Source organism: Flavilitoribacter nigricans DSM 23189 = NBRC 102662, assembly GCF_002646595.1.
Lineage (GTDB): Bacteria > Bacteroidota > Bacteroidia > Chitinophagales > Saprospiraceae > Flavilitoribacter > Flavilitoribacter nigricans.
Window position 1 is genome coordinate 57,672 of the sequence record NZ_PDUD01000045.1, and the last position, 50,375, is coordinate 108,046.

General features: G+C 52.0%; 38 protein-coding genes and 2 tRNA genes (1 of these 40 only partly in view). 14 read left to right on the plus strand and 26 right to left on the minus strand.

Going from position 1 to position 50,375, the window contains the following annotated elements; all coding sequences use genetic code 11:
* Positions 1 to 481, plus strand: partial view of a hybrid sensor histidine kinase/response regulator transcription factor gene (locus CRP01_RS34015; RefSeq protein WP_099154550.1) — the end only. The gene continues 4,004 nt to the left of window position 1, outside the view; the window shows 481 of its 4,485 coding nt (coding positions 4,005–4,485); its start codon lies beyond the left edge, outside the window; it ends in the stop codon at positions 479 to 481.
* Between the two features lie 14 nt (positions 482 to 495).
* Here CRP01_RS34015 and CRP01_RS34020 read toward each other — a convergent pair whose 3' ends face one another.
* The 3 genes from CRP01_RS34020 to CRP01_RS34030 form a co-directional block, all read right to left on the minus strand.
* On the minus strand, positions 496 to 1,287 hold the full coding sequence (locus CRP01_RS34020; RefSeq protein ID WP_170110656.1) for a tetratricopeptide repeat protein: 792 nt from the start codon (positions 1,285 to 1,287) through the stop codon (positions 496 to 498).
* Positions 1,288 to 1,308: 21 nt separating this feature from the next.
* Complete coding sequence (locus CRP01_RS34025) at positions 1,309 to 3,303, minus strand: OstA-like protein (RefSeq protein ID WP_099154552.1); 1,995 nt, start codon at positions 3,301 to 3,303, stop codon at positions 1,309 to 1,311.
* A gap of 215 nt (positions 3,304 to 3,518) precedes the next feature.
* A complete protein-coding gene (locus tag CRP01_RS34030) occupies positions 3,519 to 4,676 on the minus strand; it encodes an NAD(P)/FAD-dependent oxidoreductase (protein WP_099154553.1) in 1,158 nt (385 codons plus the stop codon).
* Positions 4,677 to 4,768: 92 nt separating this feature from the next.
* On the opposite strand from CRP01_RS34030, the gene CRP01_RS34035 reads away from it, so the two are divergent.
* Entirely contained in the window at positions 4,769 to 5,200 is a 432-nt protein-coding gene (locus tag CRP01_RS34035) for a DUF4293 domain-containing protein (RefSeq protein ID WP_099154554.1), read from the plus strand.
* A gap of 94 nt (positions 5,201 to 5,294) precedes the next feature.
* On the opposite strand, the gene CRP01_RS34040 is transcribed toward CRP01_RS34035, so the two are convergent.
* The 6 genes from CRP01_RS34040 to CRP01_RS34065 all read right to left on the minus strand — a co-directional run bounded on the left by CRP01_RS34040 (position 5,295) and on the right by CRP01_RS34065 (position 8,891).
* Entirely contained in the window at positions 5,295 to 5,765 is a 471-nt protein-coding gene (locus tag CRP01_RS34040; RefSeq protein WP_099154555.1) for an ExbD/TolR family protein, read from the minus strand.
* An 85-nt stretch (positions 5,766 to 5,850) separates the two neighbouring features.
* Positions 5,851 to 6,405, minus strand: a complete 555-nt coding sequence (locus CRP01_RS34045; RefSeq protein WP_099154556.1) for an ExbD/TolR family protein — start codon at positions 6,403 to 6,405, stop codon at positions 5,851 to 5,853.
* Between the two features lie 7 nt (positions 6,406 to 6,412).
* Positions 6,413 to 6,901 carry a hypothetical protein gene (locus CRP01_RS34050; RefSeq protein ID WP_099154557.1) on the minus strand — a complete coding sequence of 163 codons (489 nt, stop codon included), beginning with the start codon at positions 6,899 to 6,901 and terminating at the stop codon, positions 6,413 to 6,415.
* A gap of 119 nt (positions 6,902 to 7,020) precedes the next feature.
* Complete coding sequence (locus CRP01_RS34055; RefSeq protein ID WP_099154558.1) at positions 7,021 to 7,758, minus strand: MotA/TolQ/ExbB proton channel family protein; 738 nt, start codon at positions 7,756 to 7,758, stop codon at positions 7,021 to 7,023.
* A gap of 60 nt (positions 7,759 to 7,818) precedes the next feature.
* Positions 7,819 to 7,906: transfer RNA gene (locus tag CRP01_RS34060), tRNA-Ser, on the minus strand.
* A gap of 190 nt (positions 7,907 to 8,096) precedes the next feature.
* Entirely contained in the window at positions 8,097 to 8,891 is a 795-nt protein-coding gene (locus CRP01_RS34065; RefSeq protein ID WP_185154587.1) for a TatD family hydrolase, read from the minus strand.
* Positions 8,892 to 9,061: 170 nt separating this feature from the next.
* Here CRP01_RS34065 and CRP01_RS34070 point away from each other — a divergent pair, with 170 nt between their 5' ends.
* The 3 genes from CRP01_RS34070 (at position 9,062) to CRP01_RS34080 (ending at position 12,100) form a co-directional block, all read left to right on the plus strand.
* Positions 9,062 to 9,697, plus strand: coding sequence for a ribonuclease H1 domain-containing protein (locus CRP01_RS34070; RefSeq protein WP_099154559.1), 636 nt, complete (start codon positions 9,062 to 9,064; stop codon positions 9,695 to 9,697).
* 104 nt (positions 9,698 to 9,801) lie between these two features.
* Positions 9,802 to 10,341: a hypothetical protein gene (locus CRP01_RS34075; RefSeq protein ID WP_099154560.1), complete on the plus strand. Its 540-nt coding sequence runs from the start codon at positions 9,802 to 9,804 to the stop codon at positions 10,339 to 10,341.
* Positions 10,342 to 10,747: 406 nt separating this feature from the next.
* Positions 10,748 to 12,100: an IS701 family transposase gene (locus tag CRP01_RS34080; RefSeq protein WP_099154561.1), complete on the plus strand. Its 1,353-nt coding sequence runs from the start codon at positions 10,748 to 10,750 to the stop codon at positions 12,098 to 12,100.
* 15 nt (positions 12,101 to 12,115) lie between these two features.
* On the opposite strand, the gene CRP01_RS34085 is transcribed toward CRP01_RS34080, so the two are convergent.
* The 5 genes from CRP01_RS34085 to CRP01_RS34105 all read right to left on the minus strand — a co-directional run bounded on the left by CRP01_RS34085 (position 12,116) and on the right by CRP01_RS34105 (position 17,307).
* Complete coding sequence (locus CRP01_RS34085) at positions 12,116 to 12,409, minus strand: hypothetical protein (protein WP_099154562.1); 294 nt, start codon at positions 12,407 to 12,409, stop codon at positions 12,116 to 12,118.
* 29 nt (positions 12,410 to 12,438) lie between these two features.
* Positions 12,439 to 13,617 (minus strand): amidohydrolase family protein, encoded by a 1,179-nt coding sequence (locus CRP01_RS34090; protein ID WP_099154563.1) that lies wholly within the window; start codon positions 13,615 to 13,617, stop codon positions 12,439 to 12,441.
* 376 nt (positions 13,618 to 13,993) lie between these two features.
* On the minus strand, positions 13,994 to 15,292 hold the full coding sequence (locus CRP01_RS34095) for a DUF2911 domain-containing protein (RefSeq protein ID WP_099154564.1): 1,299 nt from the start codon (positions 15,290 to 15,292) through the stop codon (positions 13,994 to 13,996).
* Positions 15,293 to 15,427: 135 nt separating this feature from the next.
* On the minus strand, positions 15,428 to 16,204 hold the full coding sequence (locus CRP01_RS34100) for a LytR/AlgR family response regulator transcription factor (RefSeq protein WP_099154565.1): 777 nt from the start codon (positions 16,202 to 16,204) through the stop codon (positions 15,428 to 15,430).
* Positions 16,201 to 17,307 carry a sensor histidine kinase gene (locus tag CRP01_RS34105; protein WP_099154566.1) on the minus strand — a complete coding sequence of 369 codons (1,107 nt, stop codon included), beginning with the start codon at positions 17,305 to 17,307 and terminating at the stop codon, positions 16,201 to 16,203. The genes CRP01_RS34100 and CRP01_RS34105 overlap by 4 nt, the downstream gene beginning before the upstream one ends.
* A gap of 282 nt (positions 17,308 to 17,589) precedes the next feature.
* Between CRP01_RS34105 and CRP01_RS34110 the strand changes: the two genes are divergently transcribed.
* Positions 17,590 to 17,970: a four helix bundle protein gene (locus CRP01_RS34110; RefSeq protein ID WP_099154567.1), complete on the plus strand. Its 381-nt coding sequence runs from the start codon at positions 17,590 to 17,592 to the stop codon at positions 17,968 to 17,970.
* 110 nt (positions 17,971 to 18,080) lie between these two features.
* On the opposite strand, the gene CRP01_RS34115 is transcribed toward CRP01_RS34110, so the two are convergent.
* Positions 18,081 to 18,806: an SDR family NAD(P)-dependent oxidoreductase gene (locus CRP01_RS34115; protein WP_099154568.1), complete on the minus strand. Its 726-nt coding sequence runs from the start codon at positions 18,804 to 18,806 to the stop codon at positions 18,081 to 18,083.
* Positions 18,807 to 18,912: 106 nt separating this feature from the next.
* Between CRP01_RS34115 and CRP01_RS34120 the strand changes: the two genes are divergently transcribed.
* The 3 genes from CRP01_RS34120 to CRP01_RS34130 all read left to right on the plus strand — a co-directional run bounded on the left by CRP01_RS34120 (position 18,913) and on the right by CRP01_RS34130 (position 20,693).
* Positions 18,913 to 19,659, plus strand: coding sequence for an MlaE family ABC transporter permease (locus CRP01_RS34120; protein WP_099154569.1), 747 nt, complete (start codon positions 18,913 to 18,915; stop codon positions 19,657 to 19,659).
* 6 nt (positions 19,660 to 19,665) lie between these two features.
* On the plus strand, positions 19,666 to 20,430 hold the full coding sequence (locus tag CRP01_RS34125; RefSeq protein ID WP_099154570.1) for an ABC transporter ATP-binding protein: 765 nt from the start codon (positions 19,666 to 19,668) through the stop codon (positions 20,428 to 20,430).
* Between the two features lie 177 nt (positions 20,431 to 20,607).
* A tRNA-Leu gene (locus CRP01_RS34130) sits at positions 20,608 to 20,693 on the plus strand.
* Between the two features lie 75 nt (positions 20,694 to 20,768).
* On the opposite strand, the gene CRP01_RS34135 is transcribed toward CRP01_RS34130, so the two are convergent.
* Positions 20,769 to 21,806, minus strand: a complete 1,038-nt coding sequence (locus CRP01_RS34135) for a TlpA disulfide reductase family protein (RefSeq protein ID WP_170110657.1) — start codon at positions 21,804 to 21,806, stop codon at positions 20,769 to 20,771.
* 69 nt (positions 21,807 to 21,875) lie between these two features.
* A complete protein-coding gene (locus tag CRP01_RS34140) occupies positions 21,876 to 22,310 on the minus strand; it encodes an SRPBCC domain-containing protein (RefSeq protein ID WP_099154572.1) in 435 nt (144 codons plus the stop codon).
* 169 nt (positions 22,311 to 22,479) lie between these two features.
* On the opposite strand from CRP01_RS34140, the gene CRP01_RS34145 reads away from it, so the two are divergent.
* Positions 22,480 to 23,469, plus strand: a complete 990-nt coding sequence (locus CRP01_RS34145) for an AraC family transcriptional regulator (protein ID WP_170110658.1) — start codon at positions 22,480 to 22,482, stop codon at positions 23,467 to 23,469.
* 218 nt (positions 23,470 to 23,687) lie between these two features.
* Positions 23,688 to 27,344 carry a metallophosphoesterase gene (locus CRP01_RS34150; protein WP_170110659.1) on the plus strand — a complete coding sequence of 1,219 codons (3,657 nt, stop codon included), beginning with the start codon at positions 23,688 to 23,690 and terminating at the stop codon, positions 27,342 to 27,344.
* 168 nt (positions 27,345 to 27,512) lie between these two features.
* Here CRP01_RS34150 and rplS read toward each other — a convergent pair whose 3' ends face one another.
* The 4 genes from rplS to CRP01_RS34170 all read right to left on the minus strand — a co-directional run bounded on the left by rplS (position 27,513) and on the right by CRP01_RS34170 (position 35,058).
* A complete protein-coding gene (gene rplS / locus CRP01_RS34155) occupies positions 27,513 to 27,875 on the minus strand; it encodes a 50S ribosomal protein L19 (protein WP_099154575.1) in 363 nt (120 codons plus the stop codon).
* Positions 27,876 to 28,025: 150 nt separating this feature from the next.
* Positions 28,026 to 29,429, minus strand: a complete 1,404-nt coding sequence (locus CRP01_RS34160) for a RagB/SusD family nutrient uptake outer membrane protein (protein WP_099154576.1) — start codon at positions 29,427 to 29,429, stop codon at positions 28,026 to 28,028.
* 11 nt (positions 29,430 to 29,440) lie between these two features.
* On the minus strand, positions 29,441 to 32,464 hold the full coding sequence (locus CRP01_RS34165; protein ID WP_099154577.1) for a SusC/RagA family TonB-linked outer membrane protein: 3,024 nt from the start codon (positions 32,462 to 32,464) through the stop codon (positions 29,441 to 29,443).
* 341 nt (positions 32,465 to 32,805) lie between these two features.
* Complete coding sequence (locus tag CRP01_RS34170; protein WP_233752812.1) at positions 32,806 to 35,058, minus strand: PKD domain-containing protein; 2,253 nt, start codon at positions 35,056 to 35,058, stop codon at positions 32,806 to 32,808.
* Between the two features lie 826 nt (positions 35,059 to 35,884).
* On the opposite strand from CRP01_RS34170, the gene CRP01_RS34180 reads away from it, so the two are divergent.
* Positions 35,885 to 36,457, plus strand: a complete 573-nt coding sequence (locus tag CRP01_RS34180; protein ID WP_170110660.1) for an L-threonylcarbamoyladenylate synthase — start codon at positions 35,885 to 35,887, stop codon at positions 36,455 to 36,457.
* Between the two features lie 80 nt (positions 36,458 to 36,537).
* Here CRP01_RS34180 and CRP01_RS34185 read toward each other — a convergent pair whose 3' ends face one another.
* Positions 36,538 to 39,918, minus strand: a complete 3,381-nt coding sequence (locus tag CRP01_RS34185; RefSeq protein WP_099154580.1) for a ThuA domain-containing protein — start codon at positions 39,916 to 39,918, stop codon at positions 36,538 to 36,540.
* 157 nt (positions 39,919 to 40,075) lie between these two features.
* On the opposite strand from CRP01_RS34185, the gene CRP01_RS34190 reads away from it, so the two are divergent.
* Complete coding sequence (locus CRP01_RS34190; RefSeq protein ID WP_099154581.1) at positions 40,076 to 40,831, plus strand: SDR family NAD(P)-dependent oxidoreductase; 756 nt, start codon at positions 40,076 to 40,078, stop codon at positions 40,829 to 40,831.
* A 105-nt stretch (positions 40,832 to 40,936) separates the two neighbouring features.
* Here the strand turns inward: CRP01_RS34190 and CRP01_RS34195 are convergent, their stop codons facing one another.
* The gene (locus CRP01_RS34195) at positions 40,937 to 41,668 is read right to left on the minus strand and encodes a lysoplasmalogenase (RefSeq protein ID WP_099154582.1); all 732 of its coding nucleotides are present in this window, start codon (positions 41,666 to 41,668) and stop codon (positions 40,937 to 40,939) included.
* A 366-nt stretch (positions 41,669 to 42,034) separates the two neighbouring features.
* Between CRP01_RS34195 and CRP01_RS34200 the strand changes: the two genes are divergently transcribed.
* The gene (locus tag CRP01_RS34200; protein ID WP_099154583.1) at positions 42,035 to 42,916 is read left to right on the plus strand and encodes a DUF1295 domain-containing protein; all 882 of its coding nucleotides are present in this window, start codon (positions 42,035 to 42,037) and stop codon (positions 42,914 to 42,916) included.
* A 49-nt stretch (positions 42,917 to 42,965) separates the two neighbouring features.
* Here the strand turns inward: CRP01_RS34200 and CRP01_RS34205 are convergent, their stop codons facing one another.
* From CRP01_RS34205 to CRP01_RS34215, 3 genes are all read right to left on the minus strand, one after another.
* Entirely contained in the window at positions 42,966 to 43,790 is an 825-nt protein-coding gene (locus CRP01_RS34205; RefSeq protein WP_170110661.1) for an AraC family transcriptional regulator, read from the minus strand.
* Positions 43,791 to 43,899: 109 nt separating this feature from the next.
* Positions 43,900 to 47,064 (minus strand): WD40/YVTN/BNR-like repeat-containing protein, encoded by a 3,165-nt coding sequence (locus CRP01_RS34210; RefSeq protein WP_099154585.1) that lies wholly within the window; start codon positions 47,062 to 47,064, stop codon positions 43,900 to 43,902.
* 54 nt (positions 47,065 to 47,118) lie between these two features.
* Positions 47,119 to 50,022 (minus strand): T9SS type A sorting domain-containing protein, encoded by a 2,904-nt coding sequence (locus CRP01_RS34215; RefSeq protein WP_143473658.1) that lies wholly within the window; start codon positions 50,020 to 50,022, stop codon positions 47,119 to 47,121.
* Positions 50,023 to 50,375: the final 353 nt, after the last annotated feature.

Consider the following 50,375-nt stretch of genomic DNA (forward strand, 5'->3'; position numbering starts at 1 on the left):
TGCCTATCTGCTGAAACCTTTCAACAAAGAAGAACTGCTGGTTCGCGTAGCTGTGCTGGTAGAAAGACAACGAAAGTTAATTGCCTATTTCAGGAGTCTAATGACCGGTTCGGAAGCGCAAATTCCTGCCGGGCCGTTTGAATTAGAAGAGGAAGCGATCACTATTGAAAATGCTTTTCTACAGAAGATAAAGGATATCCTGGAAGAAAATTATCAGGATGAACAGTTTAACCTGCCTGAGCTGTGCCAGGAAGTCGGCATGAGCCGCTCCCAATTATTTCGTAAACTGAAAGGAGTGATCGACCAGTCCCCGTCGCACTACATTCGTTCCTTCCGATTGGCCAAGGCAAAGTACCTGTTAGAGCATTCAGAATTTAATGTCAATGAGGTGACCTGGAAGACGGGTTTTTCCAATCCTTCTCATTTCTCAAAGATCTTTAAAAAAGAGTTTGGTATTTCCCCCAGCGACTTAAGCAAATGACCGCCTGCTCGACATCAGATCTCGGAAACCACTTCTACCGGTAACCAGCCGATCTCGCCGTTGGGCAGTCTCACCTTGTACCAGTCGGAAATGCGGTCCTGCAGATCAAGCTTGAGACCTTCGTGGATCGTCAGTACGACCTGACTGTCGGTGTCGGGTGCGAAATGCAGTTGCGCCTCCGGAGCAAGCAGGATGGCTTCCTTGCTGTGAAGATCATAACTTTTCCGGCTGATGGCCAGGGCAAAAGGTAAAACGCAGAGTGCTAAAGCAATAATGCCCACCAGAAACCCCTGTTTCCGGCGCTTGCGCTCCTTGCCCATCAGCCACAAGAGAAAACCCGCAGCGCTGACCCAAAGTAAAAACAGTCCGAAGATCGTCCAGCCATTGGTACTCAGGCGGGAGCGCAGGCCACGCCACCACTGGCTCAGGAAGAAAGCGGGCAGCGGTTCCATTTCATCTACCTGCTGGCCGTAGGCCACTTCCAGGTTGTGTTTTATATCCTGATCTCCGGGAGCCAGTTGTTGCGCTTTTTCGTAGTGCAGGATGGCCTTGCCCAGTTGTTGGGTGCGGAAATAGGCATTGGCGAGATTATAGTGCAGGGCATCGGAAATAAATCCGTCCGCCAGTATCTTTTCGTAAGCTTCAATCGCCCGCTCGTAATTTTTATTGGCGTAGGCCGCATTGCCTTCTTCCATGAGCTGATCCGGTTGGGCCCGGGCTGTCATCCCGGTAAACAGGAATAGAAAGATCAACAGTAAACTGACCGGGCTTAGCCGGCGAAGCCCTTTACAAGCGGTTGTATTCATGGTATACATTGCGTTAATCGCCTATCGTTCTTTTTCTTCGGTAATCGGTTTTCTTTGTCCCCGGTCCAGCGTCTGCGGAGGTCCGTCTCCCGTGGGTGGGCCGCCCCGCCCCCTTGCCGGTATTAATTTAACGGCCGGAGCCGGCTCCGGGATCATCGATGCCGGGCGTTTTTTCTCTTCGGCAAAAAGATCCTCCCTGCCTTCGGGGCGGAAAGTCGTATCCCAGTTGAATCCCTTGATCTTGATCTCATTGTGATCAATCTGGGTCATGGGATAGGTATTGCCTTCCGGCTGAACCAGAAATTTGATCCGGTCGATCTCATTGTTCCCAAAATAGAGGATCATATCGCTACAGGCCGTTTTATTCACCCCGATATAGGCATCGCCCTCGTCGAGTGCGTAATAAACCGATTCGGCACTTCCCCGTACATCCATTACCCGGAGGTTTCCCTCCCGAAAACTTGCGGTAATATTTTTCCCTTTGATCTGGTTAAAATACAACTCGTCCGGCGAATTGATGATAAATGAATTCTGCTTGAGAAAGATCTTATCGATGCTCTGATCCGCCATCTGCATAAATATGGAATCAGCCGAAAATTGCGAAGTATCCGACCAGATCACGGGTGCCCGGAAAAAGCGGAACAGCGAATCTACCGTGCTGTAGGCCATGGAATCGCAGATCACCTGCAGATCACTTTTGAAGATCCGGACATCCTTGTAGGCCAGCAACAAGCGGCTGCTGTCGTTGGCAGCACTATCCGCCCGGGTGGAATACAGGGTATCCGAGGTCATGAACAGGGAATCACCCTCCATCAGCGAGATCAGCAACGGACGGCCCATTTTACCGCCGATCGCCTTGAGGTAACCGGTGGCCCGGTTGTACTCAGCTTCTTCACACACGATGGTCAGATTTGCCGAGGTATCCCGCCAGGTAACGTTGCCGATGGCGATCCCCAGTCCCAGTTCCTCGCGGTAGTCTACCTGATCGGCTTCCAGGATCTGCGGGGGATCACTGATGCGCGACCGCCCGCGGGTAGAGTAGGTATCCGCCCTGGCATCGTAGACAATTTCATCGGCTACAATATCCCGGGTTTCGTCCTTAAAGCGGGCGCTACCCGTCAGAAAGGTCTTTTCCGTTATTTCATTGTACAGGATCTCATCGGCCACGGCTACCCGTTCTCCTTCGCGAAAACGAGCGTTGCCATCCAGGGCATATTCTTTTTGATTGCCGTTGTAGCGGATCGTTTCCGCCGTGGCTTTCTGCTCTCCTTTTTCGTACTGGGCATTTTCGGTAAATTCCGCCATGTTATTCTCCGTATCGTAAAAACCGGCCTCGCAGTACACCCGGCTGCTGTCCGTACTGATCACGGTGGGTCCCAGGAATGTCACCACATTGGTACTGGTATTGTACAGGAGTGTATCCGATCGCAAGCCGAACAATGAGTCTACCACCACCACACTATCCTTAAAGTAGGCCTCGCTGCGGTCGACGTAGTAGTAGCCCTTTTTACTCGTCAGCTGGGTTTCACCGTTCACGATGGTGGCCCCTTCGAAGTAAGTCGCTGTTTTAGTCCGGAGATTATAGGTCAGATGATTGGTAAAGAGTTTCTGTTCGGTCGTCACCAGGATCACATCTCCGTAGAGGTCTGCGATCCGCTCTACCCCATCGTAGTTCAGCGAATCCGAAAAAACGCTGAGAGAATCTCCCTGCTGAATGATCACATTGCCCTGGGCCAGTACACGGATATCATCCTCGATCAATGCCGAATCACAGTACATGAAGACACTGTCCTGGTGTAATTCCACATTGCCGATCAATTTCTGAAAAGTGCTTCCCTGCCGCTGGGAAAGTTCCAAAACATCAGCATGATCCACATCCACCGGCGTTTTGGCCGTATCCGGCTGCACCTGCTTGGGTTTAAAGATCGGCTGCTGGGGTCGCTGACCAAAAGCGGTCCCCACCATACTCCAGAGCAGCAAAGCCGAAAAGATCCACTTGAAATATTTCTTTGTCATGCCATTTTGTGATTAATGGAAGTTAGGGCGTATTTCCAACAAAACGTCCCTGATATCCATCCTGTTAAGTCGCTTGAGCTGCTTAACCTTCCATTAACGGGATTTTATAAAACCCATGCAAAAGTAAGGGATATTAGCGACACTACGATGATCGGATGCCATCCCGGACATTGATTAAAAGTCAGGTTGGGGTTTGATGCGGCCCCTTTCCCACATCAGACCAGCATCTCTCCGCCCCGTTCGCCCACCAGGCTACCGATGGCCACGCCCATTCCGCCCATGCGTACGGCAACCACCACGTGATCGCTCAGTCTTTGGACGATTGGCTGTTTTTGAGTGCCGACCCCCATGATGCCGCTCCACCAACTGTCCACCTCAACCGGCCGGTCCGGTAGAATGAGGCTGTGGAGCAGTTCCAGCAAGGCCCGGCGAATCGGCGGTGTCGTACCAAATTCGGTAGTCGTTTCTCCGGTCGGGTCGATATTGCGGCCACCACCCAGCAGGATCCGTCCGTCGATGTTACGAAAATAGTAGTATCCCCGGTCGTAGTGGAAGCAGGCGGCAAAGGGTAAACCGGGCACCGGTTTGGTGATCAGCACCTGGTTGCGGGCCGGAGCTACGGCTAGGTCCGGGAGCAAACGAGCCGCAAAACCGTTGGTGGCGACCAGCACATTTTCCGCCCGGAGGATCCATCCCAGCTCCGTCCGGACCTCCACGCCCTGAGCGCTGTCCTCCAGCCGGTCTACCCCCACTCCGTTGTAAATATCCACGCCCAGAATACGGGCCCGACTCAGCAAGGTGGCCATCATTTTTCCGGTATGGATCTGTCCCTCCGCCTGGTTGTGGATGAGTTGTTGCACGCCGGCAAAACCAAAATCGGCAAGTTTTTCTCCGGCCAGACGGTAGGTATCATCCCGTCCGGTCACCGAACTGAGCGCCCGGTTGTAGGTGTCCATCATATCCCGGCAGCTCTGAAAACGCTCGTTTTCACTTGCCCGGAATAGCTCGTAGCCGCCGTAGGGGCGGTAATCGATCGTGGCATCCCCCAGGCGTTCCCGCAGCCGGCGCAGACCGCGGTATCGCTCTGCGGCCAGGGTGATCACTTCGTCCAGCGGCCTTTCGGATGCGTCATCGAGGAGTTCCGACAAACTGCCGAAACAGGCAAAGCCGGCATTCCTGGTACTGGCCCCGATCGGCAGGGGGCCCCGCTCCAATACGACTACCCGGCGATCGGGCCGACGTTCTTTTAAATGGATCGCGGCACTCAGGCCCACGATGCCGCTGCCGATGATGAGCGTTTCGATGTTGGAAAAAAAACTTTCTTTTTCCCAATAGCTGAGGGAATAGGACGGAAGAGCTGAGTTGTTACCCATGAGTGGAAAGTCATAAGTTCCCGGCTAACGAATTTTACAATTCTTGGCCTATCTTTGCCGGGTAAAAATATTGAAGAATTAAATTAAATCTGATGATCCAAAGGATTCAAACGATCTTTTTAGCTTTAGCCACCATGGCTGCGGGCGGATTACTGGGTCTTCCCTTTGCTTCCACCCCGGAAGCAGAAGCCAATTCCAGCTTGTTTGCAGACCAGGTTTTCAACATTAACGACCACATGGTACTGCTGGTCACTTTCCTGCTGGCCGGCGTTTTCAGCCTGATTGCCATTTTCCTGTTCAAGAACAGGAAGCTACAGATGAACCTCAGTATCATGGCCATCATCGCCACCATTATCGGACTGGGTTTCGGCCTTTTCATTTTTCTGGGTGATCCCGAACACGGGGATGCCGGATTTGAGATCGGCAGCCTGATGCCGGTGTTGATCCTGATCTTTATCATTCTGGGCTGGCGCAGTATCAAAAAAGATGACAAACTGGTAAGATCCATGGACCGGCTTCGATAGCGGATTTCCTACCTACCGGTATATAACAAAAAAAGGTCTTCTCGATAACAAGAAGACCTTTTTTCGTTTTACTCGAAAGTGTTCAGTTCACAGATTATTTTTCTGCTTTCTTCTTAGCCGAGTAGTTTACTTTAAGCTGTCCGGATTTACGAAGCTGGGTTTTGATATCAGAAACGATACCCATGGTTACTTCGCCGTCGATCCGGAGAGAAGAAGTGATCCGATCCCGTTTGTTCTCGGGAAGTTTCACTTTATGTTTTTCTAAGAACAGCGGAATATCCCGTACCGTAGCAAACTTATCTCCCAGCTGGAGACGGGGTTTGGTACCGTAAACGTTTTGATATTGCTGTGTTGGTTTTCCTACGTATAGATAGTTTACCAAAGATTTCTCTTCCAGCTTTGTTAATTCAGAAGCAAAAGGCGTTACCACTTTCACCTTCAGTTCAGCGTCCCGCAGTACGGTAACCACCATAAAGAAGAACAGCAACATGAAAATGATATCCGGCAACGAAGCCGTAGAAATAGCCGGTTTGGCCTTTCCTCTCTTTTTTGAAAATTTTGCCATGGTTTCCCAATTTTAACCGGTACTCATGCTAAGACCGGACGGTGAAAGAAATAAAGTGGCAGTTTTTCGACAACTAGCATCCAGATTATTCCTCACCAAAGGCAGTAGGTTCTGCTTCGGAAAGTACCATCGGGATCTCTTCCCGAATAGCCTTCCGGTAAGCATAAGGCATATCCTCACTGTAATCGCGGCCGTATTTTTTCTGTGCCAACTCGTTCCAAAGCTCGTTGTAGGCAGCTTTGAGTTCGTTGTATACAGACAGGTAGGTACCGTATTCCGTACCCCGGTCGTTTTTCAGTGAAATAATGGCTTTGGTGGGTTTCTCTGACAGATCCGGACGGTTGGTTGGGTTGGCGATGAACTCCTTCGCAAAGTCTTTCAACTCTTCCACGCGCATGGGTTCTCCCCGTACCAGCAACTGATTCTGAGCGTTTACCAGTACTGCAAAAACATTACGTTCCTTCAGTTTGGTAATATCGGGCTCTTCCTCTGACCAGATCGGCAGTTTTACCAGGATACCTTTATCTTCCACGATGGTAGTAGTTACCAAGAAGAAGATCAGCAACAGGAACGCGATATCTGCCATAGATCCGGCATTGATCTCATTGTTCATCCGATCCCTGGAACTCGTCTTAGCCATAGTAATGTTATTTAAAGAAATTGATAATCTCGAATACGATGAATGATACGAACGCAACGGCGATCAACACCAGTGCGGTAGTAATACCTCCTCCGATCATTTTCAGGGTTCCGTCAGTAATTTCGGATTCCTGAGAGATCTGAAACTTATTGATGGATTCCTGGATAGCAGGAGAAACATCAGTTGAAGTTGAGGAGTAGGCGATCACAAAAACAGCAATCAGTACGCCGAAGCCGATCAGGCCCTTAACCGAACCCTTCAGGTTGGAAAAGATCTGGAACAATCCAAAAAGAACCATGGCTACGGTAGCGATAGCAATCAGAACAACTGCCATTTGCAGGCCAAAGTTGAACATGCTGGTCGCATATTGCTCTTCTCTGGGCAAATCGGTGAAGCCGCTGGAGTTGGGAATAACCATTGCGAGGAAAACCACAACGATTAAAGCACCAAGACCAAAAGCTAACGCCTGCCCGTTCTTAACTAAAAAATTATACATAACGGCTTGGTTTTTTCAAAAACGCTCGCAGTAAGGAAAAGAGCAGCAATTCCGGACAATAATATACAATTATTTTCCGGAACTGCCATATATGTCTTTACCTCTAACTAAGCGTTCGATTATCTGTTAAATACATTATTCTCGGCCAGAATGTCTACCAGTGCGATAGAAGCATCTTCCATGCGGTTTACGATACCGTCAATCTTGTTAACGATATAGTTGTAGAAAATCTGGAGAATAATGGCCACAATAAGACCAAATACCGTTGTCAAAAGGGCTACTTTAATACCCCCGGCCACAACTGAAGGAGAAAGGTCACCCACAGCTTCGATCCGGTCGAAGGCCTGGATCATACCGATTACCGTACCCATGAAACCCAACATCGGGGCAATGGCGATAAAGAGTGAAATCCATACGAGGCCGCGTTCCAGCAAGCCCATCTGAACGCTACCGTAAGATACGATGGCTTTTTCAACTGCTTCAGGACCGTCTTTAGCGCTTTTCAGTCCTTCGTAAAGGATGCTGGCAGTAGGTCCGGGAGTTGAACGGGCAACTTCCATAGCGCCTTCTACGCTACCGTTTTTCAGCTCTTCATCGATACGAGCCAACAGTTTGTCAGTGTTCGTAGTTGCGATGTTAAGCGTAATGATGCGCTCAATACAAAAAGCAAGACCGAGGATCAGACAGACGAGTACGAAACTCATGAAGCGCCAGTCTCCGTCGATGAAATACTTTTTAAGTAATTGGAATCCACCACCATCTTCAGTGGCAGCAGCAGCGTCACCCTGTGCGTATAAAGCAGAAGTTGCGAATACCGCCAAGCCCAGTACGAGCAGCGTTACAAATAATTTTCGCATAGTCAGTAAGGTTTTACGATTGTTTAGATTAAAGACCTCAGTGTAAATGAATAAAATTCGCGGAGAGAGAGGGATTCGAACCCTCGATACCCTTGTGGGGTATACACACTTTCCAGGCGTGCGCCTTCGACCACTCGGCCACCTCTCCATACGTTCTTGTAATGAATGGCGATCATTACTCAGCAAAATTAATTATTATGCTGTCTCCAGCAACCCTGGACGTCACAAAAATTGCAAAAAGATGTTACAAATCAAAATTTTTTTAGGCTCATGCCGTTCCCGGACACAGTAAACAGGCCACCAGCACCGGATTGTCGTCAACATGCCATTTCCGTGTTTTAGTTGCTCAACACTTGGCGCTGTGGCTTTTGCGCAAAGATTTTCTCTGCATTAGCCGTAGTAACTTTCGCAATTTCCTCCAGAGAGATACTTTTTATCTCCGATAATTTTTCCGCTACAAAATATACGTAGGCACTCTCGTTTCGTTTCCCTCTTTTCGGTACGGGGGCCAGATAGGGCGCATCCGTTTCGAGTACGAGGTGCTTCAGGTCGATATCGGCAATGGTTTTATCCAGACCGGCGTTCTTGAAGGTCAGCACGCCGCCGATCCCCAGGTGGAAACCCAGGTCGATCGCACGCTGTGCCTGCCCGGCATCGCCGGTAAAGCAGTGAAAGATCCCGCGCAGCCGCTCGTCCTCAATGGTTTCCAGTATGGCCAGGATCTCTTCCGTTGATTCCCGGGCGTGAATAACGATGGGCACATCGAACTCCAGCGCCCAGTCGATCTGGGTCTTAAAAGCTTTCTCCTGGATCGGCAGGGTACTTTTGTCCCAGTACAGATCGATGCCGATCTCCCCGATCGCACAGAAGGATCGTTTATCCAGCCACGACCGGACGATCGCCAGTTCTTCCTCGTAGTTTTCCTGTACCGAACAGGGGTGCAGCCCCATCATCGCAAAACAGCGGTTCGGATAAGTGCTTTCCAGCTCCAGCATGCCCTCGATCGAGCTGCTGTCGATATTCGGCAGGTAAAATTGCTCTACTCCCTGTGCGACGGCTCTCTCGATCATCTCGGACCGGTCGCTCTCAAATTTTTTCGAATACAGGTGCGCGTGCGTATCTATCAGTTTCATCTCATTTTTCCTTTGCCACAAAAGTATAGATTAAATTTCAGATCGTTTTGGTGTACGAACACATTGATTTGATCGTTCGATGATCCAATCATCTGATTATTTGTAATATTGCATTTTGGGTTTCTGGAAAATAGAATCACCCTATTACCGCATCATCAGATCATCAACGAATGACAGGAAAGAAAAAATACTATGTAGTCTGGCAGGGCAATCAACCGGGTATTTACGAGAGCTGGACGGAGTGCCAACTACAGATCAAGGGATTTCCCAACGCAAAATATAAAGCCTTTAAAACCAAAGAGGAAGCCGAACAGGCTTATCGTTCGGGTTATACCTTTACGCCCAAGGCCGCATCTGCGGGTACCAAAAAACCCACCAGTGTGCCGGATTCGGCCCGCAAGGATATCGTCTGGGACAGTATCGCCGTGGATGCCGCCTGCAGTGGTAATCCGGGGGTGATGGAATACCAGGGAGTGGACACCAAATCCGGCATGCAGATCTTCCATCAGAAGTTTGCCCTGGGCACCAACAACATCGGAGAGTTCCTTGCCATCGTACACGCGCTGGCCATGTTCCAGAAACAGGGCAAAAATACGCCTATATATACGGACTCCAGGATCGCCATGGGCTGGGTGAAACGGAAAAAGGCCAAAACCACCCTGAAGCACTCCCCGAAAACGGCCCGCCTGCACGAACTCATCCAGCGGGCGGAGACCTGGCTGAAAAACAATACCTACAAAAATCCGATCCTGAAGTGGGAAACGGAAAGCTGGGGCGAGATCCCGGCGGATTTCGGACGGAAATAAACGGAATAGAGACAAAGATCACCGTGCAGCATCCGGACAGGTGAAAAAAATTACCAAAGTTCTCCGTTGGGTCGCCTAACTTTCTGGAAACAAATTCCAGAGCTATGCGAATATTTACCCTAAGCCTCCTTTGCCTGCTGCTGAGCATCCGGGGGCAGAGCTTCCCGGTACACAGCGTCACGCCCGATGCAGCAACAACTTCCACCATCAGTCTGGAAGACATTCGGGACCTGAAAAACAAGGAACTCGGTAAAAAACTGGGCCGCCGCCTGTCCCTGCGGGAATCTCTCACTTTTTCCCTGATCCGGGGAAAACTCAAACGAGCCGCCAAAAAGGCGAAAAAGCACGGGAAAGGAATGCAGGAAACGACGGTCGCTGACGTCGGTATGTATTCTTTCTTCGGTGGGGCCCTGGCGGCGGGCATAGCCAGTGCGATCAGCGCTCCGGCTTTACTTTACGTCGCTCTGCTGGGGTGTCTGCTCGCCGTTATCCTCGGAGCGATCGGCATGAAAAAATTCAAGGCGAACAATCCCGATAAATATCGCATCGCCAAGACCGCTTTCTGGCTGGGACTCAGCACGATGCTGGTCGCGATCCTGGGTCTGATGCTAATTTCCATCATCTTCTCCAATCTGTTTAACTGAGCCGAGCCGGCACAACTAGTCACGGATGGTCTTGCGCGAAGCTTGACCGCCGTTGGTGACGATACCGGGCATTTCTCATGGGAATCAGGAGTTAAAAGTCCCGTAGGGACGAGATATAGGTAGCCCGTCTAAATAATTCGGGAGATTCAGCGTGCCGTAGGTACGCAATATGGTTTTACATGGCGTACCTACGGCACGCTAAACCGGGAAATGGTCATTTTGCTACCTACATTTTGTGCCTAAAGGCACATTAATTCCCAGTTTAATTCCTGATTGGCATTTCTCTCCTTTGGGATATACTGCTCTCTGTGTTTTTGGCCTGGATCTAACCTGGACTTTAGGTTTTTGAAAAATTAGAGAGAACTCCCCAGGGTGCGTAAATTTGAAGTAACCACACTTTAAATTTATGATCACACTACCCGAAGAGTTCTCCCAACAAATATCGGCATTTGCCGGGCTATTTAGCAAAAAGGTCTTTGAACATGCGAAGGTTTTAATTACCGGTTGCTTATTGGTAGTAGGCCGCCGAACAGTTTGCAGTGCTTTACGAGCAGTTGGCCTAAGTCAGTACAAGCGCTTTGATAAATATCACTCGGTATTGAGCAAAGCCAAATGGTCTTGTTATCGAGCCGCCCGGATTTTACTGCTACTGTTAGTGGATCACTTTTCACCGGCCGCATCATACTTGGTCTTTGGCATCGATGAAACGATCGAAAGACGCCGAGGAGCCAAGATCAAAGCCAAGGGAATCTACCGAGATCCGGTTCGATCCAGTAAGTCACATTTTGTTAAATGTAGCGGCTTGCGTTGGATCAGCTTGATGTTGCTTACCCCCATTAGTTGGGCCGATCGGGTCTGGGCCTTACCTTTTCTAACGGTTTTGGCTCCTTCCGAGCGTTACCACCAACAGCGGGGAAAGGCTCACAAAAAGATCACCGATTGGGCTCGACAAATGATGCTACAACTGAGCCGTTGGCTGCCTAATCGACTGATTATCATCGTGGCAGATTCCAGCTACTCAGCTATTGACCTGCTGGATAGTGTACGCCGGCACGTTTGTATGATCACTCGTCTGCGATTAGATGCAGCCCTTTATGACTTTGTACCTCCAAGACCTGCGGGGCAGGTAGGCCGCAAACGAAAAAAGGGGGAGCGACAACCAACCTTGCTGCAACGACTCGACGATCCCGAGACGAAGTGGACAGAGATGGTTATCCCAAAATGGTACAACCATGGTGCCAGATCAATGTGTATAGCAAGTGGAACTGCCATCTGGTATCATTCCGGAATGCCTCCGGCGCCTATTCGCTGGGTACTTACTAAGGACCCAGGTGGGAATATCGATCCGGCAGCCCTGCTGTCAACCAATCTAGACTTAGATTCGGCTCAGATTATCGACTTCTTTATTCGAAGATGGACCGTCGAGGTTACCTTTGAAGAAGTCAGAGCACATCTGGGAGTAGAAACCCAACGTCAATGGTCGGACCTGGCTATCGCTAGATCTACACCAATTTTGATGGCTATGTTCACCCTCATTACCCTCTGGGCAGATCATTTACAAAAGCAAAACCGACTAGTCATAAAACCTTGTGCATGGTATCAAAAATCACGCCCGACTTTTTCGGACGCTATCGCCTCGGTCAGATACCGAGTTTGGCGAAATCAGCATTTTTGCACATCCATTTTTCAGGCGGATATGCAAAAATTAAATCCGCCCTGGGCTGAGCATTTGATTTATATGCTGACCAGGGCCGCTTAAAAACCTAAAGTCCAGCTAACAAATGATCATATAATTGCCCAGACCCAAAAAAACATTGGCGGCGATACATAAGCCGGCGAGTACCCACCTTTTTTTCCAGATCAATTTTCGCAGGAAAAAGTAGACCAAAAAACTGGCGGTGATCAGGAAAAGCGTAATAGCTATTCCAAGTGCATGAAAGCGGCAGAAATTACCGAGGGTCCCGTCGATATACAGTACCAGATGGAGGATCATGGATACGCCCAACCATCCCAGATAGGGATCTTTCGATTCCGGGATAGGATCATCTGCGTCCAGTATATCTTTCATTTATCGGATCTTGAGCCGTTCCCGCAACGCTAAGCCAACTTTTCCACCTTGGTCTCGGTGGTCAGTTGCAGGTCGGCGTCCAGATTAAGCAAATTCAGGCCGGGCTTTTTGCCGGCTTCGATACTTCCCAGGCTATCCGCAAAACCCAGCGCTTCGGCCCCGTTCAGGGTGGCCCAGCGGATAAGGGTCTCGAAGGGCACATAGGACTGGTAGCGGGCAATGGTCTTCATCTCTTCGAGTACGGATAATTGCCAGTTGGACGTAAGGCTATCGGTGCCGATGGTCATCCGGGCGTTGTTGTCGAGGAAGGACTGGTAGTTCGGCAGGCGGTTCTCGATGTAAAGATTGGCATTGGCGCAGGTGGCCCAGTATAATTTATCGCTCCAGTCGTGAGCGGCCCGGATATCTTCCGGCCGAGTCATCGTATTGTGTACAAAGAGCGTACGGCTGTTCGGATCCATATTTTCCAGCGCGTAGTGGATGGCCGTCTTACCCGTTGCCGAAAACTCGGTGAGGGGAATATTGAATGTACGGTAAAACTCTTTGAAACCACCCGTTTTCGTCAGGAATAGCTCGTCTTCGTGCGGCGTTTCCTGATTGTGGATACTCACGGTGATATTCTTCCCCTTATTGAGCTCCCGGATCATCCGAAACAACTTTTGGGAAACCGTATAGGGCGCGTGGGGAACATAGCTCTTCACATTACCACCACCGGTACTCTGCCCCGCAAATACCGGCTCGTACTGCTCGTGGGTGGTCTGAGCGGCCCCGTCCTGCAGGAAGTCAAACATTTCCACAAAGGTGTGGTAGCGGATCTCGCTCTTTTCCTTACGCCCGGCGGTATCCAGTTTATTGGAAATGTCCCCTACCGCCACGATCCCCTGATCGTACATGTACTGATCCGCCTGATCGATCGCATCGAGGATCTGATCCTGGGGAAAATCCCGGAAAGCAACTACTTTTTGCAGGAATGGCAACAGGCCGGTACCCGTATCGACCAATCCTTTCATATGGGATAGTTCCAGGTGGCAATGGGTATTGACAAAACCCGGAACGATGATGCCTTCGTAATTCTCCACACTACCCGGATCGTGCTGCTCCATCTGATCGACGGATAAAATGGTACCGTCGTCTTCTAAAACGATTACTCCGTTAACGATCGGGGCTCCGGAAACGGGAAAGATGAGATCAGCCGATATTTTTCGCATGGATGCTTTTTCCTGCAAGTATAGGGAATTCTGGAAATTTCCGGCCTAGATGGGATGGGTTTTAGAGTTGATGGGGGTAGGCAGGTGATAATTATTATACTGACGTAAAATTGGTTTGGGAAATCCAAACCAGTTTAAGTACAGCATATCCTGACGCGAAGTGTTTTGAAAAAATTCCAAACCACTTCGCATCATGTATAGCGGACACCGACCGGAGGTCGGTGTTACAAGCAAAACGGCCAGGAAACTAATTCCCCGGCCGTCGCAAAAACGGTGATTTCTTACAAGAACTGTTTTTAATTGTCAGGTGTCAGGTTGTTAGGGGTCAGGTGTCAGATTATCAGGTGTCAGATTTTAGGGGTCAGATTTTCGGGGGTCAGGGGTGCATTTGGGTGGTATCTACCCCTAACTGCTTCAGGAGTTTCAGGGAATTGGCCCGGACGTTGGCGGGTGGATTGAGCGATAACGACTTTTTGAAAGCCTTGATCGCGTTGTCCTTATCGCCGACCGTGACGTATCCTTCTCCCAGACTATCCCAGACATTGGCATCCTCCGGATATTTATCGGTATTGGCTTTGAATATCTCGATGGCCTGTTGGGGTTTTCCACCGAAAAGCAACTGATAGCCATAGGTATTCAGCTCGGCATTGGTTCCCCGCTCGATGGCTTCTTCCTTCATTTTCTCCGCTTCCTTATTATCTCCCTTGGCCGCCAGATAGGTGGATTGGGCCATCATATTGGTCATTTGCGGACTCATACGAACGGAAGTTGCCCCCCATTTTACGGCGCGGTTCATGTCGCCGTTATTTTGGGCGAAAGCCGCGGCGGCATTCCATTCTTTCCAGGTGGTCGGAAACGCATCCAGGTCCTTTTCCAGTACGGTCAGGATTACTTCGGGATCCGGTTTTTTCCCTTCGCCGGCTTTCATCTGCGCGGTGATCCTGGCTTTCGTCAGCAGGTTTTGGGACGTCGGGTTGATGAATACCGAACGGGTCGCCCAGGCCAGGCCCTGCTTGAGGTCCAGATTATTTACCAGGCTGTAATTCGCCGCTTCGTTCCAACCCTGCCAGGTCCAGCCGGCCTTATCGCGTAGTTCTTCGCTGATGCTGGCCAGTACGGTGGATCCCAGATCAACCGTGTAGTTGAAAGCGATCCGGCGTTTGCCCCAACTGAGGGCACAGGTCCCGGCATCATTACCGTTGGGCAAAAACTCGTAGGTCAGGTATTCATAGAAATGATCGGTGGGTTCATTTTTCACTTCCACCCGGAGGGCATCTTCCTGCGGATCGTAGGAAAAGCTCCCCCAGGACGTGCTGTTGTTGGAGAAGATCACCGTGGAGTGCTCCTCCCCTACTTCCATGTGGAGACCGTAGGAACCGGCAGCCAGCGCTTTACCTTCTACCTGCACGTCCGTCGAAAAATGAATGACCGTATTCTCATTGGCGCCTGCCCGCCAAACCTGGCCCTGGGGCACCAGCGTACCCCAGATATCGCGCTCCTGGGCTGCGGGACGGTGGTATACCACCTTTACATCAGTGAGGCCGATCCGCTGGCTTACCATCGCTTTCGGACTGGCCGTGGGTGTGGAGAGTAGCTGGGTCTGTCCGCCCAGATAGAATGGCAGGCTCACGATAAGGCAGGCCAGCCACCATGATCTACAGTGGATGTTTTTCATAACAAAAAGTTCGGGTGATTTAATTACAGTCGTAGTGATTACGTCGTTGTTACCAAAGATACAGGCTCTGTTCGCCGAAGGCAAAGGATATGTGACGGATGAAGGAAATTGTGATGACTTGCGGCCGGAAATATTTTACTGCACCGGATCGTCGAAAAACTTTTCGATATCCTCGCGAAAGCTGCGGCTGGACTGGAGTTGGCGGCCGTTGCGCAGCGAGAACTGGTACTGGCCATTGCCGTCATAGCGTTTGCCGCTCAGATAATTGGTATTGATCAGGATCGAACGATGAATACGGAGAAAGGGATGCCCCTGGGTTTCTTCCACAAAAGCCTGTAGCGTCTGCCGGATGAGGTAAGTATCATCCGCCAGGAAAAGCTGCAGGTAATTGCCTTGCGCTTCCACGCACTGGATATCCAGCAGATTAATAAACTGGGTTTTGCCCCGGTCCTTTATCTCGATCCGGAGGCTTTCCGGCATCTGCTGGTGCTCGAACTCCTGCAGTACATGGAGCATCCGGTGGTGCAGTGTGGCCTGATCCCGGGTCTGGATCTGCCGGCGGGCGTGATCGAGCGCGCGATCGAAGCGTTCGTTATCGTAGGGTTTCAGCAGGTAGTCTACGGCGTGCACATCGAAGGCCTTGAGTGCATACTGATCGTAGGCGGTCACAAAAATGATAAAAGGGATCTTGTCCTTATCCATCTTGGCCAGCACATCGAAGCCATTAAAATCCGGCATTTGAATGTCGAGAAAAACCAGATCCGGTCGGTAGTCCGTGATCTGTCGCAGTGCCTCCTTGCCGTTGCGGCACTCTCCCAGCAGGGTAATGAAATCATATCCCTGCAGTAATTTACAGATCCGCGCCCGGGCCAGCGGCTCGTCATCGACGACCAGTGTTTTGATCTTTCTCATGCTTCCGGTCTTTTGATGGGCAGGAGAATGCAAACCGAGAACCCTTCTTCTGGACGGGTGGTAATTTCCATTTCGGCCGTTTCGCCGTAAAGCAGTTCCAGCCGTTTTTTGACATTACTCAGGCCAATACCCGCCCGGAGCAGTTCTTCCGGACTGAGGTCCGTACCGCAACCATCGTCGCGGATCACCATTTCCACTTTATCGTCGAGTTTGCGGGTGATCACCTCGATCTTTCCATCGTTGCTCCGGTTGGAGAACCCATGCTTGATAGCATTTTCCACCAGCGGCTGCAGGATCAGGTGCGGTACCCAGATCTCCTGGGTTGCATCGTCAATATCGTACTGCACGCTCAGCCGATCGTTAAACCGCGTCTGTTCAATGTCCAGGTAATTGCGTACAAATTCCAATTCCTCGCGCAAGGGAATGAAATTGCGTTCATCCTTATCCAACACGAAGCGCAGTAAGCCCCCCAGGCGGGACACGACCTTCTGGGCCGCATTCACATTGATCTCCATCAGAGAGGAGATCGTATTAAGGGTATTGAACAGGAAGTGAGGCTGGAGTTGCAACCGCAAGGCGTTCAAACGGGCGCTGGATAACTGGTTTTCCACTTTCACCAGTTCCAGTTCTTTATTCCGGAATTTGCGTTGCATGCGCATCGCAGTCAGAATGGCGTAAATGATCCAGTATTCCAGAAAGCGATCCGGCACGGCAATTCGCAGGCCTCTGATGATATAGGCCATATTATCATCGCCCAGCGGATAATATCCCAGCCAGTTGGCCGGTATGGCCAGCATCAGGCTGGAGGTGAATTCGTGGAAAAAGCAGATGGTCAGACTCAGCGCCAGGGCGATCCCCTTCGTTCGCCAGGGGGAATCGTGTATCGGGAAACGCTCAAAAAAATAGTTGAGCAGCGGCAACAAGAGGGCCCATAGCAAATAATTCACCGTGTGTACCCCAAGGGTACGGCCCAGCTTGAAATACTCCAGTTCATTAAAGTATTTCAGCCGCAGATAGGACTTCAACGTAAAAAGACAAGCCAGTAATAGAGCTACCAGTATACCCTGCCAATACGGGATGGGCGCATACTTTTTCCAATTCATACTGCAAAGAACGGGAAATTCCGACTTCTCTCCTACCTTCTGGTGATTAATGACTTGGGTTGTGACGGATGTTTGATGAGGGGGAGACGGGGAGATTGGGTGACGAGGTGAGGGGGGGATTGGGTGAGGGGGTGATTGGGTGAGGGGGTGATTGGGGGACGGGGTGAGGGGGGCGTAAAAAAAATAGTGCTGATTTTTTTATGGAAAATTGGTCGTTCTCTACTCTTTAGTATACAGGCTGGTTGAAAGGCCTTATTCTCTCTAACACCTTAAATCTAAAAGATGAAACAAAAAATTCGCGCTCATCATGATCTGGAAGTATATCAAATGGCTTTTAAAATGGCCATGAATATCTTTACCATAACCAAATCTTTTCCAAAAGAAGAGACCTATTCCATGACGGATCAGCTCCGTAGATCTTCCCGTTCGGTTTGTGCAAATATTGCAGAAGGATTTCGAAAGAGACGTTATAAAGCGGCGATGATCGCCAAATATAGTGATGCGGAAACTGAAGCGGCAGAAACCCAGGTCTGGCGGGATTTTGCCTATCACTGCCAGTATTTAGATCAAAAAAATTATCAGGATCTGAAACAACAGTATGACTATATAATCGGCAAAATCATCACCATTATAAACAGTCCGGATCAATGGGTCATTAAATAATATCAGCCAGGCCGGGGAGAGCCATCACCCAATCTCCCCGTCTCACCCCTCTCCTTGTCACCCCATCCCCTTGTCACCCCATCTCCCCCTCACCAAGTCTCCTTGTCAACTCAAACGTCTCCCAGCTGCGGCCGCAGCTGCATTTCTTCCACCACCGTACTCGGTCCCATCGACCAGACGGCGAAGACTGCTTCTGCAATATCCTCTACCGGCATGATGCGTTCTTTCGGGATGTCGGCCCCTTCCCAGGATGCCGTCCAGGTAGCGCCGGGCATCAGGGCGGTTACTTTGACGTGTTTTTCTTTTAGTTCCATGCGCAGTGCCCGGGTGAGCCCCAGCAAAGCGTGTTTGCTGATCACGTAAGAACCGGCATTCGGGAAAGAGATCTTGCTCGCTACGGAGCATATATTAATAATGTGTCCTTTTCCGGCATCGATCATCAGGGGGACCAGTTCCCGGCACAGCCGGTAGGGGCCGTATACATTCACCTGCAGGGAGCGATCCAGATTGCTTTCGGGCTCGGTGAGCAGATTGTCCTGCAAAAAGATGCCGGCGTTATTTACCAGGAGGTCCAGTGTGCCCCATTCCTTCCGGATGCGTTCGGCCAGCCGGTCGATATCATCCGACGAGCTGACGTCCGCGGCCAGAGCCAGAATATCGATGTCCGGGAAATCATTTTGCAGGGCCTGTTTCAGGTCGTTTACATCCGATTCGGTGCGTGCGGTAACCGCTATATCCATACCCGCCCGGGCGAAGCGAAAGGCGATTGCCCGGCCCATTCCCTTGGTGGCGCCGGTGATCAGTACTTTTCCGGGTGCTATATTATCCTTGCTCATCTCAACTTCTTTATCAATACTGGTGTTGTGTGGATTAGTAAAGTTTACAAAATAGCGTATTTTTGGCGATTCTACCGAAAACCGAGTCCGGAGAACATCTATTCATATGATCGTTATTAATTTTTTAAAAGAGCTGGGCCGCTACTTCATTATGCTCGGCACGGCCTTTTCCCGCCCGGAAAAATTTTCGATGTACTATCGGGAAACCATGCGGCAAATGAACGACATCGGCGTAGGCTCGCTGATCATCGTTTGTGTCATCGCCGTGTTTATCGGAGCGGTTACTGCGGTACAGTTCGCCTACCAGTTGGAGGGCAACCTGATCCCGATGTACTATATCGGTTACATCGTGCGGGACAGTACCATCATCGAACTGGCGCCGACCATTACCTGTCTGGTGCTGGCCGGTAAGGTGGGCTCCAATATCGCGGCCGAGATCGGTGGGATGCGGCAGAAAGAGCATATCGATGCCATGGAGATCATGGGCGTCAATACCGCAGCTTATCTCATCATGCCCAAAGTGATCGCGGCCCTGGTGGTGATCCCGATGCTCGTGGCCCTGGCGGCTTTTGTAAGTGTCATTGGTGGTTATCTGGCGGCGGTCCCCGGTGGACTGATGTCGCATTCGGACTATGTACTGGGGGTTCGCTCCTTCTTTGTAGAGCGGAACATCACCATTATGTTCATCAAAGCGGCGGTTTTTGCCTTTATTCTTACCTCGGTATCGAGCTATCAGGGTTATTACGTGCAGGGAGGTAGTATTGAGTTGGGTAAAGCCAGTACCAATGCCGTGGTATTCAGTGACATTCTCATCCTGCTGGCGGACTATTTAATTGCAGTGTTGTTAACCTAATATGTTATGATCAGAACGGAGGATCTTCACAAATCATTCGACGGAGTTGAAGTACTGAAGGGTATTACCACGGAGTTTTACCAGGGTAAGACCAATTTGATCATCGGCCGAAGCGGCGCCGGGAAAACCGTACTGCTCAAACTCCTGGTCGGATTGTTCCGCCCCACCAGCGGCCGGGTCTGGTACGACGATGTCGACCTGTATTCGCTGAATAAAAAACAGTTGCGGAATATCCGCATGCAGGTAGGTATGCTCTTTCAGGGTTCGGCCCTGTTCGATTCCATGACGGTGGAGGAGAATGTGCGCTTCCCGCTGGATATGTTCACCAATAAAACCCGGAAAGAAAAACTGGACCGCGTCAATTACTGTCTGGAAAGGGTTAATCTGGAGGGTGTCAACAGCAAGTTCCCTTCCGAGACCAGTGGTGGTATGCAGAAACGGGTTGGTATCGCGCGCTCCATCGTGCTGGGGCCGAAATACCTGTTTTGCGACGAACCCAACTCCGGTCTGGACCCCAAAACGTCCATCGTGATCGACGAACTGATCAAAAGTATCACCGAAGAACAAAACATCACCACGGTGATCAATACCCACGATATGAACTCGGTGATGGAAATCGGGGAAAATATCGTACTACTGAGTAACGGTCAGATTGCCTGGCGCGGGAATAAATCTGAGGTACTCACCAGTGACAGTGATACACTACGCGATTTTATCTTTGCCTCGCCTTTCCTGCAAAAGTTGCGGAGTACGGCTCTGGAGAAGGAATAGGCAACCAACGGCCGCTTGCAGGTAATGAAATTTCAATGCGATTATCTGTAATTTTTATTCGCTTTTCCGCTTTCATTTTAATTGAATAAGTATATCTTTGCAGAACTTTTTGAAAACGGTATCCGTTACTGTCGATAAGTCGATATTTTAAATTCCGTTTTCATCGATAATTACCATGCCCAGATGGTGGAATTGGTAGACACGCCAGCTTGAGGGGCTGGTGCTCAATTACGAGCGTGCAGGTTCGACTCCTGTTCTGGGCACACCACCAAAAACATCCAAGAGATCCGTTCCCTTGGATGTTTTTTTATTTCCGGATCAGTCATATATCCGGGGGCTTACTCCTCCAGACCGGCGATCACATCCGCAAGACCACCCTGGCGGATCATCTGGTCGTTCTCATCCAAAAGAATATAGTAGGGAATGCGGTCTATTTCCAGGTCTTTGGCGAGCGGATGCTCCCAGGCGCCCGGTAACAAATACTCCCCATCCAGTCGCTGCTCATCAATGAGGTAGTTGTGCCAGCGCGTGCTGTCAAAGTCGATCGATAGGCCGAGCGGTTGCAGTTGCGCCTGATATTGATCAACGACACTGTCCAGAGCCGGAAAATTCTGGATACAGGGCCCACACCAGGTCGCCCAGAAATGTAATAACTTACGTTTGCCGCCGGTATTAGCCAATATATTTTCTTTTTCGGAGGTAGAAGGGATCAGTTCGTAGTTCTCCCACGCCACATTTTTCCCGATATTGGATTTTCGGGTAAGCGCCCGCTGGATCATTCGGAGTTCCGTACCGGGTATGGCCGTGGTGTCGATCTGCTCGTATAAAGACCGGAGCTGTTCCTGCGAAAGCCTCTCGGCGGAACGTGCCAGTATCCAGCCCCCCAGGTTGTCGGAAAGCTTGATCTTTTCGGCGATTACCCGGGTCATTCGGGCATTCAGGGATTCGGGATTCTCCCGATCCGCGGTCAGCCGCTGGTAATCATTCTGCCAGTCTTCCAGTAGATCCTGCATTTTCGACCCGACGATGGAGTCCACTCTGATCCTCTGGGGGCGGGTATCCGTAGCCAGAATATAGTGGCCGTACATTTTGATGTGACTGTTTTCCAGGTAGACCCTCGCCGGGGCGATCGAAGTACCTTTCGGGATCACGGCTACCTGCTCCGGTACCGGCATTTCGCCGGTGAAGCGGGCGACCCCGTCCACCACCAGTACACTATCCATTTCTTCTCCGGCGAGAAAAAGGTAGTCATTGTAGTCCCCGGACAGGTGAACTTCCAGGATGTAGGAATTACGGTCCGGGAGCGTTTCCTGGTTGCATCCTCCAAGCAGAAAGCTGAGCAATGCAGTTAGGGTAAGGAGAGCGGTCGTTTTCATACTTTCGTTTATGCCCATAACGTCCCATCCTCCTAAAAGTCACGCCTTTATGACCTAACTATTATCAATTTACTGTCCTTCTTCCACCCGGCGTTTCAAGGCTACATTCATGCGTTCAAAAGAATTTCGGGTGTTCTCGCCGATCATTTTCATTAAGATGCCGACGAGTATGCCCCGGAAATTTTCGCCGTGTACCAAACGCGTATGCTGCTCGTCAATCGGTTCCAGCAGGAAGTAATGTTCCCCGTCAAACAGACCGGATACAAAAAGTTTACCCAGCCAGCGCAATTCGTTCGGTGCGTCCACGACCAGTAGCTCGGGTTTAAAAATCTGCGGCGAGCGTCCCTCCAGCATCATGGTGTTTTTTAGGTGGGTGCCCACCACCGGCTTCCCTTCGATCTTTATAAAAGGATTCCACTCCGGGTATTCAGCAAAGTTCAGCAGGACCTCCCAGATCTTTTCGGGGGATGCGGCAATAACGATCTCTGTGCTTAAATTTTTCATTGTTTTTAATTTATCTGGTACAAAAATGCCGGTATTTTGTCGATATCATCTTGACCGCAAATGCCGAATGATTGACATTTGGTGCCAAGTATTTATCTTCGCGATTGGCGGATTGCTCCTGCCTCTAATTCTTAACTTCATGCCATTCCGAGCGAGATTCGTTAAAAACATGATCCACTTTGCCGGTGAGCGCGGTGCCGACATCGGTGATCTGCTCCGGGCAGTTGACAGCCGGCATCTGGATGAGTTGAATGATGAGGACCGTTTTTTCGACCGGGTCCAGTACGACCGGGTGCTGCAGATCGCCCTGCGTCAGAGTCGGGATCCCAGTCTGGGTTTACATTTGGGCGAATTCCTTTCCCTTTCCGCAGCCGGCCTGATCGTACAGATCGTACAGAACAGCAGTACCGTTCTGGAAGCCCTCCGGTATACGGTAGAGTTCGCTAATCTCGGCTGTCAGGAACTCCCCTTTCGACTGGAAGAACTTGACCACGCCTGGGAACTTTCCCTCCAACCCGATGCGGCCTGGGAAAAGCAATATCCGCTGAGCGCCCACCAGACCATGGACGGCATGATGGTATTTACCCTCCGGGAATTCCAGAGTATCACCCTGCAGCAGCACCAGCCGATCAGCGTACATTTTTCCTACGCCAATCCGGCGGCCCGGCCGGAATACGAGCGGATCTTTCAGTGCCCGGTGCGCCTGGGCACCTCCCAAACGGCCTTTTATCTGAATAAAGCACAGGTGGCGGATAAAGTCGTCAATAGCGATTTTGAGTTGCTGCAAATGCTGGTGCGCTACGCGGGGCAAAAACTAGAGCATATGGCCCGGGAGGAAGACTTTGGGCACCGGGTCCGCAAAACGATCCTCAACATGGCCCGCCCTCATTTTCCAGGGATCCGGGAGGCCGCAGCTAATCTCAATCTGAGCGTACGTACCCTGCAGAGAAGGCTGAAATCGGAAGGTTGTACCTATCAGGAAGTGACCGATGAACTGAAAAGAGAATTTGCCCTGGACTACCTCCGGAATGAGGAACTGAGTGTCAAGGAGATCGCCTACTCCCTGGATTTTGCCGAAGCCAGTTCCTTTATCCGAAGTTTCAACCGGTGGTTCGGGATGAGTCCCCAAACCTACCGCGAGCAACATTTTTCTTCCTGACCTTCAAAGGAAAGGGATGCAAAAACCGGATTTAGTCAACATTTGTCGGCCAATTTGAATTATATTACGAAACAATTAAAAGCTCATATAAATCCAATTGCCATCATATTATGAGATGTAAGCCACTTCTAGTTTTATTAATTCTAACCTTTTTTTGGTCCTCCTGCGCCAATTTTAAGATAAATTACTCCGCTGAAGGAAAAGATTGGGAAACCCAGTTGCCACCCAGCGGCGAAGAGCCTGTTTACAGCGTTTACCTGATCGGTGATGCCGGAGGAGCCGCCTTTGATGAAATACCGCCGGCCATCAGGCTACTCGGCGAGAAATTGAAAAATGCCGACGAGAACAATGCGGTGGTTTTTCTCGGAGATAACATTTATCGCACTGGTCTGGCGCCCACCTGGGCGGAGGCGGAAAGGGCCTCGGACGAATACAAGATCAAAGTTCAGCTGGATGCGGTTAAGGACTTTCCCGGCCGGGTTTTCTTTATTCCCGGCAACCACGACTGGTACAACTGGAAACTGGAAGGCGTACAGCGTCAGGCCCGTTTCGTGGAAGACTATCTGGGCCGTGATGATATCTGGTTCCCCGATGCCGGATGCGGTGGCCCCGAAGTGGTGGAACTCACCGAAGATCTCGTCATTCTGCTGGTGGATTCCCAGTGGTACCTGCAAAATTGGGACGGCCTGCCGGAGATCAACGAAGACTGCGATGCCAAAAGTCGCGAGGTATTCGAACTGGAGGTCGGCGAAGCGATCAAAAGCAACCGCAACAAGAATATAGTCATTGCACTGCACCACCCGCTGTTCACCTACGGTCCGCACGGGGGGCAGTACCGGGCCAAAGATCATCTGTTCCCACTGACCAACCTCAACAACAACCTGCTGGTTCCCATGCCGGTAGTGGGATCGGTTTTCAACTTCCTGCGGGCCACCATCGGCCACGAGCAGGATGTTTCCAACCCCCGCTATCGGAATCTCCGCAACAGTATGGTCGGCCACGCCCGCAAAAATGGGCGTTTTGTCTTTGCGTCGGGTCACGAGCACAGTATCCAGTATATCGAGCGGGACAGTCAGGTATTCGTGGTGAGCGGATCGGGCTCCAAAAGAACCGCCGTGCGCAACGGCAACGGTTCGGATTTCTCCTACGCTCAGTACGGATGGGCCAAGATCGATTATTACGAAGACGGAAGTGGCTGGATCGAATTCTGGGTACCGGAGGGAGACGGCGAGGAAGGTAAGGTCGTTTTTCGCAAGAAAATTCGCGGCCCGCTTCCCGATAAGGAAGAACCCCTGTTCGACTATCCTCCGGTGAATGTGCTGAAAAGCGTTGAAGTACCGGTGAGTAAAGATAATTTTGCCCGGGGCGGGATCTGGAGTTTCCTGTTCGGCCAACACTACCGGAATGTGTACGGCTCCGAAGTGCAGGTGCCCGTACTCGACCTGGAAACTTTTCAGGGAGGCGTGCAACCGGTCAAACGCGGTGGCGGCTTCCAGACCAACTCGCTACGGCTCGAAAATAAAGAAGGAAGGCAGTTCACCATGCGATCCATCGACAAGGATGCGACCCGGACCATCCCCTACCCGTTCAACCAGTCGTTCGCGGTGGATCTGGTCAAAGACAATTTCAGTGCTTCCCATCCGTTTGCGGCCCTTGCGATCCCTCCCCTGGCGGATGCCGCAAAGGTCTATCACACCAATCCCAAACTCTACTACGTCCCTAAACAGGCCAGGCTGGATACCTACAATGATGATTTTGGCGGTGCGCTCTACCTCGTGGAGGAAAGACCAGACGATAAGGTCTGGAAGGACGCCGAATATTTCGGAAACCCCAAAGAGATCTTTAGTACCCGCGATGTACTGGAAGAGATACAGGGCGAACAGGACGATCAGATCGATCAGGCCTGGGTGGTCCGTAGCCGACTGTTCGATATGCTGCTCGGCGACTGGGACCGGCACGATGACCAGTGGCGCTGGAGTCTGATCGATACCGGTAAAATTGAGTATTACCGCCCCATTCCCCGCGACCGGGATCAGGCCTTTAGCGAATACGACGGCTTTGTGATGTCCTTCGTGCGCAACGCCATGGCCTCTTCCAAACAGTGGCAGCCTTACGGGGGCGATATCCGGCCCGCCAAATGGGGCAATTACAACGCCCGCCATTTTGACCCGACCTTTACTTCGGAAATGGATCTGAGCGACTGGGAAAGGGAGGCCAATTTCCTGAAAGAACAACTTACCGACGAACTGATCGACTCCGCCTTTATGACCTCCTGGCCGAAGAACATCTATGATATATCGGCTCCCGACATCATTAAAAGCCTGAAAAAACGCCGGGATAACATTATAGATATTGCCAAACGGTATTATCTCTTCCGGGCCAGAAAGGTAGATGTGGTCGGCACGGAAAAGCGGGACCTTTTTGAAGTCAACCGGATTGACCGGGAACGCACCAACATCAAGGTCTACGATACCAATAAGGAACTGGAAAAACAGGACCTGATCTACGAAAGGACCTTCATCAGCAGTGAGACCAAAGAGATCAATCTCTACGGGCTGGATGGAGACGACACCTTTATCATCACGGGTGAGGTGCCACAGGGTCCAAAGATCCGGTTTATCGGCGGCCCGGGAGAAGACACCTTCAACGATTCTTCCCGCATTGTGGGTGGAGGACGTAAAAACCTCGTTTACGATGTCGAATCAGAAAATAATGTCGTAAACGGTGGAGAGGATACCCGGATACTTATCGGCGATAATCCGGTTTACAATACTTACGACCGAAAGTCCCGGGATTACGAATACAACTTCGGCAGCCTGTTCCCGTTCTTCAGCGTGAATCCGGACGATGGTTTCCTGGTCGGTTTTCTCGGTAGTTATACCACCTATGGCTTCCGGAAGGATCCCTTTGCCTCCAAACACAGCTACGGCATCAACTACGCCCTGGCTACCCGCGGCATTCGCTTTACCTACAAGGGCAGCTTCAACGACCTGCTGCTCAGTGACTGGGACCTGATCCTGCAGGGCAAAGCCCAGACGCCTTTCTACGCCATCAACTTCTACGGATTGGGCAATGATGCCCAGAACCCCGAAGTGCTGGAAGACCGGGATCGCGATTACAACCGCGTCCGGCAAAGACTGATCGAATTTAACCCCATGCTGATGAAAAGCGAGGCCACCGGCGGCTGGGGAATTGGTCCCACATTCGAATCCGTCCGTATTGATCGCACCGCCGGTCGCTATATTGACGAAGTGGCCGATCAGTTCGATCCTAAGTTGTTCGACGGTATGCAGTATCTCGGATTGCGCCTCACGTTTGAATATACCAACCTGGACCAGCCCGAACTGCCCACCAGAGGTTTCAGTTTCCGCAGTGAAGGCGGCTGGAAATACCAAATGGGGAATATTAACAAGCACTTCCCCTACCTGAATGCCTCTTTTTCGGCCTACCAACGGCTGGACTACCGGGCCAATGTGGTAATCGCCAGCCAGTTCGGCGTACAGCATCGCTTTAGTAACGATTACGAGTTCTTCCAGGCGGCTACCCTCGGCGGTACCGGTACGGATGCCAATTTCCGGGGCTTGCGACGCAATCGCTACGCCGGTAAAACGGCTTTTTATCAGAACAATGATATTCGCTGGAAGATCCTGGGGTCACGCAACCGGACACTGCCCTTCTCTATGGGTATACTCGCCGGCTTCGACCACGGGCGGGTGTGGCTGGATGAGGATGTGGATGAGTCCGAAACCTGGCACTATAGTTACGGTGGCGGGGTCTGGATCAGCCCGTTCAATAGCTTCGTTCTGAATCTGAGTTTATTCCGGGCCGAAGACAACCGGAATGTATTTACCTTCCTCGGATCCTACTTCTTCTAAACGGCCCGTTGCTCCGCCCCCGGTCGTCAGTCCGGCATTGATCCCGACTGACGACCGGAGGCCGGACGAATAGCCGTCCGCATTTCCCCAAACACAAAAGCCGGACAACGATACGATATATCATTGTCCGGCTTGGAGGAAGTAGATCTCCGGGAAATTACGCGGGGATTACTTGCTTTCCTTGATGAAGGTACGCTCCTTGATACGAGCCTTCTTACCTACCAGTTCACGCAGGTAGAACAGACGTGAACGACGTACTTTACCACGCTTGGTGATGGTTACGTCTACGATATTTGGAGAAGAAAACGGAAAAATACGCTCTACACCAACACCGTTAGACATTTTTCTTACTGTGAAGGTTTTAGTGGAACCGTTTCCTTTAATTTGGATCACATTACCACGAAAAGACTGAATACGCTCTTTATCTCCCTCCACGATACGGTAGTTAACTACTACGTTGTCACCAGCACGGAATTTGGGTAGTTCCTTGGCCGGTGTCATTTGCTCGTGTACAAACTTAATAGCATCCATTTTTTATCGATTTATCTGACTGCTTCACTTAAAGCGGGGCAAAGGTAAGTATATTTTATAAAAAAAGGTAGAGAAACTTAAAATATTACACCTCAAAGTGCACATTCAAAGTCTCTCTACCTCCTTAAGATGCTAATGAGCCGAACGGAATTAGAATCCCGGATTCTGCGTCATATTTTCATTCACATCCAGTTCCGCCTGCGGGATCGGAGCAATGAAGCGATCGTCCGGATAATCCACTCTACAGGTAGAGTTGGTGCAATTATCCCGGATCAGATCCTGCTTGGTCCGCATCAGGTCCCAGAGCCGCTGGCCTTCGAACATCAGTTCGATCCTTCTTTCGGTAAGAATGGCGTCGATCAGATCCTGGCCGCTAGCCGTAGTCGGTGCGGCATCGGGCAGCGCCCGCATCCGGATGATGTCCAGATCGGCGATCGCTCCCGCCTCGTCATTGGTACGGGCGCGGGCTTCCGCACGGATCAGGTATACCTCAGACAAACGGATCACCGGAGTATTGTTCTGTACGGATGGGTTCGGGTATTTATCCACCCGTACGGTTCCGTACTCGCCACTCAGGTTTTCGTCCGTTTTGAACAATCCCCATCTTACGTCGTCATCCGGAATGAGATCCAGCAGATCTCCCGCCGGCAGATAATCTCCGTAGCCTTCTACGATATACATCCGGCCCAGGGCGTCGGAACCGTTGTTATCTACTTCGCTGAAAGCGATCTCGAACATAGTCTCCGAAGAGTTGCCGCTACTCCAGGCATCCACGTAGTTATCCGTAGACAACAGGGAGTAATCACCGCTTTCGATCACTTCCGTAGCCAGCGTTTCGGCGGAAGAATAGTTGCCCATATAGAGATACACCCGCGCGAGCAGGGCCTTGGCCGCCGTTTCGGAGATACGGGCGGAACCCGGATCCTGATTCAGCAGGGAAATAGCCTGCATGAAATCACTAACGACCTGACTGTATACTTCCGCTACCGTGTTCCGGGAGGGTCTGGAATCCTTATCGAAAACCGTTACGATGGGAATTCCTTCATGACTGTTCGCATCGGTATACCCATAGTGCTGGGCGAACATACGAACCAGGTCAAAATGAGCCAGTGCCCGGATAGCGTAAGCTTCACCGATCAGCTGATCCCGATCGTCCTGTACGGCCGCGGGAATATCGGATTCGGCATTGATCACCGTATTGGCACGGGCGATCACATTATAGATGGTGTTCCACATACCGGCAGCGATACCGTCCGTGGCGTTGGTAGCAAAGTCGGAGAACAACTGAGCGCGGTTGGCCTGGCTGTTCTGTTTAACATTGTCGGACATTACATCCGGCACCAGTACAAAGTAGCGGCCGTAGTAGTTGGAAGACTGCATACCGGAATACGTACCCAGTACGGCGGCCTGATAATCCTCTATCGTTTCGATGGCCGTTTCCAGATCCACGGACTGAAAGGGTTCCAGTTCGAGGAACTCTTTACTACAGCTGAATAAACTCAGGAAACCTACCAGCAGTAGGCTTTTTATATTGATAAACTTCATGTTTTGCATTATTTGTTGTTTTAGAATCCAAAATCAACGCCGAAAGAGATCGTTTTGAGATTGGGAACCGGAGAACTGATCACACCACTGATCTGTGCTTCCGGATCGTGGTAGAGACGATCATCCTTGACAAAAGTCAGCAGGTTGGTCCCGCGAACGTAGGCCCGGATGCTGGACAGACCGATACCCTGCAGGGCACTGGCCGGCAGATCGTAAGCCAAAGTCACGTTCCGCAGACGAACGTAAGAACCGTCAAACAACCAACGGGTCATGTTCGCAGCGTTACTGTTGTTGTTACCCCCCCAGCGGAAATAAGGCACATCGGTCATGTCACCCGGGTTTTCCCAGCGGCTCAGGTTGAGGTGGGTCTGGCTCCGGGGAGTCAGTGCACCGTCACCCTGCAGGAAGCGGGCTTCTGCGTCGTAGATGTAGTTGCCCCAGCTGAAGGTGAACTGTCCGTCCAGGGAAAGGTTTTTATAGCGGAAGAACGTGCTGAAACCACCGAAGAAATCAGGCGTAGCGGATTTGCCGTCTACCACGCGGCTGGCTTCACTGAAGTTGCCGGTAGTTTCCGTCATGCTTTCGTCCACGTACCACAGCGGCGTACCGTCATCCGGGTTAACTCCGGCCCACTGGTACAGGTAGTAAGACTGGAAGTCCAGTCCTTCCCGGCGGATCTTCGTACCGTCGATGATCTCTTCGTCCAGACGAATGATCTCGTTCTTCAGGAAAGAGATGTTACCACCTACGGATACCTGGAAGTCAGACGTCTCTACCAGCGCGGCGTTCAGGGTAAGTTCGATACCGGAGTTTTTCATGGCACCGAAGTTCTGCGTCAGTGAGGTAAATCCGGTCGTCGCGGAGATCGGACGATTCAGCAGCAGGTTGTCGGATTCCCGCTCGAAGTATTCCACTGTACCGGAAAGTACGTTACCCAGGCCAAAGTCCAGACCAACGTTGAAGTTGGTAGAAGTCTCCCAGGTGAGGTCCTGGTTACCGATGTTGGTCACGGCACCACCACCGGTTCCGTCGTAGTCAAATCCGAAACCGAAGAGGCTTTTGGCGTCGTAGTTGCCAATACCGGCGTTACCATTGGTACCGTAACTCGCTCTCAGTTTCAACTGGGTGATCGTTTCCGATCCGAGCAGGAATTCTTCCTGATCCAGACGCCAGGACAGACCTAAAGACCAGAAGGTACCGAAACGGTTGTTCGAACCGAAGCGGGAAGAACCGTCTCTACGGATAGAGGCACTCAGATAATACTTGTAGTTGAAGTTATAATCCAGGCGGGAGAATACCGATTCGAAAGAATACTCGGTAATATCACTGCTGGCCTGGGTCGGAGTGGCCGCACTGGCCAGCGTCCGCAGGTTCGGGTTCGGGAACCCTTCACCGGAAGCCCGGATACCTTTCGTGGTCGTTTTCTGTGATTCGTACCCCGCCAGAGCAGAAATATTGTGCGATTCACCGAAGGACGTAGCGTAGTTCAGCGTCTGGGTACCGATCCAGTTCAACTGGTTGCGGTAATATTCGTTGGCGTAGCCGCCTACGTTCCGACCGTCACCGTAGCGACCGTTCCGGAAGAAATTCTCTTCGATGTTGATGATGTCAAACGCCCAGGAAGAGCGGAAGGTCAGACCGTCTACGATCTCCCAGTCCGCGCTGAGGTTGTCCATCATACGGATCTGGTCGAATTCACGGGTATCGTCACCGGACAAGCTACCCACCGGGTTGTTACCGCCCATGAAGAAACTCTTGTGATCTCCGTAAAAACGGCCCTGCTCGTCGTACAGCGGAATAACCGGCGCCAGGAAGTAGGCGTTGTACATCGGGTTGGCCCAGCCGCTACCGCTACTCATTCCCTTCTGATTCAGGAAAGAGACAGACAGGTTGTTCGAGATAGATACGCCCGGCAGAATCTCCGCCGTGATGTTCAGGCGGGAGTTGTAGCGATCCAGACCGGAATAGATGATCGGAGACTCCTGGCTGAAGTAACCGGCAGAAGCGTAGTATTTCACTTTATCCGTACCACCCTGTACACTCAGGTCGTAGCTCTGGTTCTGGCCGACGCGGGTAATGCCTTCTACCCAGTCGGTTTCTACATTGACCTGCTGGATCTCTCCATTAGCGCCGAAGGTTACGGCGTCACCGTAGTATCCTTCAAAGCGCTCAATTGCTCTTTCAACCGTTTCGCCGCGGTTGACCCAACCTTCGATGAACATTTCGGTATACTGTTCACTTGTCAGTGGTTTCAGGCGACGGTTGTCAGTAACCGCCCAGTCGTTGAAACCGTACTGCGTGCGCAGTGCCACTTTTGGCTTTCCTTCTTTACCGGATTTGGTCGTGATCAGGATCACACCGTTTGCACCTCTGGAACCGTAGATGGCCGTAGAGGATGCGTCTTTCAGTACCGTAATACTTTCAATGTCGTTCGGGTTGATCGAGGCCATGGTGTTGGCCGTGGTGTTGGTACGGGTCAGGTCACCGGCAGTTACCGGAATACCGTCGATCACGTATAGCGGCTCACTGGAGGCGGAAATAGATCCCTGACCGCGGATCCGGATCTGTACGTTGGCCCCCGGCTGACCGTTACCGGTTACGGATTGCAGACCGGCTACGTTACCCTGCAGGGTCTGTTCGATGGAAGCCAGTGGAACCTGCTCCAGCTTCTCGGAGCCCAGCGACTGGACCGAACCAGTGAGTCCCTCTTTACGCGACTCTCCATAGCCTACAACAACTACTTCGGAAATACCGATAGCTGCGGAAGCCAGGGAAACATCGACAGTTCCTCTGCCGCTGACGGCAACTTCTTTCTTTTCAAAACCAGTGTAGGAAACTTCCAGGATAGCATTAGCGGTAGAAACGCTCAGAATGTAATTTCCATCAAGATCGGTAGCGGTACCGTTGATGGTGCCCTTCTCGAGTACGGTCGCCCCTGGAAGCGGCTCTCCGGACTCATCAGTGATTGTACCCTTAACCGTTGATTGCGAGTACATTGCACTAGCCAGGAACCCCAGCATAATGCAGAGTAATGCTTTTTTCATCTAGTCTCAATTTTTAGTGAGTGACAAGCTTAGTCCCCCTAAAAATAGAGCATAGGTTATTTTAAAAAAAGCTTCGTTACCTTATTATACCTTTCGAATGCTTACCAATTAGACAAAGATTATACGCCAAAAAGAATAAAACGAAAGTAAGTATATGCCTCACAAAATTTTAGTTAAGGAAACAGCTTGTTTTTTGGAAAATATACCGTAACCAGAGGCAGAAAATAAATTGATTTTTGTCTCCTTTTTTACAAAACAAAAATTGTAAGTTACCAAAATAGCGCGTAATTAGCGATGCTTTTCGAAGGTCTCACCAGGTCCTGTCCGGCACCGGCAGGACGTCATCGAATAAGGGTGGCGTAGCCCTTGAGTTCGATCAGATCTCCCCTCGGTTCGTTGTAACTCACCATAACCACATAGACCCCATTCGGCGAATCCTGACCGTTGTTCAGCTTGCGGCCGTTCCAGCCTTCTTCCGGATCTTCCGTTTCAAATACCAGCTCTCCCCAGCGATTCCAGATCGTCATTTTAAAATTGGTGGCCCCTTCCATCAGGCCTTCGCCCATATACACATCGTTGCGGGCATCGTTATTCGGCGTAAAAGCATTGGGCAGAAAATACCGGACTTCCGGAAAAATATCTATGATGGCCGTCGCTGTATCCTGGCATCCACTCTGGTGGGTAACGATCTGGCTCACCACGTAGCGGCCGGTATCCGGGAAGGTATAATTCGGACTCGGCAGATTGGAATTGAAATTCGTACCGAAATCCCACCGCCAGGCGATCGCCCCGCTGGATTCATCCTGAAAATAGACCGTGGGCTGAATATTGCTCGGCTCTTCCGGGGTAAAGGAAAAACCCGCTTCCGGCGAGGGTTGCACCGTGATCAGTTCACCGAACGTTGTATCCGTTTCACAACCGATGGGCGAGGTAATGGTCACATCCACCGTATAGGTCCCCGGATCTTCGTAGGTATAGAACGGGCTGATCGCCGAGCTACTGCCCCCGTCGCCGAAGCTCCAGTCAATATCGTAGGTGGTATCGATGGGAAAGGAAAGATTATCGAAAAATATCTCGGCCGGCGCACATCCGTCGAAGGCACTCGGGGCGATCACGATCAGCCCGGGCACCGGGAAATAAGGTAGATTTTTGGTAACCGATTCCACGCACTGGTTGGTATCCCGCACCGTCAGCGTGACGGGCAGGTTACCCGGTATGCGGTAGTTGTAGGTTGGGTTTTGTCGATTCGAAACGCCCCCTTCCCCAAATTGCCAGTTCCAGGACGTGAGGCAGCAACTTCCGGTGGCCGACAGGTCCATAAAGTTGACCGGCCCCGCTACACAGGTATCGTATTCATAGGAAAAATCGGCAGTTATATCCGGAAAGACGTTCACTTTGATGAAAGCGGTATCGCCGCAATCCGTGCCTTCGTTGAGCCGCAATTCACCGGTATAGGTACCCACGCCGGGAAAGGTCACGGTCGGATCCCATTCGTTGATGATCTGCGTATTGCCGTTGATGTCGAAACGCCATTCGAAGTGATCGATGAATTGCTCCAGGTAACTCTGGTTTTCAAAAGTAACCGTGTTGACCCCACAGGAATTGATGACAAATTCCTGATCGGCGATCTGAAAATCTTCCCGCACATCCGCCACTACCTGCGGATCACAACTGGCCACGTTAAACTGAAAGTCCCGGTAGACCTTACTGAGCAATTCGCCGTTCCGGTATTCCGACACGCAGACCCCCACCACAAACTGTCCGAGTATTTCCGGAACGCCGGTGATGATACCCAGCCTCGGATCGATCCGAACGGGATTGACGCCTTCCCCCAGCGGCATAAAGGGTGTAAAGTCCGGGGCCCGGAAGCTCACCTGCTGGTAAGGCGGGGCGCAGGCCGGGGCCGGTGCGGCGCCATCACAGGTGGTCAGGAACTGCTGATCCAGATTGTTCTCCCCACCATCCAGCGGGCTGCAGAATTCGTAAACCAGCTGATCGCCGTCCTCATCCGTTGCGGAGTGGTCAAAATCCAGTTCGGCCCCCGCACAGATGACGATGGGCGGAAATTCGTCAAATACCGGACTGTTGTTTTCCAGTTGCTGAGCCAGCGGAGTGATCTCCACCATATAGGTGGCGCCGGTGGCCTGGGGTGAAAATATATTGTTGATCGTGACGTTCCGGCAACACCGCTGGTAGGCCACGAAATAACTTTCCGTCGTTTTGGGCAGCTCCATTTCCCAGATGTAAACCCCTTCTTCCACACAGACATCGGGTGGGATCAAACAGGGGTAATCCGGTGCATCTACCGATCCCTGGCGGGTGAGGCTGACACTGGCCCGGGCAAAAGTCTGGGCCTGGTTTAGGTTCCCGCAATCCACTTCATTACCGCAGCGATACACACCGATCTCCGCACGAGGGTCGAACTGTGCGCATTCCACACAAAAACAATCCCGGTACATTTTCATGGTGAACTGATAGCGGTCGTTGCCCAGATAGCGGTAGGTGATCCCTCCCCCGACGATGTGGCGGGCCTGGGACTGGTCAGGACATAAAAAGAAGATCAGGGCCAGCGGTAAAAAAAATAGTTTCCTCATTTAATTGGTAGTATTGGATGTGGGATTTACAATAGCAGAGCTTTGGGTGCAGTAAGCAGGGGGTAAGATACACTCCATCTTCGTATCGGTGCTGAATGCCGGGCAGCAATCGTATTGCGCCGGGCTTTCGTCCTTTGCGAAGCGGCTGATCATAAATCGAGTTATAGCATACATTCGTTAAATCCTCACGTTAACATAAATAAAAATAGCAGGGTTTAGAACAATTGGTAGTAAGGAAGCTTGGCTATGCACGCCGGGCGACATTTTTTTCGCGAATATTCCGGCCGGAGAAAATTACCCAATTAACTGATCCTGGCCTGATCTTGAACCAGATAGTGCTTCAGCATTCCGGATATTTTCTCCCTTTTTCGGCAACGTACCGATCCCGGGCGGGTAGAACCATAAGCCCGGACAATTTCAACGAAAAGATAAGGGCTAAAATTTCTGAAATGTACTACTCCCCGGTAGAAAAAAGCAAAATTTGCACCCTTAACAAACAATACCATGCCCAAAAATGAGTTTTAGGAATGTATTTGATCACAAAGTCAACCCCAATTTTCCCATCGCTGTTGAAATTACACAATGAGTAGCCGGAATATATATACGATGCTTCAATAACTTTCGGCCGCTCGACTTCAGAGTTTGTCCCTTATTCATAAATCTCATCCCTTTTTTGTGTGTCATTCCAGATTGGAGTGATTCTATCTGCGTTTCCCAAAAGCAATTTGTAATTTAAAGGAACGATAAGGATAATAGCTTCGTGCTAATGCCCTATCCTAAAATTTACGTGTTTATGATGCTGATGTCTACAAACGTTAGAAAGTCTATGGTTCCGGACTACCCTCTTGAAGATGCGCTTTCCTCTTTACGAAACAGTGGTCTGATCTTGTTTCCTACGGACACCATTTGGAGCATCGGGACCGACGCCAAGGACCCGGTGGCCATTCTTCGGCTGCTTCGGCTCTATCATCTGGTAGAATCACCCCAGCCGGTAGAGATCCTGGTGGATTCCCTGGAAATGCTCAAGCAATATGTTCCCGGACTACACCCTAAACTGGAAACGCTGCTGTTGTATCACGTCCAGCCCCTGGCCATTCAGGTCACCAATATGGATCGCCTGCCCGTACAACTGCGGGACGCGGATGTTCCCGTTGCCTTCCGATTGGTACAGGACAACTACTGCCGTCAACTGATCCAGGCATTTGGCGGGCCAATCGCCTCCATGTTTGCCACTTTTGACGGGACGCGGCTACCGGCCCATTTCGGTAATATCAATTCGGATGTGGTCACTTCCGCCGACCTGGTGGTGGGTCTGGATGTACCCGCTCAAAAAAGTGGTCAGCCTTCGGTCATGATCCGGCTTTCACCGGACGATGAGCTGGAGTTTTTGCGGGAGTAAGCTGCGCTAAGTCCGAAAGTTACGGGTGGACCGGTGCGGTTGCCCCGTAACTTTCGGCTCCCAGCGGCTACAGGCCGGATCTATTTTGCTGAAAGCAGCGATGATCCCGGGCTGAAATTGACCCGATCCAGGGCCGCATTTACCTGATTATCACCGGCGTTTTTGAACACGAAGTACAGGTCATGTTTTCCTCCCGTAGCTTCCGGTGTAATCGTAAAAGTCTGCAATTCGTCACCTTCCGTGACCGTCAGGCTCGCTGAGCCCGCCAGTTTTCCTTCATTCCCGTCCAGATGCAGTTCTACTTTTCCGCTCCCCTTTACCTGGGCCAGTAAAGTGATCTCCTGGACTCCCGTGAGATCGATCCCCTCGAAGGCGATATACTGATTATTGGTCAGATCGACCATACCGTCGTTCCGGTCCCGCACCGAACCGATCTTGGTACCGTTGCTCTTCTGATCGTAGCGTTCGGCTTCCAGCTTCGGATAGCGCAGCACCAGCATTTCCTGGCTTGTGATCGACTGGATCGCTCCGTTCCCTTTATCGGCATAGGTCGCCAGCAGGATATAGGCGCCCTCTTTATTGTCCTTATCGTGCAGATTGGTCACAAACGCCCCTTTGGCCGGGAAGGTTGATTGCCCTTCCCCGTCGCCGGCCAGCGAGAGGATGTATTCCGCGATCGTTGTCGTTTGCTCCAGGGTCAGTTGCGGGTGCGCGGACATTACCGTTTCGCCCCATTTACCGCCACCGCCTTTTATGATCTTTTCGGCCAGATAAGCCGTAGCGCCGTCTTCCTCGGCGTAACGCTCGGCGATCTCCAGGTAGCTCGGACCGTTCACCTTGCGGTCGACCGCGTGGCAGGCTTTGCAGTCGGAACCATCGATCAGTTGCTGGCCTTTGGCAAAAGCACCCATCGGCTGATCATCGGCAGTCTGGTGCCCCATCGCCATTTCCACTACGTCATAACCTTCGGGAAGGTAGTCGATAGAGACCTTTACCCTGGAAGCATCCAGCGATCCGTCCGCCAGCGATCCGTCCTCCTTATCCGTTACCGCTACTTCGTAATCGATGGTAGCTTTATCCCAGTAAAAAGATTGATTTCCGTCCAGCTTCCATACGATTTGCGGAGCCTCGTTCCCGACCTGGATCTCCACGGTGGTTTCGTCGGTATTGCCGCTTTCATCCGTCACCTGCAGCTTTACGGGATAGATTCCGGCCTGTTCAAAAGTATAGGAAGCATCCGCTGTACGCTCCTGGACCGCGTCGCCTTCAAACGTCCAGGCGTAAGTGAGCCCTTCGCGATCGAGATCTTCGCTCTTTTCCGCCGAGAAGGCCACCGTCAGGGGAGCTGCACCCGCCGGTTTATCCGCCGTGATGCGGGCGATCGGAGCCCGGTTGCCGCTGACGTACTCCACCCGCGACAGGCGGGCATCCTGGTTGCGCGCGAACCAGGTCTGGCCGTATTCCAGCACATACAGCGCTCCGTCCGGTCCGAAGACCATATCCATCGGTCGGGAAAATTCCATATTCGGAACGAAGGGATCGGCCTGGATAAATTTGCCCTCCTCGTCCTGGTGGATGACAAAGATCCAGTTGCGCATCCATTCGTAAATGAAAAGCTTGCCGTCAAAATATTCGGGATAGCGGTTCTCCACTCCGGCAAATTGATCCTGGTAGTAGACCGGACCGGCCATCGGGTTTTTACCGCCGGTTTTCACCCAGGGAAATTCCTCGGACTCGTCGTAGGAGTACCAGATCAGTGAGGGGGTGAAGGGCGGCAGTTCCTGTAGTCCCGTATTATTGGGTGAATCGTTGATCGGGTTTTCCGGATTGAACGGTTCACCGCTTTGTTTTTTAGCGAAGTCGTAATCGTTATAGGCCTTGCCGTCTCCCCGGAAATAAGGCCAGCCGTAGTAGCCGGCTTTTTTCGCCAGGTTGATCTCGTCGTAGCCTTTAGGTCCGCGCATCTCGCCGTCCTTTCCGGCATCCGGCCCTACGTCTCCCCAGTACAGCCAGTCGCGTTTCTGATCGATAGAGATGCGGAAGGGGTTCCGGCATCCCATCACAAAGATCTCCGGCCGCGTATCGGGCGTTCCTTCCGGGAACAGGTTACCTTCCGGAATGGTGTAACTGCCGTCCGGTTCCGGGTGAATGCGCAGGATCTTACCGCGCAGGTCGTTTGTATTACTGGAAGTACGCTGGGCGTCCCAGGGTTCCCGGCCGGACTGCTCGTCGATCGGAGCGAAGCCGTCGGAAGCAAAGGGGTTGGTATCATCTCCGGTGGACAGGAATAGATTGCCGTGCCGATCAAATTCCAGCGATCCACCGGAGTGGCAGCAGGTGACCCGTTGGGTTTCCACTTTCATAATGACCTGCTCGGAAGCAAAATCCCAGGTAGTACCGTCGAATTTAAAGCGGGAGATCTGGTTGATGGATTCTTCGCCCGGAGGAGCGTAATACACGTACACCCACTTGGATTCCGGATAGTCCGGCGCTACGGCAACGCCCATCAGTCCATCTTCGAATTCATCCCAAACGGGAATAGACGTCAGTGAATCCGTGGCATTGGATTGCGGATCCCAGATGCGGATAGCTCCTTTGCGCTCCACGATGATCGCCCGGCCGTCGGGCAGAAAATCGAACTCCATCGGTTCGTTCAGGTTGGAGACCAACACGGTCTTTACAAAACGATTCTCAAAGGGCACGCGGAGGGTATGGGCCCGGGCGTAATCCAGCTGATCGTCGCCGATCGCCCATTCGATCCCGCCCTTGAGATGATCCAGAAAAAATGCTTCCTCGAAGGATTCGGGCGTATGCCCCATGCCGGTGTAAAAAGCCCGGCCGCCGTCGAATTCGTGGTACCAGACCAGCGGGTGGTAATCGCCCATGCCGCCGTCTTCGTAGCTGCTTTCATCCAACACCATAAGGACGTTGACTTTTTCCTTATCGAAATTTTTGTAGTCATACCATTCGTCGGTACGGGTCACCTTGCCCAGACCGGCCTTTTGGGAAGCCGGATGACTATCGTCTACTACTTCCAGTGTTGCTTCCTGGGTACGGGGGTGACTTTTAAACCAGCCACCGACCAGTTCGCCGTACCAGGGCCAGTCGTATTCGGTATCCGCAGCGGCGTGGATACCCACAAAACCGCCGCCGGCCTGAATGAAGCGTTCAAAATCCGCCTGTTGGGCGTTATCCAAAATATCCTGAGTAGTATTGAGGAAAATGACCGCCGAAAAATCGCGGAGTACCTCCTCGGTGATCTGAGTGGGATCTTCGGTAGCGACTACCGTCCATCCATTTTCCTGGCCCAGCTTTTCGATGGCCTCGATGCCGGCTTCTATAGATTGGTGCCGGTAGCCCTGGGTGTGCGAAAAGAGCAATACATTTTTTTCGCGCTGCGGAGCTGAGCAACTACTCCACAAAACGGTGAGAAGCAATGCCCAGAAAGTCAGTTGTTTCATTTTAATCCTTTGTATGATGATTTTTCGTTTGAACTTGCGAAGTTACTTTAGTTACGGCATTTTTTAGGAAAAACCGAATAAAATTAGGTTTGGCAAATTAACAGGGTGTAGACCAAAACTACCCAAATGGCCGGTTGTTTTTAATAAAAAAAGAGCTATGGATAAGCTATTAATGGACAAAGTTGCGATCGTAACGGGAGGTGCTTCCGGTATCGGGAAAGCATCGGCTCTTTTACTGTCCCAGCGGGGTGCTAAAATTACCGTATCGGATGTCGATGAAACGGGCGGTAAAGCCGTCGTAGACCAGATCAAAGCCGGTGGCGGAGCGGCGATCTTCGTACCCGCCGACACCTCCAAACCCGAAGATGCCGAACGCACCGTCCGGGAAACCATCAAGGCTTTCAAGCGCCTGGACATTGCGGTTAACAACGCGGGTGTCGGTGGAGAAAGCGCCCCGGTCGGAGCCTATCCGATCGAATCCTGGGACAAGGTGATCGCCATTAATCTTTCCGGCGTATTCTACGGGATGCGTTACCAGATCCCCGCCATGCTGGAAAGCGGTGGCGGTAAGATCATCAACATGGCCTCTATTCTGGGGCAGGTTGGATTTGCCAACAGCAGCGCCTACGTGGCCGCCAAACACGGAGTAGTGGGCTTGACCAAAAACGCCGCATTGGAATACTCTGGCCAGGGTATCCGCGTGAATGCCATCGGTCCGGGTTTCATCAAAACCCCGCTGTTGGCCGAAAATCTGGAGGAAGAACAACTGGAAATGATCGCGCAGCTGCATCCGATCGGCAGACTCGGAGAATCGAAAGAAGTAGCCGAACTGGTCCTCTGGCTGGCCAGTGACCAATCCTCTTTCGTCAGCGGATCGTACTACCCCATCGACGGCGCTTACCTCGCCCAGTAGATTGACGGCGGCGACCACATAAATCAGCCCGATGGCGAAAAGTACCATCGGGCTGATTTCGATCCTCGCGCCCGCTTTGGTGCCTAAGAAGAGGGGCTCCCCAGATCATTCAGCTCCCGATAACTTCATGCTCAGCGAACGGGTTACGCCCATGACGATCAGTAGCTGTCCACCCAGATAAGTGATCATGATCGCCCAGCCGATGACCACGGGCCAATCCGGCAACCAGTCCGTAAACCTGGAAATGGCAATGATACTATCCGACAGCACGAACAGGATCGCTCCTACCAGCAGCATCAGCTGATCACCGGGCAATAGATTGGGTCCGATCTGTAAAGCCTTCGCCGCCATGATGAGAATGACCGCACTGTAGATCAGCACCGGTACTTCCATGCCCGCCGGTAAGGGCCATAACAACCAGATCATCACTCCCCAATAAAGTAGAAAAGGCAAGGCCAATAAAGGTCTCTCGGATAAAAGGCCCCGCTGCTGCCCGGGCCAGTAATGAAAGGCCAGCCAGTAGGCGACATGGGTAAGCAGAAAACTCGAAAGGCCCAGCAAAAAGAAAAGTCCGCCGGAAGGTCGACCATCCGCAAACATCAAAAAGGTATCCCCGAGAAAGGAAAAGGCCAGACCGACGATCAGCCATTTGGCACTGGCGGTGCGCAGGGGGCGGAGTCTGGCGTAAGCGTACCACCCCAGCCAAATCATCAGGAAGGGTTTGGTCAGATAGTTATCACTACTGGATGCAGTGATCATTGCCCCCAGATTCGCCAGGGAAAAAAGCAGGAAAAGTCCTAAAAAGTGGTGTGCACTGTTTTGGTTGATGCCGGGCATAGGTTTAGGTGTTTAAGTTAGGTCATATTCAATGCCGGTGTTGTTCAAGGGTGTGCAGGATCTTCGGGAGGTGGACCACCTGAAACTTCGGAGAGCGTGGATGCGCTTGGCAATTAGGAGTTGTTTCCATTTTACCAGCCCCACAAGCTTGTTCCTCACCGCAGATACAATTTTCACTTCAAAGGGATGCTGGGAAAAGACGATCTATTTATCGGGGCAATATAATTTAAAGTCGCCATTTAGACGATTATAGCGGACGGTAATTCGTCCGGATTCCGGGGCAAAATTGAGTTTGCCAGACGGAGCACCATCGACCGGATGATCCGTTGAACAGAACGGCCGCTTCCACTGTTTAGCCTGTAAAAAATGGACCGATCCTTTGTGCAGGCAATTATGGCCCTACCTGTATCCCTGCTGGCGGCACTGGGCCTGGCCTGGGCCGGTAGTCAAAATGGGGTATCCGCATTCGGCCTGCCGCTTTTTGGCCTTTGCGTTGCCGTGAGTATCGGCATCCAGTGGCTGGCATTCATCCCCGCCTATCTGTTGAAAACGGAAAGATTTTACGACCTCACCGGCAGTTTCACTTTTCTCACGCTGATCATTCTGGCTATTTGGCTGGGCCCCGCTCCGGATACCCGATCCTGGGTACTGGCCGCGGCGGTAGCCATCTGGTCCGTACGTCTGGGGAGTTTTTTGTTCCTGCGCATTCACAGTAGCGGATCGGACAGTCGCTTCGATGAGATCAAGCAATCGTTCTCCCGCTTTCTCCTGGCCTGGACCCTCCAGGGGCTCTGGGTATTTTTTTCCCTGGCGGCTGCCCTGGCCGCTATGACCTCGATCCGGACGGAAGCGTTCGGCATCTGGGGGATACTGGGCACATTGGTCTGGCTGTTCGGCTTTACCTTTGAGGTGATCGCCGACTACCAGAAAAGCCGCTTCCGGGAACAGCCGGAAAACCACGATCGCTTTATCCGTTCGGGCCTCTGGTCCCTATCCCGGCATCCTAACTATTTCGGCGAGATCGTACTGTGGACCGGCATCGCCATCATCGCCTTTCCCGTGCTACAGGGCTGGCAGTACGTCACCCTGATCTCCCCGGTATTTATAACGCTGCTACTCACCAGGATCAGTGGTATCCCTCCTCTGGAAAAAAAGGCGGACGAAAAATGGGGTGGACAGGCCGGATACGAACAGTACAAAGCCGAGACGCCTGTACTGATCCCCGATCTGAAAAAGATCCTGGAATGAAATGAGCATAGCGCCTGAATTTCGAAGTGGGAAAAACCGGTGATCTGGACTACTGACTGCGGTTGAAAATGGCCTGCTGAATGCCCCGGTCCCGCTGGAAGAAATTCCCCGGCACCATTCCCGTAAAATGCTTAACCTCTTTGATGAAGTGCATTTGATCGTAGTAGCCGTTTTGGTAAGCAATATCGGTCAGGTTCAGGCCGGAAGCCGGACTATCCGTACTTAATGCCTGGAACAGACGGACCAGGCGGCTGTATTTTTTCGGGCTTACGCCCAAATGCTGCAAACATTTGCGCTCCAGGGTCTTAATGGATACGTTGAATTTATTTGCCAGTTCGCCGATGGGTAATTGTCCTTTACCGGCCTCCAGACTGGATAAAAGATGATCGAACAAACGGTCCCGACGGGATGGATTACGGTGGAGCATGGCTAAAAAGTAGCGTTCGATCAGATCCAGCCTTGCCTGCCAGTCTTTTGTTTCCACCAATGCCTCCTCCAGCAGGCGAAAACTTCGGCCGAAGATCGCTTCCGGATCGAAATTCCGATCGACGAATTCCCGGACATCCATTCCCGTGAGGCGGGCCAGTCCGTGCGGCCGAAACCGAACCGAGAGCAGGCAACTCCGGTCAAGTTTTATGCGTTGCGGCCGGGTTTTCAGTCCGGTCAGGTGGCTGGTAAAATGTTGCACGACGGCTCCGTCGGCCGAATGCCGTTCCAGTCGATGCTCGGAAATAACCAGCTCGACCGAATTATCCGGTACAATGAGGTGGAAGCGACCGCCGTTGTCCGGCTGATCGAAAAAATTCTCCGCCCATACACAGTCAATGTACGGACTGAGCGCCGGGCCCAAACGAAAACTGCGGTAATGATCCATCTTTCGGTATTTATCCACCAGGGGATTGTACCGGAAGTTCTCATCTAAAAAGCAGTAATTTCCTTTTTTTCGATGTAGCCGCCATTTGTGCCTATCTAATAGGAAACACTCACCGCTTCCACATAATGATCGGCCCCAATCCGGCATCCAGCAGCGCTTGGTTGTAGGCTTTCACCTCCGTATCCTTCAATTGCAGGGCTTCCGATTTGAGCGCTGCCCAGCGGTCATCCAGCACCTGGAGGCGTTCGAGTACCGGCCGGGTGACGATGGGGATCTGGTCGTCGATCTGCCCGCGCAGGAACAGGTATTCAGCCGATAATTTATTGGGAAAGTTGATCACGTCATCATAGCTCCGGGACTTACGCTGGATGATCTCGCCGTCCCAGGTGGTGATCTTATCCACCAGGTCCCGCCCCCGTTTCACCAGTTCCTGGTACGCCTCTTTGCTTTCCAGACGATCCGTTACATCCTTAATCTGCTGCTTCATATCTCCCAGCTCGTTCACCATGGTGTGCATTTCGTTGACGGCCTTTGCGGTCGCCTGCAGGATCTCGTGCTGCTGCTGGTAAAGCGCATCGTCTACCTCGATATTTGGATTGGACAGTATTTCAAAAGATGTGCTTTCCGTGTTGTCGTCGACCCGTAATTCCAGACTATAGCTGCCGGGTATGGCTTTATGGCCCCGGTAACTGCCCTCAATATAAGCCTGGGGCGCATCCTGCAGGGTCGGATAGCGCATATTCCAAACGAAGCGATTCAGTCCGGCCTTTTTGGAAAGCGTAGGATCCGGAGCGGGCGAACCCGGGTAACCCTGGTAATCGGGATCTTTTTGTGTAGAGAACTTTCTCACCAGATCACCTGCGGCATCACGGATGATGAGTTCCACCCTGGACGAATCAGCCAGGTCCGGCAACTGGTAATAAATGACCACGCCGGTAGGTGGATTTACTCCTCCCTGATCCGACTTGCCGTCGCCACCGTTGCTGTCCATTTCACTCCCCCCGCCAACACGGTAGCTCGGTTCGGGCTGATACAGCACGACCCCTTCCCGGGAGGCGTTGTACTGCCGGATGGGGTCCAGATTGTCCAATACCCAGAAAGACCGGCCCTGGGTAGCGGCGATCAGATCATCGTGCCGCTGGATCAGGTCGGTGATGGGTACAATAGGAAGATTAAGTTGAAAAGGCGTCCAGTTTCGGCCACCGTTATAGGAAATGTACAGCCCCAGTTCGGTGCCTGCGTATAAGAGGTCTTTTCGGGATTGATCCTCCCGTACCACCCGCGTGTAGGCACCATCCGGAATACCGTCGCTGATCTTGGTCCAGCTTTCGCCGTAATTCGTGGTTTTGTAAAGTCCCGGCGCAAAGTCATTAAACTTGTAACGGGTTGTAGCGATATAAGCCGTGCCCGGATCGTGGGGAGATACCTCGATGGCATTGATCAGACACTCCTGGAGGCCCCGCGGCGTTACATTATCCCAGTGCGCTCCATTATCCAGGGTCAGACTGACCAGACCGTCGTCACTGCCGGCCCAGATCACGCCCGCCTGGTGGGGTGATTCTACCACGTAGCTCAGGGTACCGTAATTTTCTCCGCCGGCGCCTTCGTTGGTGTAAGGGCCACCGCCTTTACCCTGCTTTTCAATTTCATTCCGGGTCAGATCGGGCGAGACTTCCTGCCAGCTATTGCCCAGATCCTGGGTCTTCAGCAGAATGTTCCCTCCGTGGTAAAAGGTATTCGGTTCGTGTTGGGACCAGATTATCGGCGCGTTCCAGTTGAAGCGGTATTTCATATCCTTCGGGTCCATCGCCAGATACTGGATAGGGGAGGACATGATCCGGGTGCCGTCTCCGACCTGGTTGTCGAGCGCCTCGATCGCACCCTGATAACTGCCCCCGAGTACATAGCGGGGATTGTCCGGATCGAAAGCCAGAAAGGCACTCTCCCCACCGGCCGATATATTCCAGTCCCGTTCCGAAATGCCGTAGCTGTTGGTGGTCCGGCTCGCGATCACTACGGAAGAATTGTCCTGTTGCCCTCCGTAGATCCGGTAGGGAAACCGGTTATCGACATTGACGCGGTAGAACTGGGCAGTGGGCATATTATCCTGAGTCGACCAGCTATTCCCCTGATTGAAGCTGATCGCCGCTCCACCGTCATTGGAGATCACCAGGTGTTTATTATTGTCGGGATCGATCCAGAGATCGTGGTAGTCGCCGTGGGTGCCCCCAAGTGTAGTCCAGCTTTTACCTCCGTCAATGGACTTCAGGGCCGGAGCGTTCAGCACATACACTATATGCTCGTTCTGCGGATCGGCAAATACTTCAATATAATACCAGGCCCGCTGCACCAGTCGGTGGTCTTTGCTGACCCGGCTCCAGCTCGCACCTCCGTCTTCGGAAGCGAAAAGCCCACCCTGTTCTTTTTCCGTATCGCTTTCGACCAGCGCGTATACTTTTTCCGGATTGGCCCGGCTAACCGAAACACTCATTTTGCCCAGTTCTTCCGGTAATCCGTTCTCTATTTGTTCCCAGTTTTCGCCTCCGTCTGTGGATTTATACAAGCCACTTCCCGGACCGCCACTGATCACCTTCCAGGGCAAACGCTGGTGCTCCCACATGACCGCATAAAGGACCTGCGGATTGTGCATATCCATAGAGATATCCGCACAGCCCGTCCGGGCATCCACATAAAGGACTTTTTTCCAGCTTTTGCCGCCGTCTTCACTTTTGTATACCCCGCGTTCCTCGTTCGGTCCGTTCAGTGCCCCCTGGGCGGCTACGTAAACGATGTTCGGATCCTGCGGATGAATAGCGATCCCGGCGATCTGCCGCGTCAGTTCGAGCCCCATTTTCGTCCAGCTCTTGCCCGCATCGTAGGACTTGTACACGCCATCTCCGTAGGAAGTCATTACCCCACGTACAGCGTGCTCGCCCATTCCCACATAAACGATCCGAGGATCACTTTCGGAAACGGCAACCGCTCCCACCGAACCGGTCTGAAAATAGCCGTCGGATATATTCGCCCAATGCTGGCCGGCGTCTTCTGTTTTCCAAAGTCCGCCACCGGTAGTGCCCATATAAACCGTCAGGGGATCACCGACAACTCCGGAAGAACCCACGGAACGACCGCCGCGGAAAGGCCCGATATTGCGCCATTTCACGGGTTGAAAATAATCACTCAGGCTGTTTTCGGTGTCCGGCTGTGCGTTGCGCTGCCCGCTAACGGAGACCAAAAGGCCCAGCATCAGCAGGGAAAGAAAGATATGTCTCATACTAGTCTTTGATTTGAAACCGTAGATGGTTGGCACCAAAGATAGCTATTTGACTTATCTCATCCGCACCACCTTTATACTTTTCACTTCCCGGCCGGAACGGATGCGTAGGAAGTAGATCCCGGCGGGAAGATCCAGACCTTCCCAGGAGCGCTGATAGTTTCCTGCCGCCTGGAGGCCGGAGGGTATCAACTGCCGCTCCACGCGCCCCGTCAGATCCAGTAGCTGGATCTCCAGAGCGGTATCTTCTTCCAATTTGTAATCAAGCACCAAACGGTCCCGGAATGGATTCGGATGGATGTGGAAAATGCTTTGACCGTTCCCGGAGGTCATTTCTATTTTGTTGGTTCCCGGAAGCGGAGCAATAAACGCTTCAGGATCCGGACAGAAACCGATCCGGGCGTTGAAATCACTGCCCGGCTGGGCGTGGAATCCGGCGGTCAGATGGACCGCCTCGCCGGAGATCAGGGTAACGGAAGAGTCCGTTGCGACGGTACCGTTGGCCGTGATCAGTCCGCTGGCCAGATAAGCGCCCGAATGGATATCGCCGGTGAAGTCCAGGGTAGAAAATTCTTCCAGAACGGTAAGATGCAGATTGACCGTACTATCGCATCCGTTACTGGCGATAAATGTCTCGCTATAGATCCCGGAGACGGTCAGCACCTGCCCTACAAAGTTATAGCTCTCCCCGGCGCAGATCTCTTCGTAAATGTCCACCTCATCGGTAGGCAGGACGGAAAGGTTCAGTTCGACCAGGCTGTCGCATCCGTTCGCTGCGGTAAAAGTCTCCTGATAGGTTCCCGATATATCTAGCATCAAGTCACCGAACTCATAGGTATCACCCGCACAAATAACTGCGGATATCATTTCACTGAGCTCCGGCAACACCGTCAGTTGCAGGGTGACGATACTGTCACAGCCATTCTCAGCGACCAGTACATTTACATAGGTGCCCATTACGGTCAGATTATTTCCACCAAAAGCATAACTCTCTCCCGCACAGATCTCTGCTTCCAGTTCCGTATTTTTCTGATCCAGCGTGGTGGTCACGATCACGGTACTGTCACAGCCGTATTGACTGGTCAGCGTGAGTGTCTCCTCCCCTACTTCCTCCGGCAGACAGGTGGTCTGCTGAATGTAGGTCGTATCCAGGGCACCGATCGTAAATGCCGGGCTGATCAGTTCCTCTCCGCCGGGAAGGGCATCCGCCAGGCGAATAACAGCCTGCTCGCTCCCGGCCTGCGATGCGGGAATGAAATAGCTGTAAGTCCCCATATCTTCCAGCACATTTTCGGCAATCAGATCGTAATTACTACCGCCATCCAGCGAAAGCGAAATATTGATAAAATCAATATCGGAAGTCGTTTGCCAGTTAATCTGGAGGTTCTCCCCCGCACAATAAACACTCTGAGCAAACGGAAGCAACTGGAAAAGACAGGGAGACTCATAATCCGCCAGTAGGGCGCTGAAAATATTATCCCCAAAGGTCCCTTCCAGGGAGCCACTGATCCCGTTGTTTCCTTTGCCACTGAGCGGCGTATCACCACCGGTTCCCGGATTCCCGACCGAGGAGGCGTTCGTTTCAATGGTTACTTGATCGCGTACGATGGTGCTGCCGTTGGCGTAAATGTGCACCACCGAGCCGCCATTACCACCGGCACCACCACCGCTACTCCCACCACGGCCACCGTTACCGCCATCTCCACCGGGGCCGGTATCGCTGGTGCCCAGTCCTCCATCCCCGCCGGCTCCTCCCGGCTGGCCAAGCGCACCGTTGCCGCCATTGCCCCCGTCGCCACCACTTCCTCCCGACAACAGTACCATTTTTAGTCCCAGATCGGAGTTGATCGCAAAAACACCAAAGCTGCTGCCGCCATGTTCGCCGCCCTGACCGACCGTTTCGCAACGCACTCCGCCGGCGCCACCGCCACCGCCACTGGCCCCTTTATCATCCGTTCCCGTATCGCAGCCGCCGGAGCCGCCACCGCCGCCGCCACCGCCGCCATTCGAGCCGAGCCCGCCAGAGCCGGATGTACCAGTGTTCCAGAAATTACTTGCAAGCGTACCATTATTAGTCGCCCTTAACCCACCGGAACCGTGATCGGTAAGGCCCTGTTCACCATTTTGTCCGGCACTGCAAACCGGCCCACCCAGACCGCGGCTCCCCAGGCCACTGCCCTGATTGCCCGATCCGTCGGTACCGTTACCACCGGCAGTGGCATCGCAATTGGAGCAGAAGCCGAAACTACAGGAAGTATCCATACTTCCACCGTCGCCACCGTCGCCGCCTTTATAACTATTGCCTATGAGCGTATTTACACCTCCGGCACCGCCCGGTTCACGAGTGGTATTGCAGGAGGAGGTGAAACTTGCTGCGTCCTCTCCCGGCGCACCATTCGGAGCGGGAGTTTGGGTCGCATTAGTGGCCGAAGTGCCCGCCGTTCCGTCTGAGGCCGGGCCGCCTTCTATATCACAATGCTGAATGTGGAGATTGCTGCTGTTCAATACATAGACCGCGTAGGAACTCATGCCCGAGCCGCCGGCTGTAGGTCCTTTGATAATGAAATCGGACACAATGGTCTGGGTAGTGATACTGGCGGCCTTTAGGGTCATCCACTGTCCATCGGGATTGTAAAGGGCTCCTTCCAGAGTGGTCTTGTCGTTGACGCCTTTGGTCCAACCGGAACCGGCATCAAATCCGCCCCATAGATTGATCCCGTCGGCCAGGACCACCACTTCGGTAAAGATCCCCAGCCCGACCCGAACATCGCTTAGGCCGTCCGTCTGGGCCCGGCCAATGCCGTAATTGACCGTTCTGCAGGGAGCCTGCGGACTACCGCAGGAGCCATTGTCCACTCCGCTAATTGCCACGTGGATGGCCGCATCACAGGCGTATTGGGCCTGGAGCAAATTCAAACTTAGGAACAGGAAAAATAACAGAGGTACCAGTCTTATCATGATCTCGTGATAAAAAGTGAAAAAGATGATGGGATGAAAGAGAGAAAAGCGCTACGAGCTCAATAAGTTTCACTGGTATTACAGATAGTGAAATATAGTGCATTTAAAATTTATATACAAAAATTCCCGGTTGAATGTGAGAATTTGGAAAGGTGACTTTGGTGAGGGGGAGACTTTGGTGATGGGGTGACTTGGGGAGAGGGAGACCTGGAGATGGGGAGATGGGGTGACCTATGGAATTCCTCATCATATTAGACAGTTGAATTCGGTTAGTTGCTATCTTTAAACAACAAATCGAATTATGGCAAAATTACGAAAACGCTTTACTAAGGCCGAGCGCCTGGAAATTGTTA

Coding starts and splice junctions, on each gene's coding strand:
- CRP01_RS34020 (WP_170110656.1), bottom strand. CDS start 1,287: ATGAATACAACCGCTTGTAAAGGGCTTCGCCGGCTAAGCCCGGTCAGT.
- CRP01_RS34025 (WP_099154552.1), bottom strand. CDS start 3,303: ATGACAAAGAAATATTTCAAGTGGATCTTTTCGGCTTTGCTGCTCTGG.
- CRP01_RS34030 (WP_099154553.1), bottom strand. CDS start 4,676: ATGGGTAACAACTCAGCTCTTCCGTCCTATTCCCTCAGCTATTGGGAA.
- CRP01_RS34035 (WP_099154554.1), top strand. CDS start 4,769: ATGATCCAAAGGATTCAAACGATCTTTTTAGCTTTAGCCACCATGGCT.
- CRP01_RS34040 (WP_099154555.1), bottom strand. CDS start 5,765: ATGGCAAAATTTTCAAAAAAGAGAGGAAAGGCCAAACCGGCTATTTCT.
- CRP01_RS34045 (WP_099154556.1), bottom strand. CDS start 6,405: ATGGCTAAGACGAGTTCCAGGGATCGGATGAACAATGAGATCAATGCC.
- CRP01_RS34050 (WP_099154557.1), bottom strand. CDS start 6,901: ATGTATAATTTTTTAGTTAAGAACGGGCAGGCGTTAGCTTTTGGTCTT.
- CRP01_RS34055 (WP_099154558.1), bottom strand. CDS start 7,758: ATGCGAAAATTATTTGTAACGCTGCTCGTACTGGGCTTGGCGGTATTC.
- CRP01_RS34065 (WP_185154587.1), bottom strand. CDS start 8,891: ATGAAACTGATAGATACGCACGCGCACCTGTATTCGAAAAAATTTGAG.
- CRP01_RS34070 (WP_099154559.1), top strand. CDS start 9,062: ATGACAGGAAAGAAAAAATACTATGTAGTCTGGCAGGGCAATCAACCG.
- CRP01_RS34075 (WP_099154560.1), top strand. CDS start 9,802: ATGCGAATATTTACCCTAAGCCTCCTTTGCCTGCTGCTGAGCATCCGG.
- CRP01_RS34080 (WP_099154561.1), top strand. CDS start 10,748: ATGATCACACTACCCGAAGAGTTCTCCCAACAAATATCGGCATTTGCC.
- CRP01_RS34085 (WP_099154562.1), bottom strand. CDS start 12,409: ATGAAAGATATACTGGACGCAGATGATCCTATCCCGGAATCGAAAGAT.
- CRP01_RS34090 (WP_099154563.1), bottom strand. CDS start 13,617: ATGCGAAAAATATCGGCTGATCTCATCTTTCCCGTTTCCGGAGCCCCG.
- CRP01_RS34095 (WP_099154564.1), bottom strand. CDS start 15,292: ATGAAAAACATCCACTGTAGATCATGGTGGCTGGCCTGCCTTATCGTG.
- CRP01_RS34100 (WP_099154565.1), bottom strand. CDS start 16,204: ATGAGAAAGATCAAAACACTGGTCGTCGATGACGAGCCGCTGGCCCGG.
- CRP01_RS34105 (WP_099154566.1), bottom strand. CDS start 17,307: ATGAATTGGAAAAAGTATGCGCCCATCCCGTATTGGCAGGGTATACTG.
- CRP01_RS34110 (WP_099154567.1), top strand. CDS start 17,590: ATGAAACAAAAAATTCGCGCTCATCATGATCTGGAAGTATATCAAATG.
- CRP01_RS34115 (WP_099154568.1), bottom strand. CDS start 18,806: ATGAGCAAGGATAATATAGCACCCGGAAAAGTACTGATCACCGGCGCC.
- CRP01_RS34120 (WP_099154569.1), top strand. CDS start 18,913: ATGATCGTTATTAATTTTTTAAAAGAGCTGGGCCGCTACTTCATTATG.
- CRP01_RS34125 (WP_099154570.1), top strand. CDS start 19,666: ATGATCAGAACGGAGGATCTTCACAAATCATTCGACGGAGTTGAAGTA.
- CRP01_RS34135 (WP_170110657.1), bottom strand. CDS start 21,806: ATGAAAACGACCGCTCTCCTTACCCTAACTGCATTGCTCAGCTTTCTG.
- CRP01_RS34140 (WP_099154572.1), bottom strand. CDS start 22,310: ATGAAAAATTTAAGCACAGAGATCGTTATTGCCGCATCCCCCGAAAAG.
- CRP01_RS34145 (WP_170110658.1), top strand. CDS start 22,480: ATGATCCACTTTGCCGGTGAGCGCGGTGCCGACATCGGTGATCTGCTC.
- rplS (WP_099154575.1), bottom strand. CDS start 27,875: ATGGATGCTATTAAGTTTGTACACGAGCAAATGACACCGGCCAAGGAA.
- CRP01_RS34160 (WP_099154576.1), bottom strand. CDS start 29,429: ATGCAAAACATGAAGTTTATCAATATAAAAAGCCTACTGCTGGTAGGT.
- CRP01_RS34165 (WP_099154577.1), bottom strand. CDS start 32,464: ATGAAAAAAGCATTACTCTGCATTATGCTGGGGTTCCTGGCTAGTGCA.
- CRP01_RS34170 (WP_233752812.1), bottom strand. CDS start 35,058: ATGAGGAAACTATTTTTTTTACCGCTGGCCCTGATCTTCTTTTTATGT.
- CRP01_RS34180 (WP_170110660.1), top strand. CDS start 35,885: ATGGTTCCGGACTACCCTCTTGAAGATGCGCTTTCCTCTTTACGAAAC.
- CRP01_RS34185 (WP_099154580.1), bottom strand. CDS start 39,918: ATGAAACAACTGACTTTCTGGGCATTGCTTCTCACCGTTTTGTGGAGT.
- CRP01_RS34190 (WP_099154581.1), top strand. CDS start 40,076: ATGGATAAGCTATTAATGGACAAAGTTGCGATCGTAACGGGAGGTGCT.
- CRP01_RS34195 (WP_099154582.1), bottom strand. CDS start 41,668: ATGCCCGGCATCAACCAAAACAGTGCACACCACTTTTTAGGACTTTTC.
- CRP01_RS34200 (WP_099154583.1), top strand. CDS start 42,035: ATGGACCGATCCTTTGTGCAGGCAATTATGGCCCTACCTGTATCCCTG.
- CRP01_RS34205 (WP_170110661.1), bottom strand. CDS start 43,790: ATGGATCATTACCGCAGTTTTCGTTTGGGCCCGGCGCTCAGTCCGTAC.
- CRP01_RS34210 (WP_099154585.1), bottom strand. CDS start 47,064: ATGAGACATATCTTTCTTTCCCTGCTGATGCTGGGCCTTTTGGTCTCC.
- CRP01_RS34215 (WP_143473658.1), bottom strand. CDS start 50,022: ATGATAAGACTGGTACCTCTGTTATTTTTCCTGTTCCTAAGTTTGAAT.